The organism is Helicobacter canis, from assembly GCF_008693005.1.
Lineage (GTDB): Bacteria > Campylobacterota > Campylobacteria > Campylobacterales > Helicobacteraceae > Helicobacter_B > Helicobacter_B canis.
The window spans coordinates 1-57,671 of sequence record NZ_VXKE01000006.1; the positions used below are offsets into that span (position 1 = coordinate 1).

Here is a 57,671-nt window from a genome sequence, read left to right on the forward strand (position 1 = left end):
TATCAACTTTGGCTCATCTTTTAGACTAGGCTCATCTGTGTATATGTATGGAAGCAAATCTATCCTCTTCCCTTCAGTTGGTGTAGGTGTAGAGGGTGGCTATCTAGGAGAGTTTGAGATGAGGACAAACCGCTCTGGTGAGCTACGCTATGGAGGACTAAGCCAAGGCTATGCTGTTACTTATGCCCAAGCAAATCTCAACTACTACCAAGAGTATGGCAAAAGGCTCTCTACTACACTAGGTGGTGGATTTAGGTATCTAATGAATACAGATATAAACATTATGCCAACACTTAATGGCAAGGCTTATACCATTGATGAAAAGACAGGTAGAGCAGCAGCAGTGCATGTAGCTCCATTTTTCTACCAAGGCACCTTTGTGATAAATTACCACACAGACAAAGCAGGAAACTTCTCTGCAGGCTATGTGGCAGTAGGTGGGGAGCTTGGGATTACGCATAATGCTTCTGTAAGGTGGCATTATTTCTTTTAATGCTTGAAGTTTCTCGTTGGTGGATTCGGCTTTTGGGCTAGAATCGCGGATTGCTGCGGCAAGCCTGCGGTCACTACCGCTAAGGTAGCTCCCTTGTCTCGCCTTGCAAAGCCACGATTCTAACTCCAAAATCCTAGAATCCTTTGCTTGCTTTTTTAGAGTTTAGATTTTTAGCATTTTTAGCATTTTTACTTTTTCACATTTCTAGCTCCCCCCTAAAATCCTTAAAAAGCCCCACTAGCAACACCGCAAATCTTAGAATCGTTTTACTCTCAAACTAACTTCACTCCTAGAATCCTTTGCTGACTTTTTTACATTTTAGACTTTTATTAGATTTTAGACTTTTACACTTTTAGCGTTTATCCGTCATTGCGAGCCGCGTTAGCGGCGCGGCAATTCATAAACAAAAACAAAACCCCCTAGAATCGCTTCTATGAAAAGCTGTTATACTTCCTTATGCCAAACAAGGATTGCAATCAATGAGACTTTTTTTAAGCGCGCTAGAGCCTAGCGCAAATATCCACGCCAGAGAAGTTGTGCGCGAGCTGCTTACTCTGCTAGAATCCAGCCTAGATTCTAAAGCTACGCTAGAGATTGTGGGCGTGTTTGACCCTAGCCTGCTTGCAGAGCTTCACCAAGGCGCAATCAAGCTAGCTCCACACTACCACCCAAGAGACTTTTCCATTATGGGCTTTAGCGATGTGGCTGTAAAAATCCCATTTCTATGGCGAGCGCAAAGAGAGCTAGCCACAATCGCTCTGGGGGCTAAAGTGATTATGCTTATGGATTCTTCATCATTCCACATTCGCTTAAGCAAGCGCATAAGAGCTATGCAGCCCCCAAATAAACGCGCAACAATTTACTACTATATCCTGCCCCAGCTCTTTGCGTGGAAAAGCTGGCGAGCAAAGATTTTAGAGCGATATTGCGATAAATTGCTTGGGATTTTGCCCTTTGAGGCGGAGTATTATAGTAAGCAGGCAAGAGAGAGCGGGCAGCTTGTCTATGTGGGACACCCGCTGCTAGATGAGCTAGAATCCAGTCTGCTAGATTCTAGGGCAAATGCCAAAGCCACCCCTGCAAGCTCCCAATCACACACGCCTTGCATTGTCTTTATGCCCGGCTCTAGGCGTGGAGAAATTAGGCGGATATTCCCCACCTTTTATGCCGTGGCAAAGCAGCTGCCTAATGCCAAAAAGCTCCTTGTGATCCCAAGCACTTTCGCACAGGATTCTAGCGATATGGCGCATTTGCAGGCTATCTATGAGAGCGATCCTAGCACAAAGGGAGCATTGCAGGACTTCACCCTATGCTTTGAGACAAGGTCTGCGCTTATGCAAGCAGACTTTGCCTTCATCTGCTCTGGCACAGCGACTTTAGAGGCTGCGCTACTTGGCACGCCCTTTGTGCTAGGCTATAAGGCAGCGTGGCTGGACTATGCGATTGCTCGCTGCTTTGTGCATTTGCGCTATATTGGGCTGGCAAATATTTTTTACAATGCCTTGTGTGGGGAGAAGCCCGGCTGCGGCAGCTCCACAATCCACCAAGAGCTAGTCCAAGGCTCTATGAGCGTGGAAAATCTCCTGCAAGCCTACCACCAAGCACAAGCACAAGACTTTATTGATAATGCCTACAAGCTACGCGCCTACTTGAAGCACGGCAGCGCGCGCAATGTAGCAGCACTGCTTGCAGAGCATTTAGCCTAGAATCTCCACTTGCATAACAATCCGTATCCCAAGCCTTGCGCACACTTGCGAGACTTTGGGGGATAGGTTTAGGGCTAGGGTGTCCTTTTTATTAAGATAGGAGTGGATCTTTAGCACGATAAAGGCATTATGCTGCTCTTTGAGAATCTCTAATGCCTTTTGCTTATGGCTTATGCGCTCGACAAAGCGATCGCACTCTTTGCGGAACATCGCTGGGGTAATAGTTTTGGAGTGGATTTTATAAAATGCCTTTGGCTCATCTTTAGACTCATCGCTATGCCCGCTAGAATCTAGCTTGCTAGATTCTAGTGCTGCTTGGTAGCGCGCTAGCTCACTGCGCCACTCTCTGTAAGAAAGCGTAATAGACTCTGCGTTTTTATGCTTATACACACTTGGGCGAAGCCCTAAGCTATCATACACAGCAAAGGGACAAAACTCCTCCATATACAACTCTAAGCCGATGACACAATATGAGCGTTTTTGCATAAATACATCTCCTTAAACCTTTGGGATAAGGATTTTACCAAAATCACTACACACTTTTTAAGAGAGATCCCCCAAAAGGAGAGAAAAGGGGGATTATCAAGGAAGAATAATGCAATAAACTAATCACAACAACTAAAGGAGACCCACCACACTCCACCCTATTACGCCTTTAGCTTGTGAGTAGCTAGCGTGCTGCGTGCGGAGAGTGCCCGTGCGCGCCCATTTTGTGCGGATTCCCAGAGCCACCTAGGTAGGAAATCTCGCCATTGCCTGCAATGCTATATGCCTGCCCAAAGCCTTTGACATAGCGTCCAGAGCCTGCAATAAGCTCGATTAAATGGAAATCTTGCATAGCTTTAATGCTCTTAATCCCCCCAGCCCCGCCACTTTGCTCCACAAAGCGCGCAAACACGCTCTCAAACTCTTCACCCCCCCTATCCACAAAGCGCGCGCTCACGCGGTAGCGCAGTCTTTTGCGCAAGATGACAGACTTTGCCTTGCTTTCATCTTCTAAGAACATTAGCTCGATATTGCTTGGATTAGCACGGATACTTGCGTAATGCTCCGCCACTTCGCTGATATAGATGTAGAATCTCCCTTCACTATGGATAACAGGCGCGTAAGTCGCTAGAGCTTCCCCGCTAGGACTAAGGCTCGCTAGCACGCCTGAGCCAAACTCCTTGGCAAACTCGGCGATCTCTTGCTTAATCGCCTCTAAATCGTGCGTTTGCTCCACGCTCATACATAGGGAAATGATGGCGTTTTTTATCGTGTCTGGTGTGGCTTTCTGGGGGAACTCCACGCGCACACTCCCGCCTGCATAGGCTATATCTAGCCCTTCAAAATCCACAGACTCTAGCACGACATTTCTAGGCTCACTTTGATTGCCAAACTTTTTGACCAAGCCGACAAGCTCCTTGGTATGATGATCATTCATATGTGTGATAATGCTTGTAAAGTCCATTTCGCGCTCCTTGATTGATTTGTGCGGGCATTATAAATTTCTGCAACTTAGACTTTTATTAAAAATAAGAATAACTATCACAAATGAAACCAATCCCCCGCAGCCAAGCCCTAGCTAGAATCTAAAGCTAGATTCTAGCCTAAAGCACGCAGTGGGCTTACCCTAGATCCTTGACTCATTTTTTTTTTTTTTTGTAATCTGCGCGTTTTTAGATTCTAGCTACTTGTAAGGATAAGCGATGAAGCAAATGATCAAGTCTCTTTACACGCGCGCGCCAGATCGCTTTAAAACAAAGCTGCATAATCTCCTAAACAGCGATGGATTCTACACAAACAAGTCCCAGAATCTAATTGATAGGATAGAAGCTCTAAGCACGCCAATCACTGACAAAGAGCTACAAAAGCGTGTTTTAAAAGACACTCTCTTGCTTGTGGAGATAGAGATCGCTAGCTTTTGTAATCGCACTTGCTGGTTTTGCCCAAACTCTAGCGTCGATAGAAAAAGCAAGAGCATAGAGCTACCTGAAGAAGTCTTCCTAAAGCTTATTGATAATCTCGCTCAAATTGACTATGACAAAGACCTAAACTTCCATAGATTTAATGAGCCTTTAGCTGATATGGAGCTGCTACTAAAGCGTGTAAGCCAAGCTAGAGCCAAGTTGCCTAAGGCGCGATTTACGATCTTTTCTAATGGCGATTATATCGATAGGGACAAGCTAGAGAAGCTCAAAAACGCTGGGGTTAATAGTATGCTTATGTCCTACTACTATGGGCAGGAAAAGTCCTATGACAAAGAGTCTGTGATACTCCCGGCAATGGAGAAAATGCGCCAAAAGTTAGGGCTAGATTATAAGGTGGCAGAAGATAGCGATCAGCAGTTTTGCGTGCGCTTTGATTATAGAGATATGGAGATCTATTATCGCGTGTGGAATCCAAGCACAAGTGGGCAGTCAAGGGGCGGGGCGATAGAGTCGATGAAAAGAGCGCGAAAAGTGGATTCTGGCTGCTTTCAAGGGGCTATGAATTTCTATGTCGATTATAATGGCTTGGTGATGCCCTGCTGCCACACGCGCAGTGATGTGAGCGAGCATAGAGACTTTATCGTGGGTGATTGTAATAAGCAGGATATGTTTGAGATATTTTTCAGCCCAGCTTTTGCGCGCTTGCGAGCCGAGCTTTTTATGAGTAGTCCTTGTAGCCCAGCTGTGCGGCGGATTTGCGCGGATTGTAGCGATAGGAGAAGGGAGCAGTTCCTAGCTCTAGGGTAGAATCTAGCTAGCAGAATCTAGCTCTTTAGATTCTAGTGTGAGCCTATGGGGATAAGCATTTGCGGGTGCGTGTTTAGCAGCAAGGAGAGTCGCTCTGCCTTAGTGGAGAAGAGGGCAAATGCCCTTGATCTAGCGATACACTGCTCAAATGGCAGGAAGTGCAGCACCGGCTCTTTTAACTCTTGGAGATAAAAGATAGGGTTTTTGCTCGTGGTTTTGGTAACTATGACCTTTTTCCCAAAGCTTCTGCCAAGTGCTTCATAGTCCTTGATGATAGTATCTTGATGCCTGCCATCTGGCTCAAAATCATAGGCGTGTATATCAATGTTCATTTGGATTGCTATATCAAAGATCACACTTGAGATATTTTCTCCTGCGTTCATTTCTTCATTGATGATCACTAGGCTTTGCTTGCATTGATCTAGTGGAAATGCAGCGGTTTTTAGCACAGGGGTGGCGGTGCGGTAGAGTGCCTTGCGGTGGGATCGTTTGGCAAAAAGCTCTATGCCCACGATGATTAGCCCGATCTTTTTCGTGCGATCTACATCAAGCCGCTCGATGAAGCTAGTGTTAGCATAGTCAAATTTCAGCATAATGCTAGAATCCTGCTTGCATAGCTCTTTGATCGCATAGATTGTGGCAAAGTCTGCGGGATTTAGCACGATGATAAAGAGCTTTGTCGAGCGGATAAGGCTGTGGAGATAGATCGCTTGCGTAATGTCGCGCATAATCGCGCTAGAATCTTGGGCTAGCATATCCACATAGACATAAATATCACGCCCAAAAGGTGAGGGAAACTGCCCTATGTCGGATTTGATTTGCTTATAAATATTGCGCAGTGTTTTTGGATCACCTGCGACAAGCACGACATCTTGGGGCTGTATCACTAGTGAAAATGTGCTTAAAAGAAATTCATTATTGCGATAGATTCCAACGATTTTATAGTTTTTCTGCTGGATAGAGCCGATGTGCCGATAGGCAAACACACTCCCAAAGGGCACGCCCACTTCCATAATCTCGCCCTGCCCTAGCCCAAAGCCACGCGGTATAATGGGGACATTAGGCAGCCTTGAGATAAACTGCCCCGCGATAATCTTTGCATTATCAAGAAATATGGCGTGATCATCGCGCTGCAAGCTCTCATCTCCTATGCTAGAGAGTGTAACAATGCGCGCTTCCTTGCAGATTTTGCGCACGATCTTAAACACCGCGCCCGCTTGCAAGGCATCTTCCATAATCACAAACACATCGCTAAGATCTAGGCTTCTGTGCTCATCAAACACTTGTGTAAGGTGGTATTGGGAAGTGGGGTCAAAGTTGTGGAAGCTAAAGGAGCTTGGGAACTTCTCTGGGATCATTGCAGAGTCTTTGACAATGACAATGTAGAGATTGTTGCTAAAGTATTTTTCTAGCACCGAGCTAAGAAACACCCTACCAACAACACCATCAAGCACAAGCACGACTTTTTTCACATAGAATCCTTATAAGCTGCCTTTGGGGCTGACTAAACACCTTTAGCTTTTAGAATGCTAGCATTATACCAAAAGCCTAAATCTATCCCACGCTAGCACTTTAAGCCTAAGCCCTAGCGCAAATCTCGCAGAGCTAGAATCTAGCTAGATTCTAGCCAAGCAAATCTCGCACGATTTGGCGCGCTCTTTTGGCATTACTCTCTAAGCTTAGCTCTTTTGCATAGCTATGGGCGCGGACTTTATACGCCATAATTTGTGCAGATGATAGAGAGCGCACGGCGTGAGCTAGGGAGCTAGCACTAAAATCGCTAGAAGTTATGCCCACTTCATAATGCGCAAAAAACTCTCTAATAGAATCTAGCGGTGTTGCTACCACACAAAGCCTACTTTGGATATATTCAAAAAGCTTATTTGGCATAGCGTTTTTGTTGTTAAAGCTTGTGTCTTGCAGGCTAATTATGCCTATGTCAAAGCCATTGCAGCTAGGGATAATCTCTTCTAAGCTCACTGGTGGGAGTATGTGGCAGTTTGGGATAGGGGCTGCTTGAGCGATAAATTGGGCTAAAAAATCGCTACGATTACTTAGCACTTGGCAGTAAATCTCATAGCCCTGCCCTAGCTCTTTGGCAAGCTCTAGGAGATTAGTAGAGCCTCTCTCTTGGCTAATTAGCCCGTGATAAATGAGCCGGATAGGCGCGCTAGTCTCACTTGGCGTGAGATTGTGGTAGGGCGGGAGCGAGTAGTAAAGAATGCTTGCAATGCCAAAGTCTTGCAAATAGCGAGCAGCTATTGGTGCGCTTACACATAAGCAGCCATCAGCCTTTGGCAAATACCGCTCACATAAATGGGCAAAAAGCTTTCCAAGCCCTTCTAGCCACTGCTTATCTTCATACTCTAGCGGATAAAACTCGCGCAAATCTACTAGAATCTTGCAAGTGTGCTTCTCCTTGTAATCACACGCAAAAGGCAGCAGCGCAATATCTTCTACAATAATTAGATCAAGCTTAGGGAGTGAGTCTAAAAGCGCAGGGATTTGCGCGCGCTCTTTGGTATAAATAAGCGGGGCAAACTCGCCCCTATCACATAGGGCTTTAATGCGCTCGTTTTGCTCTTTGGTGCGGGTTTGGGCGTTAGATTCTGGAGCAGGGAAGCTAAAGCACTGCGCGCCTACTTCAGGGCTAGCCTCTCTAGCGATGACAAAAAGCCTAGCGACATCTCTTAGCGCAGCGATCATTCTGTGTGGGCGGGGTCGCTTTGTCGTATCAAAGTCTGCTAGCATAGCAATATTCGGGCGCAAGCAACCCCCTAGCCTAGAAGCAGTGCGCCTACCACACCAGCAAGCAGTAAGGGGACATTGAAGGCTAAAAATGTCGGCACGCAAGTATCCCAAATATGATCGTGCTTGCCATCGGCATTAAGCCCAGAAGTAGGACCTATGGTGCTATCACTTGCGGGCGAGCCAGCATCGCCTATGGCAGCTGCAATGCCAATTAGCAAAATTGTCGCCTCTACGCTAAAGCCTAGCTGCGTGCATAAAGGGCAGTAAAAAATAGCGATAATTGGTATCGTGCCAAAGGAAGAGCCTATACCCATAGTGATAAAAAGCCCTAGCAAAATCATCAGCACAGCACCCCCAAGCTTACCACCCACAAGCATAGAGCCTACTCCTACAAGCTGCGTGATGGCTTGGCTAGATTCTAGCACACTAGCAAAGCCAGCAGCTAGCAGCATAACAAAGGCGATAAAGCCCATAAGCTTAAGCCCGCTATCAACAAGCGAGTCCATAGCCCCCCACTTAATCCCACCGCCTAAGATCATTATCACAATCCCGCTAAATGCACCAAGAGGCATAGAGTTTGTAGTCAGCTGCACAATAAATGCGACAACCGCCCCCACAAGCACGCTAATATCGGCAAGCCCTAAGCGCATATTTTCCACACACTCTCGCTGCTCTACAATCACTTGCTCGCGGTAGATTCTAGGGCGAGAGTAGAATCCAACCACTGCGATAAGCAGTCCAAGCAGCATAGCAAGCCCACCGATCCACAGCACACCGGCTGTATCGCTAAGGCTAATGGCAAAGCCATATTTGTTCATCTCTTCAATAATTGTTTGGTGGAAGAATAGCCCATAGCCCAAAGGAAGCGTGATATAAGGAGCTTTCAAGCCAAAAGTGAGCGCGCACGCAATGGCGCGGCGGTCGATTTGTAAGAGATTAAACACGCTAAGGAGTGGAGGGATTAGAATGGGGATAAAGGCGATATGCACAGGGATAAGATTTTGCGAGAGACAAGAGAGAGCGGCGATGGCTAGGCAGATAAGCGTGCTACTTTTTATCGCACCTTTTTGGAACATTTGGGTAAGTTTATAGATACTTATGGCGATGAGATTACTTTTGGTAATGGCAGCTGCAAGGAAGCCTAGCAGAATATAGCTTAGGGCAATCTCTAGCTTAGAGCTCATACCATTGATAAAGATTTGTATTGTCTGCTGCACCGCACTGCCACTTAGCACACCAGCAAGCAGGGCAGAAGCAAACAGCGCGATTAAGACATTACACCGAAGCAAACATAGCACACACATAGCAATCACGCTAAGCAAAGCGGGGTTAGCCACTAAGGCAAGAAAATCACTCAACTACACTCCTTCAACTCTCTCTAGCTCTTTTTAAAGCGCGCCTAGATTCTAGGCTAATCACAAAACCTCTGCAAAATCTCCGCGTAAGACTCAATCCTGCGATCGCGCAAAAAGGGCCAAATGCGCCGCACATCTTGCGTGCGATTTAAATCAATCTCACACACTAGGCTAGCTTGCTCACTTTGCGCTTGGGCTAGGATCTCTCCTTGCGCTCCGCTAATAAAGCTATGCCCAAAAAACTCTATCCCCTCTCCCACTCCGCTAGAATCCACCTCAAAGCCCACGCGATTGATAGCAATAAGCGGGAGCGCATTTGCCACGCTATGACTCCGCTGGATTATCTGCCACGCTTGGAGCTGGCGAGACTTCTCATCATCGCTATCACTTGGGGTAAATCCTATGGCAGTGGGGTAAATCAGCAAATCTGCCCCCTTTAGTGCCATAATCCTAGCCGCCTCTGGATACCACTGATCCCAGCACACAAGCACACCAAGCTTGCCCACGCTTGTTTGTATGGGGGTAAAGCCCAAGTCCCCGGGCGTGAAGTAAAACTTCTCATAAAAGCTTGGGTCATCAGGGATATGCATTTTGCGGTATTTCCCAGCAATAGAGCCATCACGCTCAAAGACTACGGCAGTGTTATGGTATAAGCCTTTGGCGCGCTTTTCAAAAAGTGAGGTTACAAGCACGACACCTGCTTGCTTTGCTAGATCGCTAAAAAGTGCAATATCTGCTTCAAAGCTCTCAGCCAAATCAAAGAGATCCACACTCTCATATTGGCAAAAATACGCACTTTGGTGCAGCTCTTGCAAGGCGATTAGCTCTACACTTCCTGCAAGCCCTAGCACTTCTTGGCGTATGTAAGCAATCGTCTCTTCTCTACTGCCATAGAATCTATGCTGCAAGGCAGCGACTTTTATGCTGCTTTTTGTATCTCTTATGCTCTGCGCCATAGCTCTACCCTACTCATCATACTCATAATCTGGGTCTTCATAGTCATCGCTGTCATACTGCGAGTGGCTATCCTCCCACTCCTGCTCATCTTCTTCCCACTCATCTTCATCGATAGTATCCGCGCTCTCATCATCGTCTAAATCATCATAGCTTGCGCGCACAAGCTCTCTAGTAAAATCTCGCATACTCACTCCTTTATAATATCTCGCACCACTTCGCTTGCAATCTGCAGCCCAAAGCTTGCCGTTACCGCGCTAAAGCTTCCCAAGCCTTTGCATTTAGGCGGCTCTGGGCTAAATATGGCTTTAAAATCACTTCTCACTCCAGCCTTTTTCAGCCCATCGCGCAGCTTCCTTGCAAATCTATCGCCATAGCTTTTCCAAATGCTATCAATCTTAATATGCGATGGGTCAAGCTTTTTAGCAGAGCCTGTGGAGCAGATAAACCTCCCGTAAGGCATAAGGGCGCAAGCTTTAGCTAGCAAAATCTTTGCCCCAATGTCATCAATGGCATCAACGACATAATCATAGCCGCAAAACTGCTCCTGTGTGCTAGGGGTGCTTGCAGCGATAAACTCTTCTAGCCAAAGTGCATCAACCTTAGCTTCTATGCCCACAATGCCCGGATACATTCTCTCTAGCACTTTGACTTTCACTTCGCTAGTAGATTCTGCGCCGATTTGGCGGTTTTGGTTGGTTATGTCAAAGCAGTCTTTATCCACGATAGTAACACTAGTAACCCCGCAGCGATAAAGCCCATCAAGCACAAACCCACCGACCCCGCCAGCTCCAAAGATCAGCACGCGCTTATGCTGCAAGCGTGCAAAGCCATCGCCAAAAAGTAAGCGCGATCTTGTGAAGCGATCTTGTATGACTTCTTGTGAGATCTGTTGTGGGGCTTTAGATTCTTGTGGCACTTCTTGTAGATTTGCTTGCGTGATGCTCTGCATATCGATCCTTGCAATATCCTTGATACTTGTGTAAAGGAGCGATTATAGCACGAAATGCTGGTATTTGTGCGTGTTTAATCAATGTATTTACTTTAGATTCTTACAATCTTTGCGCGCTTTGCTTCAACACATTGAAACGCATTTTAGGCGCGCTTTGATTATCATCTAAGGAGTTTTTATGAACACAAAAGGACCAAAAGTTGTAAGCATAAGTGCGCTGCTAGCAGCCTGCCTTGGCTCACTACACGCAGAAGGCGGGAGCAAGAGCGGGGCATTTATCGGCGCGGAAGTAGGCTATGGGATAAACTTCGAGCGCATAGATCCTATCCCTACCAATGCCCAGCAACAGCAAACCACTAGCACAACAGCAGCTGCGCAATACCCCTATGCAGCCTTAGGGCTTAAAGCTGGGTATGGGCACTACTTCTCCCAGACATTTGGTCTAAGAGGCTATGCGAGCTACCACTACGGAGTCAATGGAATGAGCTCCACAACCACGGAGATAGAGCAAGGCGGTGGAAGTGGGGGGGGCAGCACGACTACAATCACGAAAAATACTGAGCTTTACTCTAGCCATCAAGTTAGTGCTAATGTCGAAGTAGTCTGGGACTTTTTGCAGCTTAGTCAGGCAAGCTTTGGGGTCTATGCTGGGGTGGGTGTAGGCTATGGCGCGCTTACAGCAAACACCACAACCACAGAAGGTGGCGGGGCAGCAGCCACTATCACCGAGCAGAATCTAGGCTCTGGGATTATCCTGCCTGTCAATGTCGGGCTTGAAGTAGGCATAGGGCAGCACCACAGAGCTGGGCTAAACTTCCGTATCCCGACCATTGCCGCAAGCTTTAAGGACAATCTTGGGATAAATGCTTCAAGCAATGAGTATAAAAACCGCAACCTAATCATAAGCGTAGGCTATGCCTATATCTTCTAAACCACTTCAAACACCCTAGAATCTAAGCTTTGTAAAGCTAGATTCTAGCTTTACAGATTACTTTTCTTTGTCTTACAACAAGCTCGCAATGACTACAAGCTAGAATCTAAGCCCTCATCTGCTCGCGGCAAGCCCTAGCAAAACGATGTCAAAGCTCCAATATCCCCTAGCGAGCCCACCACAGCATTGGACTCATATCATAGATCGGCTGCACCTTAGGCATAGCGATATTATCCCAAATAGCTAGGCGAAAGCTTGGCAGGAAGTAGTGTGGCACGACTATATCCATATCAAGCAGCACACGATCAAGCGTGCGCGTGGCAAGGACTAGCTCATCTCTACTGCGCGCATTGATAAGCCTATCTATCAAGCAATCTACAAGCGCGGACTTCACGCCGCTGTAATTTCTACTCCCTTGTGTATCCGCACTCACACTGCCAAAGAAATACCGCTGCTCATTGCCCGGCGAGAGACTTTGGGGGATAATGCCCACAATCATATCGTAGTCAAAGCTTTTCACGCGGTTAGTGTATTGACTAGAATCTAGCTTTTGTATCTCCATAGTGATACCAAGTAGCTTAAGATTTCTGGCATAGCGAATGGCTAGCCGCTCAAAGGCTGGGTTATCAAGCAGCAGGGTAAAGCGCAGTGGAATGCCATTTTTATAAGCCTGATTGTTTTGCACCACATAGCCAGCCTGCTCCAATAAATCACGCGCAAGCTTTAGATTCTCCCGCTCTGCTTGCAAGCTTGGCGCACTTGGGACGATATAGGGCTTATACAAGCGATCCATAGAGCTAGAATCCACCTTACACGCACGCAAAAGCTCTTGCTGTGCCTTGCTTAGAGTCGGTGTGGAGGCAAAAATGGAGTGATTAAAAAAGCTTGTCGTGCGCTGGTATTGGGAGAAGAAGAGATTTTCATTGCTCCACTCAAAGTTAAAGGCAAGCAGCAGTGCCCTGCGCACAAGCGGATTGTCAAAGGGCTCTTTTCTTAGATTCATAAAAAAGCCCTGCATACCGCTGGGCAAGCTGTGGGGGATCTCAAGCTTGCTAAAAGTTGGGTCTTTACTCTGCTTATATGCCCTTGCCCACACTTTTGCCGCGCTCTCAAGGCGGAAGTCGTATCTATGCCCCAAAAACGCCTGCAACGCCGCCGTATCATCGCGGTAATACTCATATCGCACGATGTCGAAGTTAAACTGCCCCCTGCGGCTAGGGAGATCACGCGCCCAATAGTTTTCATCACGCTTATATTCTACAAGCTTGCCTACTTCATAGCGCACTAGTGTATAAGCCCCGGAGCCTAGCGGGATTTGCAAAGGGCTTTTGCCATAGGAGTTTTGCCCACCTTGCATATAATAATGCCTAGGCAGGACACTAAGCTGCCCTAGGATTAGTGGCAGCTCTCTATTATCTTTGGTCGCAAATTTAAAGCGGATCTTCCTAGAATCTAGTATTTCATAGCCTGCAATATCTGCGTAATACTGCTTATAGAGCGGATTTTGCAGCATCATATCAAAGCTAAAGCCCACATCTTGCGCACTAATAGCCACGCCATCGCTAAAGCGCGCCCTAGAATCTATGGTAAAGGTTACACTATCATAGCTTGGCGATACTACTACATCACTTGCTACAAGCGCGTATTGCACATAGGGCTCGTCCATACTCTGTGCCATTAGCGTATCATAGACAAGCTCTAGCCCTGCGGCACTCTGCCCTTGCAGGGCAAAAGGATTAAGCGAGTCAAAGCTCCCTAGCGCGTGCGCTTTAAGCACGCCGCCCTTTTTGGCATTTGCATTAGCATAGTCAAATGCTCTAAAGCTGCTCGTATCGCTGTATTTAGCCTGCCCATCAAGAGAGATAAAAGGCGCGCCATAAGCCAAGCCCACCAAGCCTAGCCCCCATAGCGCAAAAGCCCAGAATCTCACACAAGCCCTACAAGCTCTTTGGCTTTCTGGTAAGTGGCTTTAGCAATGGGACGCACACGCCCTAAGCTTGTATCTAAGATATTTTGCAAATACGCCCTATCGCCACTAAGCTGCTTATAACGCTTTTGGATTGGCTCTAGTGTGGCTACTAGCATATCAGCTAGCTCAAGCTTTAGCGCGCCATAGCCCTTGCTAGCAAAATGCTCTTCTATCTGCTCTTTGCTCTGCTGGCTTAGGGCTTGATAAATGCTTAGGAGATTATAAATCCCTGCGCGCTCTGTATCAAAGGCGATAATCCCGCTAGAGTCAGTTACCGCCTTTTTGCATTTACGCACGATAGTGTCTTTACTATCAAGCAAAAATATCGCGTGATTCTCGCCTTTGGCGGATTTGCTCATTTTAGATTCTGGGTCATCAAGCCCCATCACACGCGCGCCAATTTGCGGGATAATGGGGCTAGGGATTGTGAAGCACTCACCAAAGTCGCGATTAAAGCGCGTGGCTACATCACGGGTAAGCTCTAAATGCTGCTTTTGGTCCTCTCCTACTGGCACGCCATCGACTTGATAGAGCAAAATATCTGCTGCCATAAGGGCTGGGTAGTTAAACAGCCCCACATTGATATTTTTTGGATTCTTGCTGGATTTGTCTTTAAACTGCGTCATACGGCTCATATCGCCCATAGGGATATTGCAGTCTAAAATCCACGCCAAAGCCGCGTGCTCATCGATCTCACTTTGGATAAAAAGGCTAGATTTCTCGCTATCAATCCCGCACGCCAAAAGCATTGCCACAAGCTCATAGGTCTTTGCCCTTAGCTCCTTGGGGTCTTGCTTTGTGGTAATGGCGTGGGAATTCACCACGCAAAAGATATTGTCATACTGCTCTTGGGAATCCACCCATTGCTTAATCGCGCCTAAATAGTTGCCTAAATGGATTGAGCCTGTGGGCTGGATACCGGAGAAAACGCGCTTTTTGCCTGCTATTTTGCTTGCCATAAAAATCCTTTGTATCTCTATTTTGGAGATGATAAGGCGCAAATTATAGTCAAACTCCTGTAAAGCCGCCATTAATAAATATGTTTTATAATCCCTAGAATCTTACACAAAAGGACTTTTATGAGAGTTTCTGCTTCTTTGAAATTTGGCGCACTTGCTAGCCTTGTGCTTGTAGCGATACTTGGGATCAATGGCTGTAAAAAGGGCTTAGGTGATAATAAAGAAATCAACGCTTCACTAGAAGGCGCGCCTGCTTGGGTGATAGAATCTAATGACGACTTGCTTAGTGCCACAGGAAGCGCAAAGGTCAAAAACAACAACCTAAACTTCGCTACCACACAAGCAGGAGCTGCAGCGCGCGTGGAGCTTGCCACACAAATTTCTACAAGGATTGAAAGCAAGTATAAAGAGCTAGCCACAAGCGATGAAGATAGTGTCAATCAAGAAGCGGTGCAAGCTATCCGCAATAGTGTCGATCAAGTGCTAGCAGGCTCAAAGATCACCAATAAATGGGTAAGCAAAGATGGCACGCTATGGGTGCTTGTCAAAATCCAAAAGCTAAACACTGATCTACTAAAAAGCAATCTTTTAAACTCAAAAACCCTTGATAAAGCCGCAGCGCAAGCACTCTCTCAAGCTGTCGATGAGATTTTAGACACCCCTGCTCGATAGCTCACTTTTAGTGTGCTATGCTTCATATCATTCTCATAGAGCCTAGAATCCCCCAAAACACAGGGAATATCGGCAGGCTCTGTGTCGCTGCTAATGCCACACTCCACCTAATCCACCCCCTTGGATTCTGCCTTAGTGAGAAGTCTCTCAAACGCGCAGGGCTAGATTATTGGCAGTATTTGCAAAAATATGAGTGGGATAGTGTGGAGCATTTTTGGGCGCACTATCCACTAGACTCTAGGCATTTTTTCCTAACGACCAAAACAGATAAGCCCTACTACCAAGCACAATTTGACCAAGAGTGCTTCCTCTACTTTGGGCGTGAAGATGCGGGCATTAGCGAAAGTATCTTAAACGCAAACAACAAGCAGTGTTTAACAATCCCTATGGCAAAGCAAGCGCGCAGTCTTAATCTCTCCACAAGTGTTGGTATTGTCGCTTATGAAGTGCTACGCCAACTCTCTTGCAAACCATCTTGCAAAGCCTAGATTCTACTAGCTAGAATCTAGTGCAAGTATTATGCGCAGAGAGCAAAACCCACTAGAATCTACTTTGACTTCTTCTGCTCTCCTAGCTCTTTAGCTAAGAATTTTGCCGTGTAGCTGCGCGATTTTGGCGCGGCTTTTACAAAGCTTGCCACATCGCCTGCTAAGATGACTTCGCCCCCCTTATCACCCCCCTCTGGTCCCATATCAATAATATAATCCGCGTTTTTTATCAAATCCAAATTATGCTCAACAACAATCACACTATTGCCTAGCTCTACAAGATGGTGTAGCACTTTTGTCAGCCTATCCACATCACCAAAGTGTAGCCCAGTAGTGGGCTCATCTAGCACATAGAGCGTGCGCCCTGTATCTTTACGACTTAGCTCTTTAGCAAGCTTGATTCTCTGCGCTTCCCCACCGCTTAGTGTCGTGGCATTCTGCCCTAGAGTGATATAGCCTAGCCCCACATCTTGCAAGGTTTTTAGCTTTTGGTGGATTCTAGGAAGCTTGGCGAAAAACTCGCACGCGCTATCAACGCTCATTTCTAGCACATCAGCTATGGACTTGCCTTTGTATTTGACTTGCAAGGTTTGGGCGTTGTATTTGCTGCCTTGGCACAAATCGCACTTAACCATCACATCTGGCAAAAAGTGCATTTCTATGGTGATCTCGCCTTCCCCTTGGCATTTTTCACACCGCCCTCCTCGCACATTAAAGCTAAAGCGCGACACCCCAAAGCCTAGAATCTTTGCCTCCTTTGTGTTGGCAAACACCGCGCGGATCTCGTCCATCGTGCCTGTGTAGGTGGCTGGATTGCTCCTTGGGGTGCGACCTATGGGGCTTTGATCAAGGTAGATGACTTTATCTAAATGCTCTAGCCCTAGGATCTCCACACCATCGCATTTTTTAATCTTGCGCGCATTGTTTAAAATCTCTTGGGCTACGGGCAGCAAGGTTTGTAAAATCAAAGAGCTTTTGCCACTGCCGCTCACACCTGTTACGCACACGAAGTTTTGCAAGGGGATTTTGGTGCTAAGGTTTTTGATATTGTTAATGCTGACATTATTGATGGATAGCCACTGCTTTTTAGCGCGGCTCGCTTGGTAGGATATATCGCGCTTGCGGTTGATAAAGTCTGCTGTAAGCGTGCTAGCTTTAAGCATACCTGCAAGATTTCCACTATAAATCACCTCCCCGCCTAAAGCCCCAGCCCCCGGACCAATATCGACAATAAAGTCCGCGTGCAAAATCGTCTCTCTATCGTGCTCTACAACGATGACAGAATTACCCTTTTCTTGCAAGTTGCGCAAGGTTTTAATAAGCTTTAGCGTATCGCGCTCGTGCAGTCCTATACTTGGCTCATCTAGCACATAGAGCACGCCTGTAAGCCCGCTTCCTATTTGGCTAGCTATGCGTATGCGCTGGCTCTCCCCCCCGCTAATAGTGCGCGCATCTCTACGCAGAGTAAGATAGCCTAGCCCCACATCTACAAGGAAGAATAATCGCTCTATAATCTCGCGCAAAATCGGTGCGGCAATGAAGCTTTGCTGCTTACTAAAGTAGGCGAAGTTGCTTTCATTAGAAAAAAACTCATACGCCTCTTCAATGGGCATTGTGATCACATCGCCTATACCTTTACCTGCGACTTTTACGCTTAGAGACTCAGGCTTCAAGCGGTTTGCCCCGCAAGTATCACAGGGCTTCTCACTCATATAGTCGTGCAAATCGCGCTCATCTTTAAACATATCATACGCGATTTGCAAAATCCCTTTCCACGGACGCTTCATTGCACTATTACGCCAAGTGATCTCCACTTCTTCGCTTCCGCCATAAAGCAAGGTATTTTGCTTGGTTTTATCTAGCTCATCAAAGCTTTTTGCGCTATTTATGCCATATTGCTTGCAAAAAGCCCTAAATAGCTCGGCATAGTAGTTGCGATTAAAGCCAAAGATGACCTTTATCCCGCCATCATTGAGCGGCAAAGAAGTGTTTAAAATCTTTTTTAAATCAATGCTATATTTACTCCCTAGCCCAGAGCAGCTCTCACAAGCACCTTTAGGCGAGTTGAAAGAAAAGCTCAAAGGCTCAAGGGGCTCAAAGCTCACTTTACAATCAAAGCAAGCAAAATGCTCGGAGTAGTGGATTAGGTGGTGCTTATCATCAAGGGTATATTCTATCTCCACCTCGCCAAAGGATTCTTGCAGGGCTCTCTCCACCGCTTGAGCTATGCGCGTGGCGTTTTCTTGAGTGTTTTGCACTCTATCGATGATGATTTTTATACTATGCTTCTTCGTCTTAGCAAGCTCGATCTCTTCATCAAGCCGCACCATCACACCATCGATATATGCGCGCACAAAGCCCTTCTGCCGTAGCTCTTGGATTTTCTCAGCAAAGCTGCCTTTTTTCTCTCGCACAATAGGCGCGAGAATGAGCATTTTAGCGTCATTTGGCAGAGCTAGCACTTGCTCAATAATATCGCTAGAAGTCATAGAAGAAATCGGCTTATCGCACAAATGGCAGTGCTGCGTGCCCACTCGCGCATAGAGCAAGCGCAGATAGTCATAAATCTCTGTGATCGTGCCAACGGTTGAGCGAGGGTTTTTGCTCGTGGTTTTTTGATCGATTGCAATAGCTGGCGTTAGCCCGTTAATCTTATCCACACTAGGCTTGCCCACGCGGTCTAAAAACTGCCTAGCATAGCTGGATAGCGACTCGATATACCGCCGCTGCCCTTCAGCATAGAGCGTATCAAAGGCAAGAGTGCTTTTGCCGCTGCCACTAAGTCCAGTGAAGACTACGAGCTTGTTTTTGGGGATTTTTAGGTGGATATTTTTGAGATTATGCTCTCTTGCGCCGATGATTTCTATGTAATCTTGCATAGTATTCTCTACAAAAGTGGATTCTAGGCTACTAGATAATCTTTGGCACGATGAAAAACCCATCTTGTGCTTTCGGGGCATTTTCTAGCACATTTAAAGCGACATTAGAATCTTTAGGCACATCATCGCGCAAGGGGGTCTTGGCATTGGTGCTTAAAGCTATATCATCAGTATTGATACTTGAGAGATTATCGATAAAGCCTAAAATCTCATTAAGATTGCTCGCCACCTCTGCGGCTTCTTCTTGGCTTAAATCAATCATCGCAAGCTTCTGCAACTTCCCTAAAAGCAACTCATCAATCATCATCACACACTCCTTATAATAAACGCCTATTCAGCTAAAATAGGCTAGAATCCAAAATCGCGATTATAGCAAAGTCTATGACAATCTCTATCGCAAATTACAAGCTAACATAATGGATTCTAGGAGTGTTGATGCTAGATTTTAGCCTATATCTTGGAGCGCAGTGGGAGTGGGTGCTGCTTGGACTTTGCGTGGCATTTTTCATCTCTGGCTTTGTGGATTCTATCGCTGGGGGTGGGGGCTTCATCTCCACGCCTAGCTTGCTTCTAGCGGGGATCCCACCTCACCTAGCACTTGGGACAAATAAATTTATCGTAGTCTTTGGCACAGCGATTGCAAGCTGGAATTTCATCACGCACAAGAAAGTTTTATGGCGTATCGTGCTAGTGGGCATTGTCTTTTCCACTCTTGGCGCGTATATCGGCTCAAAAGTCGTGCTACTCACAAGCGACAGCACGCTTAAAAACATCATTTTACTTCTGCTCCCCCTAGCCGCACTGCTCGCGCTTATGCCTAAAAGGTTTCATCAAGGTAGAATCCACTTTTGCTCAAAAGACATTTTTCTCATCACGCCGCTTTTATCACTTGGCATAGGCTTTTATGATGGCTACTTTGGTCCGGGGACGGGGAGCTTTCTCATACTGGGATTTTACGCGATATTGCGTATGGATCTGCTTTATGCAAGCGGCTGCGCGAAGCTTATCAACCTAGGCTCTGGGCTTGGCAGCTTAATCGCCTTTATCCTAGGAGGCAGTGTGATCTACCTGCTCGCTCTCCCACTTATCGCGTGTAATATGCTTGGTGGCTATCTAGGCTCAAAGCTCGCATTACAAAAAGGTGCAAAACTCGTGCGGCTTATGGTAGTGGTGGTCTTTGTGCTGATGTTTATCTCACTACTTGTGCAGTATAGATTCTAGTGTGCTACAATACACACTCACTTTTAGCACTAGAATCCACTTTTAGAATCTAAGGTTATGAAATGGCGCAGCAAACACAGTCTCACACAAAACCTTGGGACAGACGCTCTTGGCGCGCTTTCCCCATTAAGCAAGCTCCTATCTACCGCGACACCACTACACTAGAATCCACTGAAGCCGAGCTTGCTTCCTACCCCCCACTAGTATTTGCCGGAGAGGCAAGAATGCTCAAAGCCCGCTTTGCCCAAGCCCAGCAAGGCAAGGCATTTTTACTTCAAGGGGGCGATTGCGCGGAGAGCTTCTCGCAGTTTAGCGGCTCTGGGATACGAGATTTGTTTAAGCTTATTATCCAAATGGGCGCGATTCTAACCTTTGCCGGGAGCTGCCCTATCATCAAAGTCGGTCGTATGGCAGGGCAGTTTGCCAAGCCTAGAAGCGCGGATTTTGAAGAAGTGGGCGGAGCGAGCCTACCAAGCTATCGCGGCGATATTATCAACGCTCTAGCCTTTGATGATAAAGCTAGAGAGCCTAGCCCAAAAAGAATGCTTCAAGCCTACCACCAAAGCTCCGCTACACTCAATCTCCTGCGCGCATTTGCTAGTGGTGGGCTAGCGGATCTAAATGAAGTGCATCGCTGGAATCTAGACTTTGTCAAGTCTAATCCCCTAGGACAGAAATATGAGGAGCTAGCAGAGTCTATAACCCAAGCCCTAGGCTTTATGAGTGCTTGCGGGATAGATTCTAACAACACCCCCACACTTAAAACCACAGAGTTCTACACAAGCCACGAAGCCCTGCTGCTAAACTATGAAGAGCAGCTTGTGCGCCAAGATAGCCTAAGTGGCAAGTGGTATGACTGCAGCGCACATATGTTATGGATAGGCGAGCGCACGCGCGATCTTGATGGAGCGCATTTGGAGTTTTTGCGCGGCGTGGAGAACCCTGTGGGCGTGAAGATTGGACCCAATGCGACAAAAGATGAGATTCTAGGGATTTGCGATATTCTAAACCCACACAACGAGCCGGGCAGGCTCAATCTCATCGTGCGTATGGGGGCGGATTTGATAGAGAAAAACTTCCCCAAGCTTTTGGAGAGTGTGCATAAAGAAGGGCGCGCGATTTTATGGAGCTGCGACCCGATGCACGGCAACACGATCAAAGCCAGCAACGGCTACAAAACACGCGCGTTTGATAGAATCCTAAGTGAAGTGAAGAGCTTTTTTGCAATCCATAAGGCTTGTGGCAGTATCGCAGGTGGAATCCACTTAGAAATGACAGGTGCAGATGTTACAGAATGTGTAGGCGGATCACAAGCTATCACAGAGGCAAATCTAGCTAGCTGCTACTCCACGCAGTGCGATCCAAGGCTTAATGCCACGCAGGCAATCGAGCTTGCATTCTTGGTCGCTGAAATTTTAAAAGAGCGCAATGTCGATAGTGGCTCATTTATTGCTTAAAGCTTTGCGCTAAATGAACGATTTGACAAAACCACCCCTAGAATCTAAGGAGATAGAATGAAGCTCTCTAATATATCACTTATCACATCACTTCTGCTAGGCTCTAGCACTCTTAGTGCGCTAGAGTTTGGACAAATGGGCAATATCTCCGCTGGGATTGGTGGAGCTGGAGTCGCGCTCAAAAACTCTCAATGGGCTCTATACTACAACCCAGCTCTCCTTGCGATGAACAAAAAATCCGGCTTTGCCTATAGCTTTGGGCTAGGCTATAAAGAGACCAATCTCTCGCGTGCCGCTTCTATTGATGTAGAAAATCTCCAAAATATGCCAAACAAGCTAGCAGATCTCTTTAGCGGCGCAGTAACGATACAAGCAGGGACAGGATTCCGTGCAGCAGGAGCGAAGAAGTTTGACCCGGGCAATCTAGGGATTTTTGGCGAAGTGCTAGAGGGTATGGGTATGAAAGATGAAAACACGATGAATAAATACCTCGAAGATGTCGCCAATAAAAATGGCATAACTATTACACCCGGAGGCGGACAAACCACCGAGCAGATTCTACAAGAGCTACAAAAGCACCCAGAAGCCCTTGAGGACATTAAGCACGACTTGCAAGAATCCATTAAAGACACTGCGCAAAAGCACCCTGATCAATCCGGCTCTTTGGGGCTGCTAGAAGGGCTTGTCGATGGGCTTACGCCAGAGAATATCGGCGGGCTTTTGGACTCTGCGCAAAAGGGGGATATGAGTTTAGATTCTCTCTTGCAAAATATGGGTGGCTTCACACTTATGACAAGCAATGACCCTTCACTTAATCGCTTTGTCAAAGATATGACCACGCTTAATGAAATGATCAATAAAAATGACTTTTCTCTAAGCACACAAAATGGCGTAGTGATCAACATCGGCTCCAAAAAATCGCGTGGGACGATAAGTTTTGGGCTTATGCCTAGTGCGTATATGAGTGCTACCGCTAGAATCGACCCTACGCATAATCAAATCATTATCCAAAATGGTAATAGCGAGCTTAAGGTCGAGTTTGGTGATGGCAACATCATCTTAGGCACAGCGGACAAAGGAGACTTTGATAAGCACTCTGTCCTAAGCAATCAGGCAAAGCACCAGCTAAGTGCAGGAAGTGTGGGGATCGTGGAAGTGCCTTTGGGCTATGGGCATTTGTTTGAAACACCGCTTGGCGATATTGCTGTGGGCTTAGCGGCGAAATATATCTTTGGGACAGGGTATTTGTATCACAAAGAGGGGGACTTTAATAGCATTAGCCAAAACATTACGCCCACATTTGATGGAATCGCGCAAACCCACACCTTTGGGATTGATGCAGGACTAGCATATAGCCCCCGATTTGCCAAGAATCTTACCCTAGGCTTTGTAGCAAAAAATCTCAATATGCCAAAGATCAAAACCGATGTGAAAAGCGGCGCGATGACAAAGCTCAACACCCAGCTACGCGCAGGGGTGAGCTATGGCTGGCTTAATGACAAAATCGTGCTGGCAGGGGACATTGACCTAATGCCTAATGACACCATTTCACTCGCGCGCCCTAAATCACAAGTGGCAGGCGGCGGGGTGCTAATTGATCTTAAATATTTTGATTTGCGCCTTGGGGCGATGTATGACTTCCGCAACAATAGCGATGAAGGTATGATCCTAACAGGCGGGATCAATCTGCTAGGATTCTTAGATATAGCCGTGCAGAGCAATCTCCACCTAAGCCAAGAGATCGCTGGCTCTGGGATCGCTGTGCCTAGCTACTTGCTTGTGAAAGTCGGTGGGGGCTTTAGCTGGTAGAATCCACTTTGACAAAGTGTTAAGTTTCTTCCACGCTGTGGAAGATTCTACACATTTTTATACATTAAAGCGTTGTAACGCCTTATGAAATATGCTAAAGTTTGGGACATTTTTAAATCATCAAGGAGATAAGTATGTGGAATCAAGTCTATGACCCACTAGGAAATCCGTGGTTAAGCGCACTTGTCGCGCTTATACCTATTGCCGTCTTTTTCATCTCCCTGCTTGTGCTAAAGCTTAAAGGGCACTGGGCTGGGCTTTTAACCGTGGTAAGCGCAATCATCATTGCCGTCTTTATCTATGAAATGCCTATGGATAAAGCTCTATGGAGCTTCGCTTATGGCGCGTTTTATGGGCTATGGCCTATTGCTTGGATTATCATTGCAGCAATTTTTCTCTACAAGCTCACGGTCAAATCTGGGTATTTTGACATTTTGCGAGAATCTATCATCGCTATCACACCAGATCAAAGAATCCAAGTGATTTTGATAGGGTTCTGCTTTGGCGCGTTTTTGGAGGGGGCGATCGGCTTTGGCGGACCTGTGGCGATTACTGCTGCCCTGCTTGTGGGGCTTGGGCTTCGCCCACTCTATGCAGCTGGGCTTTGCCTTATAGCCAATACTGCGCCTGTGGCATTTGGTGCAGTAGGTGTGCCAATCACTGCGATGGCTGGGGCGGTCAATGTGCCTGCTATTGAGATTTCTGCGATGGCTGGGCATATGCTCCCACCACTCTCGCTTTTTGTGCCATTTTTCCTTGTTTTTCTTATGAATGGATTTAAAGGCGTGAAAGAAACTTGGCCCGTGGCTCTAGTAGCTGGCGGAAGCTTTGCAATCGTGCAATATTTAACAGCCGTATATAGCGGACCAGAGTTGCCAGATATTGCTTCAGCGGTTGTCTCTATCGTCTGTGTGGCGGTGTTTTTGCGATTCTGGCAGCCAAAAAATATTTTTACATTTGATGCAGCTGATGGGAAGAATACTGAAAATACCAAAGGAGCAAGTGCTGCACTAGAGATCAAAAAGCACAGCACAAAGGAAATCGTGCTAGCGTGGCTGCCATTTGTCCTACTCATTGGTGTGATTTTGATCTGGACAGCAGGGTGGTTTAAGGACTTGTTTGTCGGTGCAGGTGGCAAGCTCTCCACCGGTGAAATCGCGCAAGAAGCCGGAATCCTAGCTGCTAGTGTGCTGAAGTTTGACTTCGCAAGTCTAAAGGAAGTGATCCAAATCCCACCGGCTGTGGCTAGTGAAAAGGCAGTAAAATCACTCTTTGAAATCCCCATCATCAACGCCACTGGGACTTCGATTCTCATCGTAGCTCTTATCACTATCCCTTTGCTTCGTGTAAAACTTGGCACAGCAGTAGCAACCTTTGGTGAGACGCTTAATGAGATGAAATGGGCGATTTTCACTATCGCTTTGGTTGTGGGCTTTGCGTTTGTGTCAAATTACAGCGGTATCTCTGCCACACTTGCCCTAGCTCTCGCACAAACAGGCAATGCCTTTGCGTTCTTCTCTCCAATCGTTGGCTGGATAGGGGTCTTCCTAACAGGTAGTGATACAAGCTCTAACCTACTCTTTGGCACATTGCAGCAGCTAACTGCTAGACAGCTTGGCATTGATGAAGTGCTATTCCTAGCAGCAAACTCTGTGGGTGGTGTCGTAGGCAAGATGATAAGCCCGCAAAGTATTGCGATTGCTTGTGCAGCGGTGGGGCTAGCTGGAAAAGAGTCTGAACTCTTCCGCTTCACGGTGAAATACTCGATTTTGTTTGTCATTGGCATTGGGCTTTTCACCTACGCTATTGCCTTTTATATGCAGTGGTTAATCCCTTAAAGGCAAGCTATGGCATTTGTCGGCAAGCTTTGTGATATGAGAGCGATGTTCCACACACAAGCTTTGCTTGGCATTTACGCATATCTTAGTAACGCCTGCACAAAGGGGAGCTGCGAGTTTGAGCGCATTCTCTCTGGCGAGCAGACAATCCAGCTAGATTTTGGGGCATTTGCCATTGAGCAGTCTTATCATCTTAAAGACTTATCCAAAGCTTTCTATGAAACGCATAGAAATTATGTTGATTTACAGCTAGTCGTCCAAGGCGAAGAGATATTTTCTATCGCTGCGGCAAGCGATTGTGCGATAAAAGACCCCTACAATGCAGAAAAAGATCTAATCACCTACCACCCACCAAAGCACAGCTCAACCCTTCACCTTAGTGCTGGAATGCTTGCGGTGTTTTTCCCTTATGATGTGCATTCTGGTGGGCTTGGAGCAGAATCTCTAGGGATAAAGCCTGTCTATAAAAGTGTGGTAAAAGTCCCTGTTAATCTACTAGCACCTAGATTCTAGCCTTATGCTACGCGCGCTGCTTTGCTACTTAGCTTTGTGTATGGGCGCGGTGGCTGGCATAGAATCTACTTTCAACCAATGCCTTAAACAAGAAGTTTTACCTGTTTGCCTAGATGGATTCTACAAAGTGCCTGATTTTCTTAACTTTAAAGGCGGGTATGTCTATGTGTTTGTCCATAATGGCAAGCTATTTGCCTATGGCGTGAAAAATCTCGATGGCAGCACAACGGCAAATTACGACATCTACAACCCAGACAAAAGCCTGCGATCGCGCCTTGATAAAGAAGTCATTTTTCTACAAAACCTCGCCATAAATGATACAAGTCTCTATGGTGGGACTTCATACAACTTTCAAAATGGTTCGACCTACTATACAAAAGGCAAGATTCTAGCAAATGGTGATTTGCACTTAGATTTTGCCCTAGATAGCTACCATATCCTTGGGAAAAGCTTCTTATGGCAGCGACTTAGCGAGACACAAGTGCGCCACCACGACCTTCGCCCGATCAATAAACAGCGAGCCCTAGAAACACTTAGAGACAAGTAGGTGGAATCTGCGTAAGCAGCACATCATACACCAAAGGCAGCTCCCTAAATCCATCACTATCCATAAAATGCCCGCCCTTATCTCTAGCGATGAAGTCCGCACCAATTAGTTCTGCTAGATTCTGGCTCAAGCTAAAAGGCACGATCACATCATCACGCGCACTAATCACAGCCCTACGACACACTATCTGCTTAATTTTCCCGCTTTGAAGTGGAAATTTTACAAAGAGTGAAAGCTCTGGCAAAGTCGGCAGCTCTTCACAAAAACCAGCCACAAGCACTGCGCCTCCAACTCTCACACAAGAATCTAGTGTTTCAATAAAACGCAAGGTAGCAATGCAGCCAAGGCTATGAGCGACAAAATACACACTCTCATCAATCTCGCCATCAGCGCACACTTGCTCATAAATAGCCTGTGTCCATTCATTAGGGTTTGGATTCTCTGGAGTAGGTAGGCGCAGCACGCTTGCATAAATATCGCGCTCGCCAAGCTCTCTAGCCAGCCATTGAAACCAGTTTTTCTCTGGGCTAGAGTCAAAGCCGTGGATAATGTAGATTCTCACCCCCACATTATGCCCGTTCGTAGAAGTAGTTGAGATATAAGCTATGGTCGGCGTGGGTTGGCTTCATTGACACGAAGTTTCCTTCCCATAAACTCCGTGTTATCAAGCGCGCTAATCGCCTTGAGTGCTTCTTCATCTTCCATTTCAACAAAGCCAAAGCCCTTTGCCCTGCCGGTTTCTCTGTCGTTGATAAGCTTCACAGAGCTTACAGCACCAAATTGCCCAAAAAGTTCGATCATCTGCTCATTTGTCGTAGAATAAGGGAGATTACCGACATAGATACTTTTCATTTTATCTCCAGAAAGTAGATTCTCTAACTGCAATGATGGCTTACAAACTCTCAACAAGAATCCAGCAAAAACCACTCAAATGTAAATTAGAAGTGCGTGTATGGTATGCTTTTTGTGCTTAAAGTTTAGTAAAAGTCTATGCGGAGCAGCGCGCATTATTCATTGCGCAAGACACTAAGTGCGTTGATTTGGGCAGCTTTTTTGGCTGGATAGTAAGAGGAGAAGCACACGATACACACTGCCCCCACCAAAGTCGCACAAAAATCAAATACACTTACATCTAAAGGCAGTTTGCTGACCCCATACACATCTGCTGGCAGCGTGATAATGGGAAAAGTATCTAGCACAAAAAGCACCACACCACTTAGCACCACGCCAAAGACAATCCCACCAAGCCCAATACTTATCCCAAGTAGAAAAAAGCTTTTTCGCACCTCAGCGGCACTAGCACCCAAGCTCAATAGCAAGGCGATTTCTTTTCTCCTATTCATCACCACCATCAAAAGTGAGCTAATAATATTTAAGCTTGCCATAAGGATTATAAGCATAAGCACGATAAAAAGGACATTTTTTTCTAAATCCATCGCGGCAAACAAATTGCTATTGCGCTCCCACCACCCCTCTATACCGATATGATGAATCCCTTTTTTCTCTAAATACTCGCGTAGATTCTGCTTATCTTGCATAGGTGTTTTAGAGTGGATATGCACACCATCATATAAACCTTGTGGAAGCTTCTTAATTGCTGCTAGTGCAGAGAGATTGGCATACATATAAGCAGAATCATACGCGCTAATCCCAGAGCTAAACACGCCTGCTACGCTAAATCGCTTCATTGTGGGGCTAAGGGTAAGCCCCGTTGGCTCAAGACTTGTGAAAAATAATGCAATCTTTTCTCCGTGCGCTAAAAAGTGCGCATCACTCAAAGACTTGCCAACCATTAGTGAGAATTTCTCATCGATGAAGCTCTGCCTAGATTCTAGCGGCAAAGCCTCGGCAAACACCGGATTGATCGCAGCTTCTTTGCTAGGATCTATGCCAAAGAGCACTGCAGCTTCCATCGTGCCATTGACTCTAGCGACTGCTTGCATATAGAGATAGGGGCTAAAGCTTAGAGCTGGAAAATGCTCTTCTAAATCCTGCACCAAATCTTGTGTAATACCCTTTTGCTGAAGCGAGATAATTGTAAGCGGGTAGCTCATCACAAACAATCGCTTTTCAAACTCCTTGCTCATACCATTCATAATCGCCATCGCTACAATGAGCACCATAACTCCCACCCCAATGCCCAAAAACGCCAAAATCGCCGTGATAGAAATAAATGGCTGGCTTTTATCAAAGCGCAAAAACTTCCTGTGTAAAAACCTGACAAGAGAGTGCGCGGGCACGCCTTTATTGGAGTTTATAGCTGGTGGATTTGTGGCAGTTTGCTTGCTCATTATTGTGCTAGCATTCCCTTTTTGGGTCCGCTTTTGCCGTGGCAGAGCTTGTATTTTTTCCCACTGCCACAAGGGCAAGGATCATTGCGTGCGATCTTTTTTTGCCCAAAATCCTCTTGTGTGAGATTCTGCTCTATGGCTTGGCTATTGTAGTGCAGCTCATCACTTGTTTGGGCTAGATCGCTTAGGACTTCTTGAGTTTGGGCTTTGGTGGATTCTGGCTCTTTGATTTGGATAATGTGCAGAGTTTTTATCGCCTGAGTTTTCACCTGCTCAATAAACTCCATAAAAAGGCTATAACTCTCCTTTTTATACTCCACAAGCGGGTCTTTTTGGTTATAGCCTCGTAGTGAGATCCCTGTCTTTAGCGTATCCATAGAGTAGAGATGCTCGCGCCAAAGCGTATCGAGCGTCTGCAAGTAGATAATGCGCTCAATCTCATTGCGGCTCTCTCCTGCCGCTGCCATTTTCTTTTCATAGCTTTTTGCTAAAAGCGCGTTAGTTTGCTCAAGCAAGCTGCTTTCATCAATGTCATTTGCAATATCATCGCCTAGCTCTTGGTGCAGATGTTCGCCTAGATTCTGGTAGCCAAACTCTTCTTGCAGGATTTTTTCTAACGCCTGCACACTTGCTTGCATATCGCCTTGGCTATGGCTTTGCGCTTGATCGAAACACTCCTGCAAGGCTGCTAGGCGATTTTGCTCCACTCGCTCACTCATATCAAAGCTAGAATCCAAAAGCTCATCGCGGAATTTATACACACTTTTGCGCTGCTCATTTGCTACATCATCATACTCTAATAAGTGCTTGCGCGATTCAAAATGGAGATTCTCGACCTTTTTTTGCGCATTTTGGACTGATCGCGTTACAAGAGTAGATTCTATATGCTCGCCCTCTTTTAGCCCAAGTCGCTCCATAATGCCCTTTAGCTTATCACTGCCAAAAATCCTTAGCAAGCCATCTTCTAAGCTTAGATAAAACTGGCTCACCCCCGGATCACCCTGCCGCCCAGATCGCCCGCGCAGCTGATTGTCAATCCGCCTGCTCTCGTGCCGCTCTGTGCCAATGATATATAGCCCCCCTAGCGCGCGCACTTCTTCATCGATCTTAATATCCACACCACGCCCTGCCATATTTGTCGCAATGGTAACTGAGCCTTTCAACCCAGCGTCTTTGATGATTTCAGACTCCTTTGTATGCTGCTTGGCATTGAGCACGGTGTGGGGGATTTTGGCTTGTTTTAGGAGATTGTGCAAAAGCTCGCTTTTTTCAATGCTTGCTGTGCCCACAAGCACAGGCTGTCCTTTGGCATAAAGCTCTGTGATTTTAGCAAGCACGGCATTAAACTTCTCGCGCTCACTCTTGTAAATTAAGTCATTCAAATCTTTGCGCTGTACAGGGAGATTTGTGGGGATTGAGACAACTTCCAAATTATAAATTTGCAAAAATTCGCTCGCTTCTGTCTGCGCTGTGCCTGTCATACCAGAGAGCTTGCTATACAAGCGGAAGTAATTTTGGAATGTAATATCCGCTAGTGTTTGGCTCTCTTCTTTAATGGCGACCTTTTCCTTTGCTTCTAGGGCTTGGTGTAAGCCTTCGCTAAATCGCCGCCCCTCGCTCAATCGCCCGGTAAATTCATCGACAATTACCACTTCACCTTCTTGGATCACATAGTCTTGATCTTTGAAAAAGAGAAAATTCGCCTTTAAAGCTTGATCGAGATGGTGGGAGAGCGCGGCATTTTCTATGCTATAAAGATTTTCTATTTTGAAGAGCTTTTCTGCCTTTTTAATGCCCTCTTCTGTGATTAAAATCACGCGATTTTTCTCATCAATTGTGAAGTCTTCTTCAGCTTTCATCTGCTTTGCCACAGAATCTGCTGTGGTGTAATGCTCCATTTTGCGATTAACCGGACCAGAGATGATAAGTGGTGTGCGTGCCTCATCGATTAAGATAGAATCCACCTCATCGACAATGGCGTAAGAGTGGGATTTCTGCACCTTTTGGTTAAGGTCGTATTTCATATTATCGCGCAAATAGTCAAAGCCAAATTCATTATTTGTGCCATAGACTATATCGCACGCATACATAGTAAGTCGCTCCTCTTCGCTAACACCAGCGGTAATGACCCCCACACTATAGCCCAAAAACTCATACAAAGGACGCATTTCTTGTGCATCGCGATTGGCTAGATAGTCATTAACTGTTACGATATGCACGCTCTCTCCTGCTAAAGCATTAAGCGCGCTTGCAAGCGTGGCTACAAGAGTTTTGCCCTCGCCTGTTTTCATCTCGGCAATGCGCCCATCGTGCAACGCCATAGCACCGATGAGCTGCACATCAAAATGCCGCATATTAAGCGTGCGCTTGGCTGCTTCCCTAGTGATAGCAAAGCTCTCATTTAGCACAGAGTCCAAACTCTCCCCATTTTCACGCACGCGCTTTTTAAGCTCCATAAATCGCTCTTGTAGCTCTATATCACTTAGTGCTTCAAAGGTAGATTCTAGGGCATTGATAGCATCTACACGCTTTTGGTAGGAGCGGATAAGCTTGTCATTACGAGTGCCAAAAATCAAGCCAAAAATCATCTTTATCATTACAAAACCTTAAAAAATGGATAAAAAATTATAATGCAACTTTGTAAAAATGTCTTTAATCGCATAAGCGCGCAAGCTCTATGCTACGCCTTGAAAAGCGACTCAAGCGCATCAATCCCCACCTTTTGCTCTTCTTTGTTAGATTCTACATCTTCTTGTGATTTTTCTTTGATGATTTCCACAAGCTCGATTTCAAATCCTGTGAGCATACACGCTAGGCGGATATTGACACCATTTTTGCCAATTGCTTTGCTTTTTTGATCGCTCATTATGCTAACTTGCGCCTTTTTCTCTTCTTCGGTGTTGGAGAGAATCTTTACTGCGATGATTTGCGCTGGGGCTAGGGCTTTGCTAATAAAAATTTCTGGGATTTCTGCATACTCAATACAATCGATATTTTCGCCATTAAGCCTACGGCTTACGGCGTTGATCCTAACGCCCTTTGTCCCCACACTTGAGCCAATGGGATCAATCCTTGGGCTTGTGGAATACAAAGCGACTTTGGCGCGATCGCCCGGGATCCTAGCGCATTTTTGGATAATCACTTCGCCATCTTTAATCTCTGGGACTTCTTGCTCTAGCAGGGCTTCAAGCATTTTAGGCGTGGTGCGAGATAGCTCGACATACAGCCCATCTTTTTGGAATCGCACAAATTTTACAATGCAGCTAATCGTGTCATTCACCTTAAACTTCTCGCCTTTAATGCGGTTTTTGAGCGGCAAAACTGCGCGAATATCTTGGATCTCCACATAGGTATTCTCCTGCTCATCAACAGCGATAACCTGCCCACTCACAAGCTTGCCTAGCATTTCTTTAAAGCTTACAAACAGCTGGTTTTCTATGGTGCGCTGGATATGGAACTCCAAATCGGCAAAGAGCATATTAACGGCATTTCTACTCATATTTTCTAGGCTTATTTCGTGGTGGATTTCATCATTGATACTCACATCATCTCCTGATGCTTCTTTCGCCTGTGAGAGCGCGATAAAATTATGCGGATCAGCTGCCACTCTCTCATCATCATCAGCACATACAAGCACAGAGTGGATAAGCCTAAAAGTGCGGTGCTTTTCATCTTCTTCAATGATATAGTTTAGCTCTTCACCAAACTGCTTTTTAGCGACTTTTATAATGGTGTCCTTTACCACTTGCGCCACAAGCTTAGGCTCTAACCCTTTCTCACAAGCAATAAGCTCAATAATATCTACGATCTTCTCCATAGCACTCCTTTGTCTTTAAGCTCTTTCAATAATTTAGATTTAGTCTTTAGGGATTAGTCTTAGGGGGGTCTTGAAAGTGGGTGGCATTATAGCAAATTTTTAAGCCAATTCTAGCTACAATGGCGCAAATCTTTTTTAGGAGTATATAGATATGGAACTAAAACTCGCCCCTATGGACACAGCAAACATCTCCCAAGCAAGCACGCAAACAATCGCAGTAGAAAGCCTACTAGAATCTACTTCTTCCTTGCAGGTAGTCTATCTTGATAAGCAAAATAGCCAAAAAGACTTGCAAAAAGCAAAGACCCTACTAGAATCCAAAGGCAAAGTTGTCTATATGGGCGAAGTGCGCTATGGGCTTGATGCCAAAGACTTTATCTATGAATTTAGGATTCTATAAGCTGCTATGAAGCTTTTTGTCCAAACACTTGGCTGCGCGATGAATGAGCGCGATAGCGAGCATATGATCGCAGAGCTAGAGAAAAAAGAGGGCTACACACTCACCGATGATGCCACGCAAGCAGATTTGATACTTATCAACACCTGCTCCGTGCGTGAAAAGCCAGAACGCAGGCTTTTTTCAGAAATCGGTCAATACGCCCAGCAGAAGAAAAAAGGCGCGAAAATCGGCGTATGTGGCTGCACGGCAAGTCATATGGGCGCAGAGATTTTGCGCAAATCTTCGGCAGTAGATTTTGTCCTAGGTGCGCGCAATATCTCTAAAATCACACAAATTATCCACAAGCCAAAGGCGGTAGAAGTGGATTTGAGCTATGATGATAGTCTCTATGCCTTTGAGGGCGTGCGCTCTAGCGGGGTAAAGGCTCTGCTTAATATCTCCATAGGCTGTGATAAATCCTGCGCTTACTGCATAGTCCCCCACACAAGGGGCAAGGAAATCTCTATCCCCCTTGATCTGCTCCTTGCTGAAGCGCGCAAGCTTGCGCAAAATGGCATTAAAGAGCTTTTGCTACTTGGGCAGAATGTCAATAACTATGGCGTGCGCTTCTCTAGTGCGCATAAACAAATCAACTTCTCTGGACTCTTAGCAGAGCTAGCAGAGATTGATGGTATAGAGAGGATCCGCTTCACCTCTCCCCACCCACTACATATGGACGATGAGTTTCTCCACGAATTTGCGCGCAATCCTAAAGTATGCAAATCTATCCATATGCCTTTGCAAAGTGGCTCAAGCAAGATTCTAAAAGCTATGCGCAGAGGGTATAGCAAGGAGTGGTTTTTAGACCGCGTGCAAAAGCTCAAATCACTTGTGCCAGAAGTAACAATTAGCACAGATATTATTGTAGGCTTTGTGGGTGAGAGTGAAGAAGACTTCGCCCACACGCTTGATGTGCTAGAGCAAGTGCGCTTTGATACGCTTTATAGCTTTATCTACTCGCCGCGCCCACACACACTTGCCTACTCACTTGACCCATCTAGCCATATCCCTAAAGACATCGCCCAAGCGCGCTTAAGCACCTTGCAAGAGCGACATAGGGAGATTTTACGCGAGAAAGCCCAAGCAGAAATAGGCAGAGAATATATCGTGCTTGTAGAAAACACCCTGCAAGATAAAGACATAGTCTTTAGCGAAGGGCGCAGTGATAACAACAAGCTTATCCATATAGAAAATGCCGCGCTAGATCTTGGGGAGTTTGTGCGTGTAAGAATCACGCGCAATGAAGGTGGCTCACTCTTTGGAGAGCTAGCATAGGCTTGGCTTTGGCTAGTTGCTGCTATGGATAATTACTAATGGCGATTTCACACAAAGGCGCGCAAGAAGTGCAGACACCATACTTTCGCATAGATTCTACCACTGCCCAAGCTACAATAATCATCGGTGGAGTATGGGACTTCCGCGCTCCTAGGCGCACACTCTTTGCCTTAAGGCGCACACTAGAATCTAGGCATTTTTCGCGCATAGTCTTTGAGCAAGATGCGCAAATTGATCTAGCCTTTGGGATTTTTTTAAAGACACATTTGCATAAATCCCCAGAGATCCAAGCAAGCGAGCACATACGCGCCGTGCTTGATCAATGCCTAGTTAGCACGATCCCGCCTACGCCTAAGCGACACTTATTCCGCGCGCTGCTTACTTCACTTGGCAAGTGGGTTTATAGCTTTTATCAAAGCTTCTTAGACTTTTTAAACTTTGTGGGAATGAGCTTTTACTATCTAGCACTCTCTTTATGGAGACGCGATATCCGCTTAACCCCCCTGCTCTATCATATCAATGAGTCTGGCTTTAAAGCCCTGCCTGTGAGCTTGCTTACCGCTTTTATTGTGGGCTTTGCCATAGCATTGCAAGGAGCAGTGCAGCTAGAGCTTATGGGTGCGCCAATGCTAAGTATTGAGATGACAGCTAAGCTTTCTTTGCGCGAGATGGGTCCTTTTATCCTAGCACTTGTCATCGCTGGGCGCAGTGCCTCAAGCTTTACTGCACAAATTGGCGTAATGCGCCTAACTGATGAGATTGATGCAATGAAAACGATGAATTTCCACCCCATTACATTTCTTGTGATTCCAAGGCTTTTCGCGCTCATTATCGTTATGCCGCTTCTAGTGTTTTTAGCCGATGCATTTAGCCTATTAGGCGGTATGCTGGCTGTGTATGTGCAGCTAGGGATTGATATGGGGACTTATATTGATCGCGTGTATGAGAGCGTGAGCTGGTCGCACTTTTTCATAGGGCTCATCAAAGCTCCATTTTTTGGCGCGGCGATTGCGCTTGTGGGGTGCTTCCGTGGATTTTGCATTAAGGAGAATACGCAAGAGCTAGGGCGCATTACTACCATTAGTGTTGTCAATGCGCTCTTTTGGATCATCGCTATCAATGCGGTGTTTTCTTTCATCACTTCAAGGCTTGGGATATGAAATCGCTTATCCAAGTCCAAGATCTCTGCACCGCTTATGGCGATAGGCTAATCCACGATCGCATTAGCTTTGATGTTTATGAAGGTGAGATTTTTGGGATTCTAGGGGGTAGTGGCAGTGGGAAATCCACCCTACTTCGCTCAATGATCTTGCTCAATCGCCCCAAAAGTGGCAGAATCCTAATCTTTGATGAAGATATTTGGCAGCTTAAAGACCCTAGCACACTGCTTACGCGCTGTGGCGTGCTCTTTCAGTTTGGCGCGCTGTTTAGCTCATTAAATGTGCTAGAGAATGTCGGCATACTCCTTGAAGAGTATAGTGCCTACCCGCAATCAAGCATTACAGAAGTGGCAAAATACCTGCTTGATCGCGTAGGGCTTAGCCCCAAAGCCTACCATCTCTACCCGCACGAGCTAAGTGGCGGTATGAAAAAGCGTGTAGGATTAGCACGAGCCCTAGCCCTAAACCCTAGAATCTTATTTTTAGATGAGCCTAGTAGCGGGCTTGACCCAGCTAGTGCGCAGCAGCTTGATGAGCTTATTTGCGCGCTTCGGCTAGAATTTACGATGACAATTGTAATGATCACGCACGATTTAGATTCTATCAAAGATACAACCGATAGGTTTTTAATGCTAAAAGATGGGAAGATAGAGTTTTTGGGCAATCTTAGCGAGCTCGCACACAATGTGCATACACTAGATTCTAGTAATTTATTTTTCAGCAAACGAGGAGAGCGACTATGGAGAGAAATGTAAATTATGTGCTTATAGGGGGGATATTTTTTGCCATACTTATTGGGCTTATTGTCTTTATCTTGTGGTTTGGTAGAATCGGCTTTGATGAAGATAAATTTCGCACTTATACCATCACTACAAGCTACGACATCTCTGGCATTGCTGTGAAAACGCCCATTAAATATAAGGGCATTACCATTGGGCATATTAAACATATAGGCTTTGATACTACCCGGCTAGGTATGGTCAAAATCACCCTACTTATCCAAAGATCAATCCCCATAGCCAAAGGCTCTAGCGTACTCATTGACTCTCAAGGACTAGCCGGACTTAGCTATCTCGCCTTACGCCAGAATCCAAAGGGTGAGATCATCACTGATGATAGCGATGCGATTTTAACCCTTGATCAAAGCTTTTTAGGCAAGCTTAGTGATAAAGCAGACTCCGCGCTAGAAGAAATGCTAGGCGTGCTTGGCAGTGTAGAAAAGCTCCTTAGCGAAAAAAATGTAGCGCATATTAGCAGCGCACTCTCTTCCCTTGATAGATTCTCGCAAAATCTCCCAGCAATCAGCGATAATCTTAACCGCACCCTAGAATCTATCAGCCCACAGCAAGGCGCAGAGGGCTTAAGCGCAGGCGCAATGCTCGCTCCTACACTCTACCAAGCGCAAAAAAGCCTCCAAAATCTTGACATCGTGCTGCAAAAGACCTCAAATCTACTAGATAAGTTTGACAAAAACCCTTACCCCACAATTTTTGGAGAGAGAAAATGACGAGATATTTCCATATATGCACGCAATCTATCACCTTTGTAGTAGCTATGGCTCTTGGGCTACTTGGCTTTACAGGCTGTGTGAATATCAAAGCCACCCTGCCAGCACAAAGCTACTACACACTCTCATCACAAGAGCCCAAAGAGTATGAGTGCAAGAGCTTTAGCACCATAGGGCTAGAAGTTGAAGTCCCCACCTATCTTAACTCCCAGCAAATCATCATCACACAAAAGCACGCGCAAGTAGAGACTTTGGCAAGCACTAGGTGGCTCACACTTCCTTCACTCCTTTTGCAAGACACACTAGAATCTAACGCCAGAGCGCATTGTGTCGTGCTAAACACATTAGGCGCATACCCATTGAAGCTACATATTAAAGTGCGTGAAATAGGCATATACCAAAAGAAGCAAGCGCGCGTGGTGCTTGAATACACTTTGCTAAAAGGACAGGCATCCCACAAGATCCGCACATTTCTTAACACTAAAGAGATAGATTCTAGCGATGAGCGAGCTATGCTGCACGCCTTGCAAGACTCACTAGAATCTGCCCTAGCTAGAGTCCAAACTGCCCTGTGCGATGACACGAAGCTATGCACAAAGCCGCGCTAAATCACATTAGCTTAAGGAGATACTATGCAAAGCCCCCAATCATTAAATACCCCACGCCTTAGCCCAAGTCTCCTGCGCAGAATCTTTGTCGCCGCTTCTATCCGCCGGTGGAACGACCAAGCCTGTCCAGTGGAGTTTGTCGAGCTTGATAAGCAGGCACATAAGATGGTCATCGCCTATTTGTTTGCTAAGTATGAGGAGATTGATGGGCGCGAGATTGATTGGGAGCGGCTTATAGGGTATTTTTGCTTTGATTTTTTTGAGCGTGTGGTGCTTACAGATATTAAGCCGCCCGTTTTCCACGAGCTGCAAAAGCTCCATAGAAAAGAGCTTGCAAGCTTTGTTACAAGCGAGCTTAAGGGCGATCTTTGCGAGTATGAGTTTTTCTCATCACTAGAGCACTACTTCAAGCACCCGCCCCACAATATCGAAAAGCAGATTCTACAAGCTGCCCACTACTATGCGTCAAAATGGGAGTTTGACATTATCCACCACTTCAACCCTACGATGTTTGATGTAGGCAATATCAAAACCATCATTGATAAAGAAGTGGAGAAGCACTACAACTTGCAAGGTATGAAGCAGGTTGTGCTTTTTAAGCAAATTAGCGAAATTATCACAATGTTTGGGCAGCTTCGATTCCAAAAGCGGTGGAGTCAAACCCCGCGCGTGCCGGCGACCTCTGTGCTAGGGCACACACTTGTAGTAGCCCTTTGTGGCTATCTTTTAAGCCTTGATATGCCCTCTTGCAAGCAAATGCGTATCAACCACTTCCTAGGCGGGCTTTTTCACGATTTGCCAGAGATTTTGACACGCGATATTATCTCCCCTATCAAAAGCTCCATAGCAGGGCTAGATGAGCAAATCAAGCAAATAGAAGCCCGCGCCGTAGAAGAGAAAATCCTAGCCCATCTCCCAGAATCTATACGCGCAGATATTGTGTATTTCACGCAAAATGAATTTGCCAATCGATATAGAATCGAAGATTTCACACATTATACGAAAGATTCTAGCGAGCTTTTTGCGCACTACAATAGCGATGAGCACAATCCCGTGTGTGGAGAGTTTTTGAAAGTCTGCGATCATCTAAGCGCGTTTTTAGAAGCGAGAATCTCCATCGCACACGGCATTTCTAGCCAAGACCTAATCCAAGGTGCGCAAGGGATTTTAGAGAAGCGCAAGGACACGCAAATATGCGGGCTTGATCTAGGGGCGTTGTTTAGAAATTTTGCTTAAATGGTGCATATTGTGGTAAGTTTTGCATAATATGGACTAGTTTTTGCTTGGCTTTAGAGTAAATTTAGGACTTAGAGTTAGGATAATGGACAAAACACACTTTCACAGCAATTCTCGTATATTACGGATACTTCAGGCGTTTTTCACGCTTTTTCTCCTAGCTAGTGTGCTAGTGCTAGGGAGCGGCTGCTCGCTGTTTGAGTATATCCAGCGCAAAGCCACGCAAGGTAACATCAACGGCGATAATTGGTATGTGCAAAAAATCGTTATTGACAACAAAGAAACTTTCTATGCCCCCCAAGTCCTAGCCGCTAATGCCAAGCAGAATCTAGCAGAGCAGGAGCAAAAGAGCCTGCCACAAAAAATGCTAGAAGCAAAGGAGAGCATAGAAGAGCTAAGGAATCTCTCCCAAGCACAGCTTGAAGCTATGTCGCTAATCTATGAAAAAGCACGCCTAAAAGAAATCGCTCAAATTGATGAGATCGCTACGCTAAATTTTGACACGACACAAGGCAGAATCTCTGGGCAAAGTGGCTGCGGGTCGTATTTCTCAAGCTATGTGTGGAGCGATAAAGAGCATATCGAGCTATCAAATGGCGGCTCTACGCGCAAGCTTTGCTCACCTAGTGAGATCGTGCGCTTTGAGTTTCGCTTTATCCGTGAGCTAGAAGGTAGCTTTAAAGTGATCCAAAAATCCAAAGACTACCTAATCCTAGAGGGCAAAGAAATGACAATTTATCTCTATCGCAACACTAGCGCATAGGCTGGCACGATGCTACACCGCTTAGTGTGGGGCTTGGGGCTTGCTTGCTCCCTAGCTTTAGCAGATTCTGCTCCTAAAATCTTTGCAAAATGTATCGCTTGCCACGGACAAGATGGGCAGAAAATCGCCCCCGGGGCAAAGGGCGGCACAAGCATAGCAGGACTAAGCAAGCAAAAGCTTATCGCCGATCTCAAAGGCTACCGCGCGCAATTTACCGACAATGGCGGAGCGAAAAGCATTATGTATATCCAAGCCCAGAATCTAAGCGATACAGATATAAAAGAGCTAGCAGAGTATATCTCTAAGCTCCCCAAAGCCCAGCCAAATAGCACAGAGAAAGCCAAGTAGCTATAAAAGCTGCGTTTGTGTATAATGCCCCATTTCCTACCTAAAGGCTCTGTATGGCATATATCCGCCTTGATTCTAAAGCATTTTTCCACAATCTTACAGCAATCACTAATGAACTCTCCAAAGCCTGCCCCACCACCCCTAATCTCGCACTAGTGCTAAAAGACAATGCCTATGGACACGGACTAGAGCAAATCGCACACCTAGCCAAGCAAGCAGGCATAGAATCTGTGTTTGTCAAAAACTATGAAGAAGCCATAAGCATAGCCCAGCTTTTTGACACTATCACCGCGCTCTATGGCGAGATCCCGCCAAATGCGCCTAGCAATATCTGGGCTTCTATCCCTTCACTTCAAGCCCTAGAATCCTGTATCACCGCGCATAAAAACGCCCACCAAACGCGCAATATCGAGCTAAAAATCGACATTGGAATGCATCGCAATGGCATTGCTATCAATGAGCTAGATTCTGCCCTAGCACAGCTTGAAGAAGCAGAGCATATCAAGCTTGCAGGGGTGTTTGGGCATAATGGCTATGGGGATAATGATGATGAAAGCTTCTTCACATCAGTGCAGGCTTTTAGGGAGATTACAGATAAGGTGCGCAAATGGTGTGAAGCGCACCACCACCCTATGCCTAGATTCCACTCTCTTAGCACCAGCGGGGCATTGCGCTTAGGCACAGATAGTGCGCGAGATTTGGGGGACTTGGTGCGCATAGGCATTGGCGCGTATGGCTACCACACAAGCGAGCTGCCGCTACATATCGCGCTAAAGCCCATCGCTAGCCTTTGGGCGCGCAAAATCTCTAGTCTAGCTCTTAAAAAGGGCGATAGGATCGGCTATGGAGGGGTTAGTGTCGTGGAGAAAGATGGAGTCTTTAGCACCTATGATGTGGGCTATGGTGATGGATTATTCCGCATAGATTCTAGGCAGAATCTCACTTGCGCAAGCGGAGAAAAAATCCTGCCTGTGATGAGTATGGATAACTTCTCCTGCCAAAGCCAGAGGGAAGAAATTTGCGTATTTGATGATGTGAGTGCGTGGGCTAGGGCGTTTCACACGATCCCCTATATGATCCTAACGCACCTATCCCCTGCGCTAAAGCGCGTGGTGGTGTGATGTATTTCGCCTACTCACACGCGCCTATTTCTTGCTATTTCGCCCATAGTAGCAGGGATTTTGTCGTGCAAGAGATCCCACTCTATGCCTTTAGCGGCAGTGGCGAGCATAGAATCCTAAGGGTAAGGAAAAAAAATCTAAGCACCTTTGAGCTACTTAGCATCATCGCCCAAGCCTTTAACCTCCCCACAAAATCCATAGGTTATGCTGGCTTAAAGGACAAGCACGCCACCACTACGCAATATCTCTCACTCCCAGCAAAAAGCACGCAACACTTCTGTGCTATCTTTGACTCCTTAGCAAAGCAGCACGACATAAAGCTGCTTGATAGCACGCTGCATAGCAACAAGCTCCGCCTAGGACATTTGAAAGGCAATCGCTTTTTCGTGCGGCTAAAAAAGCTTAATCCCACCAATGCCAAAAAGCTAGAATCCACTTTTTCACACATCGCCAAAAATGGCTTCCCTAATTTCTTTGGATTCCAGCGATTTGGCATAAATGGGGATAATTATCTACTAGGGCTATCCCTTAGCAAACGCAAAAACGCCCAAACAAGCCCCTATCTCTCCCTACTAGCGCAGCTGCACCCAAGCTTTGCTAGCACGCACGCACAAGCCCACCAGAATCCACTTTTTCACACAAAGCGATATAACCGCGCTATGCAGGAGTTTTTTATCTCAAGCTATCAAAGCTTTTTGTTTAATGCTTGGCTTAGGGCTAGGGTGTGCTTAAGTGCGTGGGCTAGGGAGTTTAGCCCACAAGAGCTACAAGAAATCACGCGCCACTATGCAGCCCAAGCCCTAGAATCCACTTTTTCAAGGGATTCAGCTTGTGGGCTAGAATCCACTTTTGAAACCTCCCTTCAAAACGCGCAAGATACTTGCGCTGCCACCCTTTGTGCGCAGTTTTTACAATCTCTCCCCACAGCCGCGCTAGAATCCTTATGCGCCCAGCCCCAATCTTTCGCGCTTTTAGAAGGCGATTTGTGCTGCCACTATCCCCACGGCAAGCTTTTTAGCCTAGAGTCCGCCTCGCCACAAGAGTGCGATCGCTTTAGCCAGCAGGGCTTCTCCCCCACAGGCGCGCTAAGTGGGCAGAATCTAAAAGCCCCAAGCACGCTTGCAGGGCAGCTAGAGCAGAGCTTCCTAGCTCCAATCCCAGCACCTAGCTCTAGGCGATATGCGTGGGTGTGGGCAAGCGAAGTAGAGTTTTGCTACAAGCCAGAAGTCGCCCAAGCAGAGCTACACTTCAGCCTGCCAAGTGGCGCGTATGCCACAAGCTTTTTAGAGCAGGTGCTAAAGCAATATTTAAGAAGCTAAGTATGATAGGCACAAATCTAGAATCTTTCATATCCACTGCCACTATGAGAAATTGGCACAAACTAGATGTCAAAAATCATCAAACAAAACTTACAAAAAGAGCAAACAAAAAGCGATCTATAAAGCGTATTTTTCCTATGGAATATATCTCTAATGAATGCAATATTGAATCCATACAATCTCTTATTAACTATATTATTGATAAGCGATATTCTACTGCTAATGCCATATATTCACTAGCCCTAAATCTCTTACAAAAACATTCTTTATTACACAAAACACATACTAAATGTATATTACAAGATTATCGCTATATATGTCATAAAGATTTATTGACTTTTATACTCCCAAATGATGAAAAAGATCTACTAGGGCTTATCTATCAATGTCTTTTACTTGAGGGGGAAAAAAACGCTATGGGTTCATACTATACCCCCCACAATATCGCCGCACAAATGACAAAGGGGCTAGATTTTAGCAAGGGGCAGATATTTTTTGATCCAAGTTGTGGAAGTGGGGCATTTATGCTAGCTTTAAGAGATGTTGCTCCCCATCAAATATATGGTATTGATAGCGATTATCTTGCAGTATTTATCGCAAAGGTCAATTTGCTATTGCGCTTTAGTGATTGTGCATTTAGCCCGCAGGTGTATTGCGTAAATTATTTGGATTGCCCGGCAGATATTACACACATACAAAATCCACAGCATAAACCAATGGGCTATTTTGATTATATTATCACTAATCCTCCGTGGGGGGCATATAGAGAAGATTGCACACATATTGCTAGGCAAAACTTTGGCATTACTTCTAAAGAAAGAGGCTCGCTATTTTTTGCCAAAGCTTATAACCAATTAGCTCCAAATGGGCTTATGCGATTTTTGCTTCCTAGATCTGTGCTTAATGTAAAAACTCATAGGGATTTGCGATCCTTTATCCTAGATAATGGAGCATTACAAAGTATCACGCATTATGCTAGTATTTTTAGCGGCGTTACCACAGAATTTATAAGCATCGAGCACAAAAAAGCTCCACCAAATACAGAATGTGAGATAATACAACAAGATCGCATTATTAAAACGCCAATAATAGCCTTTAGTCAAACAAATAATCTCACTTTTAATGCCTACACAAAACAGGATATAGCTATTTTGCAAAAGATAAAAAATATAGGTAAATACAGCCTTGATAAAAGTATATGGGCATTAGGGATTGTTACAGGAAATAATAGTACTCTGCTTTACACAGAGCCACATAGCAAAAGTGAACCAATTTACACGGGCAAAGATATTATGCCCTATAGATTACAGCAGGCAAAAAAGCATATTATCTATAACAGAAATGCCTTGCAGCAAGTGGCTAGAGATGAATACTACCGCGCTAGCGAAAAGCTTATGTATAAATTTATATCTAGCTCCTTAGTCTTTGCCTATGATGATAGCAAGGCATTATGCTTAAATAGCGCGAATATCCTTATACCAAATATCCCTGCAATGTCTATCAAAAGTGTGCTTGGGCTATTAAACTCCCGTGTATTTACATATCTCTATCGAATTATGTTTAGCGAGATAAAAATATTGCAAGGCAATTTACTAGAGCTGCCATTCCCCCACATCACAAAAGAATTAGATAAAAAACTCTCTGCATTAGTTACCCAAGCAATCAATGGAGATAATGAAGCGCATACACCACTGCAAGCAATAATATATGATATATTTCATCTTACTTTAGCAGATATAGCACGCATAGAGGAGGTAGTATATGGAAATGCTAATGACTGAATTGCAAGAAAAAATCACACAAATGCGCTCCAATGCACAAGAAGCGCAAGGCTCAATTAACTTAAGCGATGAAGCTTTGCATAAACTCTACTCCGTCTATCCATTTAACAAATTTGAGTTTATCATCACTCATCTTATCGCTAGTCAAACAATTTCCCTACAAGAATATTTAGCCATACGAAATAGCTATTTACAGAGAAATAAATATCTCTATGTTTTTGAAATTACTGCACCTAGGACATTTGGCGAGACTTGGGCACAGCAGCATTTAAATGAAGTCGTGCCAGAGCTACAAAGACCATCGATACAATTTGACCCAAACTATAGTGGGCAGTATGACTTCTGGTATCAAGGCATAAGGATAGAGGTAAAAGCAAGCCGAGCGGTTAGGCGGCAAAGCGGAGAGCCACTCATTATCAAAGCCCTAAGCAGCGACTCAAAGCTAGGCTTTGATATGAATTTCCAGCAGATTAAGCCTGCTTGTGCTGATGTGTTTGTATGGATTGCTGTATGGCGAGATATTATCCGCTACTATGTGCTCTCAAGCAGCGAAGTAGCAAGCAGTAAATACTACTCCACAGGGCAACATAGAGGTAATGTAGGAGAAGGGCAGCTGTGGCTAAAGGAGAGTAATATCGCAGAGTTTGCCTGCTATGAAGTGGGTGTGCGTGAGATATTAGACACCATTATCCAAAAAGGCAAGCCTACAATATTGTAATTGAGAGTAAAATTGATTAGATACAATACCAAGCAATGACAACACCATTTCTAAGGAGTGGCGATGAACTTTCAAGCGATCTTGCGAAAAAACGAGCTAAAAACTTATGCCGTGCTAGCGTCCTATGTGGCGATATTTTTGCTTATAGGGCTTTTGGTAGATATTGTGCGCATTAACGCCCCAAGCCTTGAGTATGGATTCTACTTGCTTCTAAGCCTGCGAGAATTCCCGCTTATCACCGCGCTTACAAGCCTTGTGGCTGTGGGGATTATTATGTATAGTATTTCGCGTTTTGATGCCATTATGCTTGCTGGCGATGAGTATGAGGAGCTGCCCCAAGGCGTGCGGCTAGAGCCACTCCAAGCGCGTGTGCGCAATGCGCTTGATGATGTGCTACGCCGCTCTTCTAGCGCAACTTCTCCTAGGCTCTATCTTATCCACGCCCCTTATATGAATGCCTTTGCTAGTGGCTGGAGTGAGAGCAACTCGCTTATCGCCATTACCAAAGCCCTAGCCCTTAGCCTAGATGACCAAGAGCTAAAAGCTGTGCTAGCCCACGAGCTAAGTCATATACGCCACGGCGATGTGCGGCTGACGATGTGCGTGGGGATTTTGAGCAATATTTTGCTGCTGCTGTGCAATAGCGCGGTGTATCTCTTCCTAGGGGGCAATAGGGCTGATGGAGCAAACAAAGCTCGCACAATCTTGCTTATCTTGCAATTTATCCTGCCAATCCTCACCCTTTGGCTACAAATGTTCCTAAGCCGCAGTAGAGAGTATATGGCAGATGCAGGCAGTGCCTATCTTATGAATAATCCCAATCCGCTCATTTCCGCGCTGCAAAAAATTGAAGCAAGCTACAAGCGCAACGACTTCTCCCAAATCGACACCAACCCCACCCGCCAAGCCGCCTATATCTTTAGCATTAGCGAAGCCTTTAGCACGCACCCAAGCATAGAGAATCGCATACAATCTTTGCAAGGACGATGATGAGCGATAAATCCTTAACCCAAGCGGAGCTGGAGTTCCACGCATTTTGTGAGCGCATAGGCGAGGACCCCAATCGCGCAGGCTTATCCAACACCCCCAAACGCCTCCAAGAGCTAGAATCCACTTTATACAGCGGCTATGCCACAAGCCCCAAGGACGCGCTAGGCACGCTTTTTGACAACGACAATATGGATCAAATGGTGCTGCTAAAGGATATAGAGTTTTACTCGATGTGCGAGCATCATCTCCTGCCATTTTTTGGGGCTATCCATATCGGCTATGTGCCACAAGATAGGCTTGCTGGATTTAGCGGAGTCGTGCGCTTAGTCCAAACCTTTGCCAAGCGACTACAAATCCAAGAGAATCTCACCAATCAAATCGCTGATGAGCTAGCCGCTCTCCTTAAGCCAAAGGGCGTTATGGTCGTGTGTCAAGCGCGGCATTTATGTATGAGTATGCGCGGCAGCAACCAGAATCCACTTATCAAAACAAGTGCTTTGCGCGGGCTTTTTAGAAGCGACCCTAAGACACGCGCGGAATTTTTAGAGCTTTTATCTTAAGGAGTGTTATGAAGCTAGAATCCACTTTTGAAAAGGCTAGGATTTTAATGCGCTGGGGAGCGTTGGGAATGCCTATTTGCGCACTACTTGCATTTATCGCAGTAGCTGATTTTGAGCTGCTGCTACTTGTCTCTCTTGCAGGCTATGTATGTGCGCTGCTTTGCTATATGAGTGGGGCTTATCTATTCTCCAAGGCTACAGGCTCTCCACTTTTTTTACTTAATTGCGCGCGCTTTTTTCTCCTGCTTGTGTTTATCGCTGTGCTTGGAGCATTGGCAGAGGGCTTTAATGATGATATATTTGGACTAATTGTTATCTGCCTTAGTTGCGCGATTTTTAGCGTGGTATTTATGCTTTTAGAGCGCAGGGTAGCATTAGAGCTCTTTGCAAAAACGGGTGTGAGATATTTCGTGCTAGGCTTTAGGATTAGGCTGGTTTTTGTGCTTATACTAGTTGGAGTTTGCCTAGCTTTGGCATTTAGCGTAGGGGCTGGGATTGAGCTGCAATCATCAATTGCTATGCTAAATAGCGCGCATTTTTGGCAGCAAAGTCCGCTTGTGCTAGCCTATTGCGCCATAGCTCTTGGTATGCTTGTCTCTTTATGTGTCTCATCGCTGCTTTATATTATGGCGTATTGGAAGATCCGCACATATAGCGGAGCAGAAAGTAGCGACTGCAAGGGGCTTTGTGGGTGCAAATAAGCCACAATATCGCGCTAGAGTCTTTCCATAGCGCACTACTATGCTGGTATCACACTTATGGGCGTAAGGACCTTCCTTGGCGGAATTTCGCGCGCGATGGCAGCTGCGCGTATGAAATCTACATTAGCGAGATAATGCTCCAGCAAACGCAACTATCACGCGTGCTAGAGTCCTACTACTTCCCATTTCTTACGCGCTTCCCCACTCTATCCACCCTAGCAGAATCCAGCGAGCAAGAAGTGCTACATTTATGGCAGGGGCTTGGCTACTACTCGCGCGCTAGGAATCTGCACGCCTGCGCCAAACTTTGTGTGAAGCAGCATAATGCCAAGCTGCCTGATAGTTTGCAATCTTTGCAGGCGTTGCCCGGGATTGGGGCTTATACTGCGGGGGCGATTATGTGCTTTGGCTTTGGGAGGGTGGCGCACTTTGCTGATAGCAATATCGCGCGCGTCTTGCAGCGACTCACTGCCAAGCCCCTTAGTCAAAAGCAGATTCTAGCTCTAGCCAAATCTTTGCTCCCGCAAGATCATCAAGTCTTTGACTACCACCAAGCCCTAATTGATCTAGGCGCACTAGTTTGCACCACTGCTCCTAAATGCGCTATCTGCCCTGTTGCTAGATTCTGCGCTAGCGCGTTTAAGCCAATAGCCCCCAAGCCCAAAGCCAGCAAGCTCCCACTAACCCTCCACCTAGCCATTTGTAAAAATCTAGATTCTATCGCGCTATGTCAATCACAAGAATCCCTCTACAAAGGGCTCTATAATCTCCCCATAATCGCCAAAGACACCCAACCACAAGCCCCCTTGCCTAAGCACCGCCTGCTAGGATCTTTTACACACGCTTATACTAAATACGCCATTACTGCCTATGTGTATGAAGTCTCTAATGCACACTTGCCCGCCACACTCCTGCCTGATATGCAGTGGTATCCTATCCACAATCTCCCGCCTATATCCAACCTTGCAAAAAAGGCATTACGCTATTTTTAAGGTGGCTAGTATAAAAATCTTAGGTAAAATGCCTAGAATCTTGAGCTAGAATCTAGTGTAAGGAGTCGCTATGTCCAAGCAGCACACCAGCCTACAACGAGATCCGCACTTTGGTCTTATCATAGAGCCAGATACGCTTATCACTTCAAAAACAGACCTAAAAGGCGTGATCACCTACTGCAATCGCGACTTTCTAGCATATAGCGGATATGGTGAAGAAGAGCTCATCGGCAAGCCGCATAATATTATCCGCCACAAGGATATGCCAGCCTGTGTGTTTAAGCTACTTTGGGACTATATACAAAGTGGGCGCGAGATCTTTGCATTTGTCAAAAACTTGACCAAGCATAAAGAGCATTATTGGGTTTTCACCAATGTTACGCCCTCATTTGATAATCTAGGCAATATCATCGGCTACTACTCCGTGCGCCGCGCGCCAAATCTCGCTGTGATACCTACGATTGAAGCACTTTATAAAGACTTGTGCGCACTAGAATCTAAAGGAGGCTATGAGCACAGCCTAAAAGCCTTGCAAGAGTTTGTCCAAGCACAAAACAAATCCTACAATCACATCATCTGCGATTTACAAAAGATCGATAGCTAGAATCTAATGCAAGCGGCAAAAAAGCGTTTTGGCATTATCGGCGTGGGTGGCTATATCGCGCCAAGACATTTGCGCGCGATCTATGACAATGGCGGCGAGCTTATGTGCGCGCTTGATAAGCACGACTGCGTGGGCGTGCTTGATCGCTACTTCCCTAATGCAGAGTTTTTCACAAATGAAGCGGAGTTTATCGAGTATATGCGCGCAAATCGCTTAGATTTTCTTAGCATTTGCACGCCTAATTTCTTGCATTTCTCCCATATTGCCCTAGCGTTACAAAATGGCGCAAGTGCGATTTGCGAAAAGCCCTTAGTGCTAGAGTCTAAAGAGCTTAGCGCACTAGAGAAGCTAGAATCTAGCGCGCTAGATTCTAGCTCTTTTTTATGCCAGCCGCGCGTTTATGGGATCTTGCAGCTACGCTTGCACCCACAAATACAAGCCCTAAAAGCACAGGTTGAAAATGAGCTTATGCACAATCCCAAGCATATTTACAAGCTCGCATTGCGCTACATTAGTGCTAGGGGGAAGTGGTATCACAAATCGTGGAAAGGCGATGTGCAAAAAAGCGGCGGAATCATCTGCAATATCGGCGTGCATTTGTTTGATATGCTGGCATTTGTATTTGGCGATTTTGTGGGCAATGAGCTAGCCCACTATGAAGCAAGCCGTGCTAGTGGAGTGGCGCACTTTGCGCACGCGCAAGTGGAGTGGCTGCTCTCTATTTGCGCAAGCGATCTAGCGCACTCTAGCTACAATCAAGCCTTAAGGATTTTAGAAGAAGACTCGCGCACGCTCCCTAGTGTGCGCCCTGCTTTGCGCATAGATTTCTCGCAAGGCTTTGAAGATCTCCACACCGCAAGCTATAATGAGATTCTACAAGGCAGGGGCTTTACTCTTAGCGCGCAAAAACAGGCAATTACTATAATAGAATCTATCACCAAGCAAGCCTTGTCATAACACTTTAAAGTCATAAGATATTTTACTTTTTTTGGTGGTTTTGTGGGGATTCTAAGCTTTAGGCGTGTTTTCAACTTTGCATAAGCTACATTCCCATACAATCCACACTTTCAAGCCTAGACCACCCTTGATTTAAGGACATCAATGCTTAAAAATATTGTGCGTTTTTATGTGCATGGCTTTGCAAATATGACGCTTGGCAAGACATTGTGGAAGATTATCTTTATCAAGCTTTTGGTGATTTTTATCGTGCTCAAATTTTTCATCTATGGCGGTTCTATCCGCGATATTGGTGGAGCAAAAGAACGCAGCGAGTATGTCTTAGGCAATCTTACCCAAGATTCTAGCACGCTAGAAGCAGGAGCAGTGCCTATACTAGAATCTCACACCCTAAAGTAGCAAGGAGTAATAAGTGGAGCATGTTGATTGGAGTAGAGCGCAGTTTGGTTTGACCGCGATTTATCATTTTTTGTTTGTGCCTTTGACCTTGGGGCTTAGCTTTATTGTAGCGATTATGGAGAGTATTTATCTAAAGACCAAAGATGAGCGATGGAAGGCTATCACAAAGTTTTGGCTCACACTTTTTGGGATAAATTTTGCCATTGGGGTAGCTACGGGCATTATTATGGAGTTTGAGTTTGGCACAAACTGGGCGAATTATAGCTGGTTTGTGGGCGATATTTTTGGCGCGCCTTTGGCGGTTGAGGGCATTGTGGCATTTTTCTTAGAGGCGACATTTTTTGCGGTGATGTTCTTTGGCTGGGATAGAGTCTCACCGCGCTTCCACCTGCTCTCCACTTGGCTTGTGGCTATTGGCAGTAATCTTTCAGCCTTTTGGATTCTGGTAGCAAATGGCTGGATGCAGTATCCCATAGGCACGATGTTTAATCCCGCTACGGCTAGAAATGAGATGACAAGCTTCCTAGAAGTCGCGCTCTCGCCTGTGGCAGTATCAAAATTCCTCCATACAATTGCCTCTGGCTATGTGATCTCTGCGCTTGTGGTTATGGGGATTAGTGCGTGGTATTTGCTAAAAGGCAGGCATATCATTATGGCAAAGCGCAGCCTTGTCGTGGGGGCAAGCTTTGGGCTGCTTACTTCGGTGTTTTTGTTTTTCAGCGGTGATGAGAGTGCGTATCAAGTTACGCAAAAGCAGCCTATGAAATTAGCGGCAATGGAGGGGATTTATGATGGTGAGCATAGGGCGGGGCTTGTGGCATTTGGGATTTTGAACCCCGCTAAAAAGCCCGGCGATAGCGAGCCGACATTTTTGTTTGACTTCACTATCCCCTACGCGCTCTCAATTCTGGGGCAGAGAGACACGCAGGGCTTTATCCCCGGGATCAATGACCTGCTCTTTGGCAATGAAGACAAGGGCATTGCAAGTATGGATTCTAGGATAGAGAGTGGGAAAAAGGCTGTGCAGGCTCTAAGCGACTTTAATGCTGCTAAAAAGCTTGGCGATAGCGCGGCGATGGATGGTGCGCAGCAAATCTTGCAAGAGAATATGCACAACTTTGGCTATGGCTACCTAGAATCTAAAGAGCAAGCTGTGCCCCCTGTGGCTACGACCTTTTATAGCTTCCATCTTATGGTAGCTCTTGGTAGCTTGTTTTTCTTGCTATTTATCATTGTGCTCTATTTATGTATGGCAAATGACATTGCACGCTTTAGGAAGATTCTATGGCTCTGTGTGATTGCTGTGCCATTTGGCTACATTGCCGCAGAAGCTGGCTGGATTGTGGCAGAAGTGGGGAGGCAGCCTTGGGCGATCCAAGATCTAATGCCTGTGCATATTGCTGCGACAAATCTCGCGCACACAAATGTGCAAATCTCTTTCTTTATCTTCTTAGCCCTTTTCACGCTGCTTTTATGTGCGGAACTTGGGATTATGGCAAAGCAGATTAGAAAAGGATTCCACACGCACGCGACAGGCGAGAAGGAGTAAGCGATGTTTTTTGGACTTGATTTAGCGCAGTTGCAGGTGTATTGGTGGGTGGTTGTAAGTCTGCTTGGCGGGCTTTTGGTGTTTATGTTTTTTGTGCAAGGTGGGCAGGGGCTTATAGATAAGCTTGCTAAAACAGAAGAAGAAAAGTCCTTGCTCATCAATGTGCTTGGGCGCAAATGGGAGCTTGGATTTACGACTTTGGTGCTATTTGGCGGGGCGTGCTTCGCGGCATTTCCGCTCTTTTATAGCACAAGCTTTGGTGGGGCATACTGGGTATGGCTCGCTATTTTGCTCTGCTTTATAATCCAAGCTGTAAGCTATGAATATCGCAAAAAAGACGGGAATCTACTAGGAGCTAAGACTTATGAGCTGTTTTTGAAGATCAATGGGCTTTTAGGGGTGTTTCTTATCGGCGTGGCAGTTAGCACATTTTTTGCTGGGAGTGCGTTTGTGCTTGATGAGATGAGATTTGTGCGCTGGGAGCATAGTCTAAGGGGATTAGAGCAGCTGGGGAATCCTTTTAACTATCTTCTAGGCTTCGCGCTGGTATTTCTAAGCAGAATGCTAGCAGATAGCTACTTCATCAACGCGCTAGATTCTAGCACTATTGTGCAAAGAGCGAAAAAGGATCTCCTGCTAAATACCGCGCTATTTTTGCCATTTTTCTTAGGCTTTTTAGCGTGGATTTGTGTAAAAGATGGATTCTATGTCGATGAACAAGGGGCAGTGAGTATGCAGGCGTATTTATATCTTGCTACATTTTTGCAAAAGCCCTACTTGCTTGTCTTACTGCTTCTTGGCGTGGTGCTTGTGCTAGCTGGAATCTACCTTAGCCTTGTTGGCAAAAAGGGCATATTTGCTTTGGGAGCTGGAGCGGTGTGCGCTGTTATGGCAGTGCTGCTAAATGTGGGGCTTGGGGAGAGTGCTTTCTACCCATCAAGTGCGGATTTGCAAAGCTCGCTTACCATAGTCAATGCAAGCTCAAGCTACTATACGCTAAGCGTGATGAGCTATGTGAGCTTGCTTGTGCCATTTGTGCTAGGCTATATCGCGTATGTATGGCGATGTATGGATAGCAAGAAGTTTAGCCCAAATGATTTAGATGAGCATTCTTATTAAGGAGTTTGTATGCTATATACGCTATTTTTGATTCTACTTTGGCCCCTAGTGATATTTCTATGCCACAAGTTTATCTGCTTAAATACCGCAGAGCTACGCAGGCGAGAGCTAGAATCTAACCCTGAAGCCAAGTAGATTCTAAGGCTAGATTCTAGCCTACACGCTTAGATAGATCGCACAAAGTGTCGCGACTACACCAAGACCTAGCACGCTAAAGCTTGTCAGCCTATCGCGCTTGCAAAAGGAAGTAACAATGAGCCCAGAGAGGTAAAAAAGCAAAAGCGATGCGCCAAAGCCTATAGCTAGAAAGTCAAAGACAGAGAGCTTGAATGACCCTAGCTCAAACTTGCTCCCGCTAGATTTATGCATAAGCAGCAAAACCCCATACCAGCTTCTCTCCACCACCCTAAATGTAGGCTTCCCGTCTTTGCCCTTACTAATTGTCGCGCTATATGCGACATTGCCAATGCTTGGATTACCCTTGATAAACTTCACTTCCGTATTTGGCGGGACTCTTAGATTATGTGTCTTTAAGAGCTCAAGTAGCACTGCTTGCTCCTTGCCTTGCGCAGGAGTAGAATCTAAAGGCAGCTCAAAGACCCTCGCCCCCGCATCTTGCCGCAGATCAAAAATATACCCAACCCCTGTAATTGCATAAATAAATGCGAGCGGGAGAAAAAACAAGCTCAAATATGTATGGACTCTCATCCAAGTCTTTTTGCTAAAGGCAGTATTTGTCATAAGCTTTTGCCTCCTTGACTAGTTGCGCGATTATAAATCACAGAGATAAAGCCATTGTGAAGCTAGCTGCGCAAATACGCCAGCAGTGCTTCAAGCACGCACTCATCATCAGCACTAGCTGCTTTGATTGTGTGCTTTTCTAAGGATTCTAGGGTGATTTGGATATTTTGCCCAAAATGCAAGATTGATTTAATGCGCTTGTGGTTAGCTAGAATCTTAATAATAATAAGCTGGATAAAAGTCTGGCTCAATGTATCTAGCGCACCGAAGCGATCGCGGATCTCTGCTTCTATATCGATGACTTCTCGCACTTCTTTAGCAAGCGACAATCGGCGGTAAAGCTCTAAGCGCAAAGAATCGCTCGTGATTAAATCAGGGCTCAAATACGCGCTAATATTTAACCGCAGCTCAACGCTATGCTCCATTAGGCTTGGCTGATTGCTCAAAGTAGCAAGCGCATCTTCTAAAAGCTTAAGATACAAGCTAAAGCCGATATTTTTAATATGCCCGCTTTGCGACTCGCCAATAAGATTCCCGCCCCCTCTAATCTCTAAATCGTGATAAGCAATGCTAGCCCCTGATCCTAGGTAAGAGTTTCGCTCTAGTGCCAGCAGTCTTTTGCTCGCATCTTCTGTGATACTCTCCATTGACTCAATCAAAAAGTAGCAAAGCCCCTCCTTATCCCCTCGCCCTACACGCCCTCTTAGCTGGTGCAAATCCGCTAGCCCAAAGCGATCCGCCCCATCGACAATGATAGTGTTGGCATTGGGGAGATGGATACCTGATTCAATAATAGCGGTGCAAAGTAGAATCTGGTGCTTCCCGCACGCAAACTCATACATAATCTGCTCGCTCTCACTAGCACTTATGCGCGAGTGCAGCATAGCGATAGATAGGGTGGGGAAAAGCTTATGCAAATGCGAGTAAATCGCAGGCATAGAAGCGATATTATTGTAGAGATAAAACACCTGCCCGCCACGGCGCAGCTCACGCTGGATAATCTCCTGCAACAAGGCATCGCTTTTATGCTTGATGAAAGTGCGCGGATCTTTGCGCGAGGTAGGTGGGGTCTCTAGGCGACTCATACCCTTAATGTGTGAGAGTGCCATATTGAGTGTGCGTGGGATTGGCGTAGCAGACATACTTAGGATATGGACATTTGTGCTTAATTGCTTTAGACTCTCCTTTTGCTTCACGCCAAACTTATGCTCCTCATCAACTACGATAAGCCCTAGCCTAGCAAACTCCACACCAAAGAGACTATGTGTGCCAACCACCACATCAAGCGCACCACTTTTCAAACGCTCCAAAGTCTCGCGCTTTTCTTTAGCACTGCTGAAGCGATCATATTTGCCAACTTGTATGCCAAAGGGAGCAAAGCGTTTAGATAGTGTGGCAAAATGCTGCGCACTAAGGAGCGTTGTAGGCACGATTAAGGCACACTGATAGCCGCTTCTACACACGGCATAGATTGCATTCATCGCCACTTCTGTTTTGCCAAAGCCCACATCACCACTTAGTAGCCTATCCATCACACGCCCACTTGCAAGATCGCTAAAAATGGATTCTATAGAAGCTGCTTGATCTGGCGTTAAAGCAAAGCCTGCGGTATGCTTGAAGACTTCTAAATCTGGGCTTTGTGTATCAATCACCACACCTTGCAAAAGATTGCGCGTAGCTGCAAGCTTGATGATAGAATCCGCTATGGCAAAGAGCTTTTCCCTAGCCTTTTGCTTAAGTCTTGCAAAGCTTCCCTTCCCAAGTCGATCAATCACGGGGATAGAGCCATTTGCCGCGATGTAGCGATCAATTGTGTGGAGATTCTCCACGGGGAGCAGGAGCTTATCTTCGCCAAAATATTGGATATGGATAAAATCCCGCGTAACACCTAAAATAGTGTTTTGCACGATACCTTTGAAAATCCCTATGCCATACTCACTATGCACGACATACTCGCCGATATTTAGCTCATTAAGCGCAAATTTTGGGCGTTTGGGGCGCTTTTGCACTTGGGGGATACTAGATTCTAGGCTAATGATTAGCTCATCAGGCGTGCTAATATGCACAACTGCGCTAGATTCTACAATACTGCTAGAATCCACAATGCTCGCATTTAGAGCCGCTAGCTCGCTTCTGCTGCGCACCACAAGTGTAACTCGCTTGCCTGCGTGATGGGCTAGTAGCTTATCAAGCTTATCTAAGTAAAAGTCCATATCGACATAGGATTCTAGCTCTTCTAGCACCACGGGCATTTGCGGTGAGTCTTGCTTAGATTCTGCGATATGCACAAGCACCTGCGCCCAAAACTCCCTAGCACTAGAATCTACATCGCTTGTATCACGCCCATCGCCAATACCTAGAGAGCCAATCTCACCAAGCTCAAGTGCTGCGGCTTTAGTAAGCATTGTTGGGTAGTGTGCTGGAAGAAGCCATCTGTGTGGCAAATACCATAGCCCAATAGAGAGTATGTCCTTGCTCATCACATCATAATCACTCATCTCCACAGCTTCACGCAAGCTCTCATACTCATCTTGCTCTAGGCTAAAGAGTGCTGGTGCTATATCAAGCGCACTTTGGCTTGTGGGCTCTTTAAGCTGCGTCTCTATACTAAAGACACTAATCCCCTCGCACTCATCACCAAAAAAGCTAATGCGATAGGGCTTACTAAGAGGTGGGTAAATATCAACAATATCACCGCGGAAGCTTACTTCGCCTTCCATCTCTATCATCTCCACACTCTCATACCCATAGCGTATCAATGTGTCTTTAAGCATTTGAAGCTGATAGTCTTTCCCCACTTCAAGCGTAAGGCTCTGGCAGTATTTATGCGATGGTAGTGGATAGAGAAGCGAGCAAAGTGGTGCTATTAAAATGGTGTTTTCATCAGTGTAAAAAGTGCGAAGCTGGGCTAGATTCTCCACAAGCTCGACAAAAAAGCTGCGCACATCATCGCCTGTGTGCAGGCGCGTCTCCTTGCATAAAAGTGGCTTTTTTAGGGAGATCTGTGCATTATAAGCATAGAGTGCGACTTGATAGGCTTTTAGTGCCTCTTCATAATCTCTGCATACAATAATCCGTGCAGATAAGCCTTCTAAAAAGGCTTTATAGAGGTTTGCTTGGAGCATTCTTTGAAGCTAATGGAGTTTGCCCTTTGATTTTGCTTTCCCCTATAAATACACCTTTTTTCTCAATCACAAGCTCTGTAGAAGTAATCACTCCCTCAAATCGTCCAAGCGAAGCGATCTCCACGCTCTCGCTCTCAGTAGAGCCTTTAAGCTTGCCGCTTACAATGAGCTTATTTGCATACACTTCACCATTGACAAAGCCACTTTTGCCGATCATCACCGTGCTTTTTGAGCGGATACTTCCCTCAAGCTCGCCATCAATGTGTAGGTGGCAGTCAGTGTTAATCTCGCCTTTAATCTTTGTGCCTTGTGCGATAATGGTCGCAGCTCCGGGCTTCTGCCCTAGTCCATTAGGTTGTTTATCGTCGCTAGTAAAGATTGCCATGCAATGCTCCTTTCTTTTGTAAAAATTGAATCAAAGTTTTTCATATCCCACCTAGCAAAGTTCATAGGATCGATAGGCTTTTCCAAAAAGCGCACCTCATAGTGCAAGTGCGGACCTGTGCTAACGCCAGAGTTTCCCGTCCTTGCTATGAGCTGCCCCTTTTTCACAAATGAGCCCACTTTGATCAGCACTTCATTAAGGTGAGCATAATAAGTTTTAAAACCAAATGAATGGGTAATCTTCACTAATTTTCCATACCCACCATTCCAACCAGAATCCGCCCAATCCACCACGCCATCAGCGGTGGCATACACAGGCGTGCCAATTTTAGCCCCAAAATCTGTGCCTGTATGCTGGCGCACGACACGCAGCACAGGGTGAAGTCTCGTGCCATAAGGATCTGTGATACTTGTAAAATGCTCCAAAGGATAGCCATTGGGGATAAACTTCATAAAAAACGCCTTTTGCACACCTGTAATGCTTGCTATATCCACGCGATCGACTAGATTCTCATTAGGCATATTATTGACACCAATGACATTTTCAAGGTTATCGATCTTATCGCTTGCTATGGAGATTTCTTGTAGGCGTTGATTGATCTCGTCATTTAAAATCGCATTACCAAGCAGCATTGTTTCATTGCGCTCTTCAATAAGGGAGGTTTTTGCATTAATATCTGCGATTTCTGATCGAAAAACCCCAATAGCCACCGCGATAAAAAACACCACACTAAGAAAAAAGAGTAGCACATATAAGGTGATTTGACGAAAAATCATATTCACATTGATAAACTTGCTCCCATTTTTATGGGTGATCATCAACACAAGGCGTTGGTCAAATATCATAAAGACTCTTTTTTGAGCTTCTCACTAGAGCTTACGCGTAATGTTTGGAGCTTGGCGATGTCTTCAATCGCCCATACAAGATTCTTCCAATCAATGCCATCTTCTTTTTG

Annotated in this window: 57 protein-coding genes (1 of these 57 running past the window's edge); 35 read left to right on the plus strand and 22 right to left on the minus strand. The window is 45.8% G+C overall.

The features are described 5' to 3' along the window. Both F4V45_RS09295 and lpxB read left to right on the plus strand, forming a co-directional pair. Positions 1-493: hypothetical protein (locus F4V45_RS09295; protein WP_170235121.1), on the plus strand; the 493-nt coding region annotated here is incomplete at its 5' end. 479 nt (positions 494-972) lie between these two features. Then, positions 973-2,199, plus strand: coding sequence for a lipid-A-disaccharide synthase (gene lpxB / locus F4V45_RS01935; RefSeq protein WP_150336815.1), 1,227 nt, complete (start codon positions 973-975; stop codon positions 2,197-2,199). Here lpxB and F4V45_RS01940 read toward each other — a convergent pair. Next, the gene (locus F4V45_RS01940; RefSeq protein WP_150336816.1) at positions 2,191-2,685 is read right to left on the minus strand and encodes a hypothetical protein; all 495 of its coding nucleotides are present in this window, start codon (positions 2,683-2,685) and stop codon (positions 2,191-2,193) included. The two genes, lpxB and F4V45_RS01940, sit on opposite strands and share 9 nt — an antisense overlap. A gap of 184 nt (positions 2,686-2,869) precedes the next feature. After that, on the minus strand, positions 2,870-3,649 hold the full coding sequence (locus F4V45_RS01945; RefSeq protein ID WP_150336817.1) for a HugZ family heme oxygenase: 780 nt from the start codon (positions 3,647-3,649) through the stop codon (positions 2,870-2,872). 238 nt (positions 3,650-3,887) lie between these two features. Between F4V45_RS01945 and F4V45_RS01950 the strand changes: the two genes are divergently transcribed. Continuing rightward, complete coding sequence (locus F4V45_RS01950) at positions 3,888-4,916, plus strand: radical SAM/SPASM domain-containing protein (protein WP_150336818.1); 1,029 nt, start codon at positions 3,888-3,890, stop codon at positions 4,914-4,916. A gap of 32 nt (positions 4,917-4,948) precedes the next feature. Here F4V45_RS01950 and F4V45_RS01955 read toward each other — a convergent pair whose 3' ends face one another. The 6 genes from F4V45_RS01955 to F4V45_RS01975 all read right to left on the minus strand — a co-directional run bounded on the left by F4V45_RS01955 (position 4,949) and on the right by F4V45_RS01975 (position 10,928). Next, positions 4,949-6,388 carry a COG3400 family protein gene (locus F4V45_RS01955; RefSeq protein ID WP_150336819.1) on the minus strand — a complete coding sequence of 480 codons (1,440 nt, stop codon included), beginning with the start codon at positions 6,386-6,388 and terminating at the stop codon, positions 4,949-4,951. A gap of 151 nt (positions 6,389-6,539) precedes the next feature. Beyond that, complete coding sequence (locus tag F4V45_RS01960; RefSeq protein WP_150336820.1) at positions 6,540-7,685, minus strand: glycosyltransferase family protein; 1,146 nt, start codon at positions 7,683-7,685, stop codon at positions 6,540-6,542. Between the two features lie 8 nt (positions 7,686-7,693). Further along, complete coding sequence (locus F4V45_RS01965; RefSeq protein WP_150336821.1) at positions 7,694-9,025, minus strand: Na+/H+ antiporter NhaC family protein; 1,332 nt, start codon at positions 9,023-9,025, stop codon at positions 7,694-7,696. A 53-nt stretch (positions 9,026-9,078) separates the two neighbouring features. Next, complete coding sequence (locus F4V45_RS01970) at positions 9,079-9,945, minus strand: carbon-nitrogen hydrolase (protein WP_150336936.1); 867 nt, start codon at positions 9,943-9,945, stop codon at positions 9,079-9,081. 42 nt (positions 9,946-9,987) lie between these two features. After that, positions 9,988-10,164, minus strand: coding sequence for a hypothetical protein (locus F4V45_RS09300; protein ID WP_170235122.1), 177 nt, complete (start codon positions 10,162-10,164; stop codon positions 9,988-9,990). A gap of 2 nt (positions 10,165-10,166) precedes the next feature. Then, on the minus strand, positions 10,167-10,928 hold the full coding sequence (locus tag F4V45_RS01975; RefSeq protein ID WP_150336822.1) for a tRNA threonylcarbamoyladenosine dehydratase: 762 nt from the start codon (positions 10,926-10,928) through the stop codon (positions 10,167-10,169). A gap of 178 nt (positions 10,929-11,106) precedes the next feature. Between F4V45_RS01975 and F4V45_RS01980 the strand changes: the two genes are divergently transcribed. After that, positions 11,107-11,859 (plus strand): outer membrane beta-barrel protein, encoded by a 753-nt coding sequence (locus F4V45_RS01980; protein WP_150336823.1) that lies wholly within the window; start codon positions 11,107-11,109, stop codon positions 11,857-11,859. Between the two features lie 166 nt (positions 11,860-12,025). Here the strand turns inward: F4V45_RS01980 and F4V45_RS01985 are convergent, their stop codons facing one another. Both F4V45_RS01985 and trpS read right to left on the minus strand, forming a co-directional pair. Next, on the minus strand, positions 12,026-13,789 hold the full coding sequence (locus tag F4V45_RS01985) for an extracellular solute-binding protein (RefSeq protein ID WP_246144978.1): 1,764 nt from the start codon (positions 13,787-13,789) through the stop codon (positions 12,026-12,028). After that, entirely contained in the window at positions 13,786-14,787 is a 1,002-nt protein-coding gene (gene trpS, locus F4V45_RS01990; protein ID WP_150336824.1) for a tryptophan--tRNA ligase, read from the minus strand. The genes F4V45_RS01985 and trpS overlap by 4 nt, the downstream gene beginning before the upstream one ends. A gap of 120 nt (positions 14,788-14,907) precedes the next feature. On the opposite strand from trpS, the gene F4V45_RS01995 reads away from it, so the two are divergent. Continuing rightward, a complete protein-coding gene (locus tag F4V45_RS01995; protein WP_150336825.1) occupies positions 14,908-15,459 on the plus strand; it encodes an LPP20 family lipoprotein in 552 nt (183 codons plus the stop codon). A gap of 17 nt (positions 15,460-15,476) precedes the next feature. Continuing rightward, on the plus strand, positions 15,477-15,947 hold the full coding sequence (locus tag F4V45_RS02000; RefSeq protein WP_150336826.1) for a tRNA (cytidine(34)-2'-O)-methyltransferase: 471 nt from the start codon (positions 15,477-15,479) through the stop codon (positions 15,945-15,947). A gap of 59 nt (positions 15,948-16,006) precedes the next feature. Here F4V45_RS02000 and uvrA read toward each other — a convergent pair whose 3' ends face one another. Beyond that, complete coding sequence (gene uvrA, locus F4V45_RS02005; protein WP_150336827.1) at positions 16,007-18,826, minus strand: excinuclease ABC subunit UvrA; 2,820 nt, start codon at positions 18,824-18,826, stop codon at positions 16,007-16,009. A 31-nt stretch (positions 18,827-18,857) separates the two neighbouring features. Further along, positions 18,858-19,133: an Asp-tRNA(Asn)/Glu-tRNA(Gln) amidotransferase subunit GatC gene (gene gatC, locus F4V45_RS02010; RefSeq protein ID WP_150336828.1), complete on the minus strand. Its 276-nt coding sequence runs from the start codon at positions 19,131-19,133 to the stop codon at positions 18,858-18,860. Between the two features lie 128 nt (positions 19,134-19,261). On the opposite strand from gatC, the gene F4V45_RS02015 reads away from it, so the two are divergent. The 6 genes from F4V45_RS02015 to F4V45_RS02040 all read left to right on the plus strand — a co-directional run bounded on the left by F4V45_RS02015 (position 19,262) and on the right by F4V45_RS02040 (position 26,211). After that, positions 19,262-20,047 carry a sulfite exporter TauE/SafE family protein gene (locus F4V45_RS02015; protein ID WP_115011171.1) on the plus strand — a complete coding sequence of 262 codons (786 nt, stop codon included), beginning with the start codon at positions 19,262-19,264 and terminating at the stop codon, positions 20,045-20,047. A 62-nt stretch (positions 20,048-20,109) separates the two neighbouring features. Beyond that, on the plus strand, positions 20,110-21,504 hold the full coding sequence (locus tag F4V45_RS02020) for a class II 3-deoxy-7-phosphoheptulonate synthase (protein ID WP_150336829.1): 1,395 nt from the start codon (positions 20,110-20,112) through the stop codon (positions 21,502-21,504). A 57-nt stretch (positions 21,505-21,561) separates the two neighbouring features. Beyond that, on the plus strand, positions 21,562-23,313 hold the full coding sequence (gene traF / locus F4V45_RS02025) for a conjugal transfer protein TraF (protein WP_150336830.1): 1,752 nt from the start codon (positions 21,562-21,564) through the stop codon (positions 23,311-23,313). A 134-nt stretch (positions 23,314-23,447) separates the two neighbouring features. Continuing rightward, positions 23,448-25,151 (plus strand): lactate permease LctP family transporter, encoded by a 1,704-nt coding sequence (locus F4V45_RS02030; RefSeq protein WP_210670634.1) that lies wholly within the window; start codon positions 23,448-23,450, stop codon positions 25,149-25,151. Between the two features lie 9 nt (positions 25,152-25,160). Further along, a complete protein-coding gene (locus tag F4V45_RS02035; protein ID WP_150336832.1) occupies positions 25,161-25,664 on the plus strand; it encodes a NanQ anomerase/TabA/YiaL family protein in 504 nt (167 codons plus the stop codon). A 40-nt stretch (positions 25,665-25,704) separates the two neighbouring features. Beyond that, positions 25,705-26,211 (plus strand): DUF2147 domain-containing protein, encoded by a 507-nt coding sequence (locus F4V45_RS02040; protein WP_170235123.1) that lies wholly within the window; start codon positions 25,705-25,707, stop codon positions 26,209-26,211. Here F4V45_RS02040 and F4V45_RS02045 read toward each other — a convergent pair. The 5 genes from F4V45_RS02045 to nusA form a co-directional block, all read right to left on the minus strand. Then, positions 26,198-26,779, minus strand: coding sequence for an RBBP9/YdeN family alpha/beta hydrolase (locus F4V45_RS02045; RefSeq protein ID WP_170235124.1), 582 nt, complete (start codon positions 26,777-26,779; stop codon positions 26,198-26,200). The two genes, F4V45_RS02040 and F4V45_RS02045, sit on opposite strands and share 14 nt — an antisense overlap. 35 nt (positions 26,780-26,814) lie before the next feature. Further along, positions 26,815-27,063: an RNA-binding regulator gene (locus tag F4V45_RS02050; RefSeq protein WP_023929323.1), complete on the minus strand. Its 249-nt coding sequence runs from the start codon at positions 27,061-27,063 to the stop codon at positions 26,815-26,817. A gap of 155 nt (positions 27,064-27,218) precedes the next feature. Continuing rightward, positions 27,219-28,451, minus strand: coding sequence for an ABC transporter permease (locus tag F4V45_RS02055; protein ID WP_034577950.1), 1,233 nt, complete (start codon positions 28,449-28,451; stop codon positions 27,219-27,221). A 50-nt stretch (positions 28,452-28,501) separates the two neighbouring features. Continuing rightward, entirely contained in the window at positions 28,502-31,099 is a 2,598-nt protein-coding gene (gene secA / locus F4V45_RS02060) for a preprotein translocase subunit SecA (protein WP_150336835.1), read from the minus strand. Between the two features lie 83 nt (positions 31,100-31,182). Further along, positions 31,183-32,319 carry a transcription termination factor NusA gene (gene nusA, locus F4V45_RS02065; protein ID WP_150336836.1) on the minus strand — a complete coding sequence of 379 codons (1,137 nt, stop codon included), beginning with the start codon at positions 32,317-32,319 and terminating at the stop codon, positions 31,183-31,185. A gap of 151 nt (positions 32,320-32,470) precedes the next feature. Here nusA and F4V45_RS02070 point away from each other — a divergent pair, with 151 nt between their 5' ends. The 23 genes from F4V45_RS02070 (at position 32,471) to F4V45_RS09890 (ending at position 52,600) form a co-directional block, all read left to right on the plus strand. Next, positions 32,471-32,719: an HP0268 family nuclease gene (locus tag F4V45_RS02070; protein ID WP_023929327.1), complete on the plus strand. Its 249-nt coding sequence runs from the start codon at positions 32,471-32,473 to the stop codon at positions 32,717-32,719. A 6-nt stretch (positions 32,720-32,725) separates the two neighbouring features. After that, entirely contained in the window at positions 32,726-34,033 is a 1,308-nt protein-coding gene (miaB, locus tag F4V45_RS02075) for a tRNA (N6-isopentenyl adenosine(37)-C2)-methylthiotransferase MiaB (RefSeq protein WP_150336837.1), read from the plus strand. 38 nt (positions 34,034-34,071) lie between these two features. After that, positions 34,072-35,193: an MlaE family lipid ABC transporter permease subunit gene (locus F4V45_RS02080; RefSeq protein WP_150336838.1), complete on the plus strand. Its 1,122-nt coding sequence runs from the start codon at positions 34,072-34,074 to the stop codon at positions 35,191-35,193. Further along, complete coding sequence (locus F4V45_RS02085; RefSeq protein ID WP_150336839.1) at positions 35,190-35,948, plus strand: ABC transporter ATP-binding protein; 759 nt, start codon at positions 35,190-35,192, stop codon at positions 35,946-35,948. The genes F4V45_RS02080 and F4V45_RS02085 overlap by 4 nt, the downstream gene beginning before the upstream one ends. Next, complete coding sequence (locus F4V45_RS02090) at positions 35,933-36,700, plus strand: MlaD family protein (protein WP_150336840.1); 768 nt, start codon at positions 35,933-35,935, stop codon at positions 36,698-36,700. Before F4V45_RS02085 ends, F4V45_RS02090 begins: the two co-directional genes overlap by 16 nt. Beyond that, positions 36,697-37,308, plus strand: a complete 612-nt coding sequence (locus F4V45_RS02095; protein WP_150336841.1) for an ABC-type transport auxiliary lipoprotein family protein — start codon at positions 36,697-36,699, stop codon at positions 37,306-37,308. The genes F4V45_RS02090 and F4V45_RS02095 overlap by 4 nt, the downstream gene beginning before the upstream one ends. A gap of 24 nt (positions 37,309-37,332) precedes the next feature. Then, positions 37,333-38,544 (plus strand): HD domain-containing protein, encoded by a 1,212-nt coding sequence (locus F4V45_RS02100; protein WP_150336842.1) that lies wholly within the window; start codon positions 37,333-37,335, stop codon positions 38,542-38,544. 85 nt (positions 38,545-38,629) lie between these two features. Next, positions 38,630-39,307, plus strand: a complete 678-nt coding sequence (locus F4V45_RS02105) for an META domain-containing protein (protein WP_150336843.1) — start codon at positions 38,630-38,632, stop codon at positions 39,305-39,307. Between the two features lie 9 nt (positions 39,308-39,316). Continuing rightward, on the plus strand, positions 39,317-39,655 hold the full coding sequence (locus F4V45_RS02110) for a c-type cytochrome (RefSeq protein ID WP_150336844.1): 339 nt from the start codon (positions 39,317-39,319) through the stop codon (positions 39,653-39,655). Between the two features lie 53 nt (positions 39,656-39,708). Next, on the plus strand, positions 39,709-40,776 hold the full coding sequence (locus F4V45_RS02115) for an alanine racemase (RefSeq protein ID WP_150336845.1): 1,068 nt from the start codon (positions 39,709-39,711) through the stop codon (positions 40,774-40,776). After that, a complete protein-coding gene (locus tag F4V45_RS02120) occupies positions 40,776-42,095 on the plus strand; it encodes a tRNA pseudouridine(13) synthase TruD (protein WP_246144979.1) in 1,320 nt (439 codons plus the stop codon). Before F4V45_RS02115 ends, F4V45_RS02120 begins: the two co-directional genes overlap by 1 nt. A gap of 2 nt (positions 42,096-42,097) precedes the next feature. Next, entirely contained in the window at positions 42,098-43,876 is a 1,779-nt protein-coding gene (locus F4V45_RS02125) for an N-6 DNA methylase family protein (protein WP_150336847.1), read from the plus strand. Continuing rightward, a complete protein-coding gene (locus F4V45_RS02130; protein ID WP_150336848.1) occupies positions 43,869-44,594 on the plus strand; it encodes a hypothetical protein in 726 nt (241 codons plus the stop codon). The genes F4V45_RS02125 and F4V45_RS02130 overlap by 8 nt, the downstream gene beginning before the upstream one ends. 63 nt (positions 44,595-44,657) lie before the next feature. Beyond that, positions 44,658-45,584, plus strand: coding sequence for a zinc metalloprotease HtpX (htpX, locus tag F4V45_RS02135; RefSeq protein ID WP_150336849.1), 927 nt, complete (start codon positions 44,658-44,660; stop codon positions 45,582-45,584). Beyond that, the gene (gene folE, locus F4V45_RS02140) at positions 45,584-46,144 is read left to right on the plus strand and encodes a GTP cyclohydrolase I FolE (RefSeq protein WP_150336938.1); all 561 of its coding nucleotides are present in this window, start codon (positions 45,584-45,586) and stop codon (positions 46,142-46,144) included. The genes htpX and folE overlap by 1 nt, the downstream gene beginning before the upstream one ends. Before the next feature lie 8 nt (positions 46,145-46,152). Continuing rightward, on the plus strand, positions 46,153-46,845 hold the full coding sequence (locus F4V45_RS02145) for a hypothetical protein (protein WP_150336850.1): 693 nt from the start codon (positions 46,153-46,155) through the stop codon (positions 46,843-46,845). After that, positions 46,836-47,837: an A/G-specific adenine glycosylase gene (locus F4V45_RS02150; RefSeq protein ID WP_170235125.1), complete on the plus strand. Its 1,002-nt coding sequence runs from the start codon at positions 46,836-46,838 to the stop codon at positions 47,835-47,837. The genes F4V45_RS02145 and F4V45_RS02150 overlap by 10 nt, the downstream gene beginning before the upstream one ends. Positions 47,838-47,907: 70 nt before the next feature. Further along, positions 47,908-48,441, plus strand: coding sequence for a PAS domain-containing protein (locus F4V45_RS02155; protein ID WP_150336852.1), 534 nt, complete (start codon positions 47,908-47,910; stop codon positions 48,439-48,441). A gap of 6 nt (positions 48,442-48,447) precedes the next feature. Then, the gene (locus tag F4V45_RS02160) at positions 48,448-49,398 is read left to right on the plus strand and encodes a Gfo/Idh/MocA family oxidoreductase (protein WP_150336853.1); all 951 of its coding nucleotides are present in this window, start codon (positions 48,448-48,450) and stop codon (positions 49,396-49,398) included. Positions 49,399-49,542: 144 nt separating this feature from the next. Further along, on the plus strand, positions 49,543-49,797 hold the full coding sequence (locus F4V45_RS02165; RefSeq protein ID WP_150336854.1) for a DUF4492 domain-containing protein: 255 nt from the start codon (positions 49,543-49,545) through the stop codon (positions 49,795-49,797). Positions 49,798-49,810: 13 nt separating this feature from the next. Further along, a complete protein-coding gene (locus F4V45_RS02170; RefSeq protein WP_150336855.1) occupies positions 49,811-51,346 on the plus strand; it encodes a cytochrome ubiquinol oxidase subunit I in 1,536 nt (511 codons plus the stop codon). A gap of 3 nt (positions 51,347-51,349) precedes the next feature. Beyond that, a complete protein-coding gene (gene cydB, locus F4V45_RS02175; RefSeq protein ID WP_150336856.1) occupies positions 51,350-52,465 on the plus strand; it encodes a cytochrome d ubiquinol oxidase subunit II in 1,116 nt (371 codons plus the stop codon). 9 nt (positions 52,466-52,474) lie between these two features. Further along, on the plus strand, positions 52,475-52,600 hold the full coding sequence (locus tag F4V45_RS09890) for a hypothetical protein (RefSeq protein WP_281292469.1): 126 nt from the start codon (positions 52,475-52,477) through the stop codon (positions 52,598-52,600). Between the two features lie 21 nt (positions 52,601-52,621). Here the strand turns inward: F4V45_RS09890 and F4V45_RS02180 are convergent, their stop codons facing one another. From F4V45_RS02180 to F4V45_RS02205, 5 genes are all read right to left on the minus strand, one after another. Then, positions 52,622-53,206 carry a hypothetical protein gene (locus tag F4V45_RS02180; protein WP_150336857.1) on the minus strand — a complete coding sequence of 195 codons (585 nt, stop codon included), beginning with the start codon at positions 53,204-53,206 and terminating at the stop codon, positions 52,622-52,624. A 62-nt stretch (positions 53,207-53,268) separates the two neighbouring features. Beyond that, the gene (mfd, locus tag F4V45_RS02190; protein ID WP_150336858.1) at positions 53,269-56,331 is read right to left on the minus strand and encodes a transcription-repair coupling factor; all 3,063 of its coding nucleotides are present in this window, start codon (positions 56,329-56,331) and stop codon (positions 53,269-53,271) included. Continuing rightward, positions 56,309-56,716: a bactofilin family protein gene (locus F4V45_RS02195; RefSeq protein WP_150336859.1), complete on the minus strand. Its 408-nt coding sequence runs from the start codon at positions 56,714-56,716 to the stop codon at positions 56,309-56,311. Before F4V45_RS02195 ends, mfd begins: the two co-directional genes overlap by 23 nt. Beyond that, positions 56,674-57,561 carry a M23 family metallopeptidase gene (locus F4V45_RS02200; protein WP_150336860.1) on the minus strand — a complete coding sequence of 296 codons (888 nt, stop codon included), beginning with the start codon at positions 57,559-57,561 and terminating at the stop codon, positions 56,674-56,676. Before F4V45_RS02200 ends, F4V45_RS02195 begins: the two co-directional genes overlap by 43 nt. Next, positions 57,558-57,671: the 3' portion of a M23 family metallopeptidase gene (locus F4V45_RS02205; protein ID WP_023929352.1), read on the minus strand. Its footprint extends 822 nt past the window's final position; the window shows 114 of its 936 coding nt (coding positions 823-936); its start codon lies off the right edge, out of view — the gene reads right to left on this strand; its stop codon occupies positions 57,558-57,560. The genes F4V45_RS02200 and F4V45_RS02205 overlap by 4 nt, the downstream gene beginning before the upstream one ends.

Coding starts and splice junctions, on each gene's coding strand:
- lpxB (WP_150336815.1), top strand. CDS start 973: ATGAGACTTTTTTTAAGCGCGCTAGAGCCTAGCGCAAATATCCACGCC.
- F4V45_RS01940 (WP_150336816.1), bottom strand. CDS start 2,685: ATGCAAAAACGCTCATATTGTGTCATCGGCTTAGAGTTGTATATGGAG.
- F4V45_RS01945 (WP_150336817.1), bottom strand. CDS start 3,649: ATGGACTTTACAAGCATTATCACACATATGAATGATCATCATACCAAG.
- F4V45_RS01950 (WP_150336818.1), top strand. CDS start 3,888: ATGAAGCAAATGATCAAGTCTCTTTACACGCGCGCGCCAGATCGCTTT.
- F4V45_RS09300 (WP_170235122.1), bottom strand. CDS start 10,164: ATGCGAGATTTTACTAGAGAGCTTGTGCGCGCAAGCTATGATGATTTA.
- F4V45_RS01975 (WP_150336822.1), bottom strand. CDS start 10,928: ATGCAGAGCATCACGCAAGCAAATCTACAAGAAGTGCCACAAGAATCT.
- F4V45_RS01980 (WP_150336823.1), top strand. CDS start 11,107: ATGAACACAAAAGGACCAAAAGTTGTAAGCATAAGTGCGCTGCTAGCA.
- trpS (WP_150336824.1), bottom strand. CDS start 14,787: ATGGCAAGCAAAATAGCAGGCAAAAAGCGCGTTTTCTCCGGTATCCAG.
- F4V45_RS01995 (WP_150336825.1), top strand. CDS start 14,908: ATGAGAGTTTCTGCTTCTTTGAAATTTGGCGCACTTGCTAGCCTTGTG.
- F4V45_RS02000 (WP_150336826.1), top strand. CDS start 15,477: ATGCTTCATATCATTCTCATAGAGCCTAGAATCCCCCAAAACACAGGG.
- uvrA (WP_150336827.1), bottom strand. CDS start 18,826: ATGCAAGATTACATAGAAATCATCGGCGCAAGAGAGCATAATCTCAAA.
- gatC (WP_150336828.1), bottom strand. CDS start 19,133: ATGATGATTGATGAGTTGCTTTTAGGGAAGTTGCAGAAGCTTGCGATG.
- F4V45_RS02015 (WP_115011171.1), top strand. CDS start 19,262: ATGCTAGATTTTAGCCTATATCTTGGAGCGCAGTGGGAGTGGGTGCTG.
- F4V45_RS02020 (WP_150336829.1), top strand. CDS start 20,110: ATGGCGCAGCAAACACAGTCTCACACAAAACCTTGGGACAGACGCTCT.
- traF (WP_150336830.1), top strand. CDS start 21,562: ATGAAGCTCTCTAATATATCACTTATCACATCACTTCTGCTAGGCTCT.
- F4V45_RS02030 (WP_210670634.1), top strand. CDS start 23,448: ATGTGGAATCAAGTCTATGACCCACTAGGAAATCCGTGGTTAAGCGCA.
- F4V45_RS02035 (WP_150336832.1), top strand. CDS start 25,161: ATGGCATTTGTCGGCAAGCTTTGTGATATGAGAGCGATGTTCCACACA.
- F4V45_RS02040 (WP_170235123.1), top strand. CDS start 25,705: ATGGGCGCGGTGGCTGGCATAGAATCTACTTTCAACCAATGCCTTAAA.
- F4V45_RS02050 (WP_023929323.1), bottom strand. CDS start 27,063: ATGAAAAGTATCTATGTCGGTAATCTCCCTTATTCTACGACAAATGAG.
- secA (WP_150336835.1), bottom strand. CDS start 31,099: ATGATAAAGATGATTTTTGGCTTGATTTTTGGCACTCGTAATGACAAG.
- nusA (WP_150336836.1), bottom strand. CDS start 32,319: ATGGAGAAGATCGTAGATATTATTGAGCTTATTGCTTGTGAGAAAGGG.
- F4V45_RS02070 (WP_023929327.1), top strand. CDS start 32,471: ATGGAACTAAAACTCGCCCCTATGGACACAGCAAACATCTCCCAAGCA.
- miaB (WP_150336837.1), top strand. CDS start 32,726: ATGAAGCTTTTTGTCCAAACACTTGGCTGCGCGATGAATGAGCGCGAT.
- F4V45_RS02080 (WP_150336838.1), top strand. CDS start 34,072: ATGGCGATTTCACACAAAGGCGCGCAAGAAGTGCAGACACCATACTTT.
- F4V45_RS02085 (WP_150336839.1), top strand. CDS start 35,190: ATGAAATCGCTTATCCAAGTCCAAGATCTCTGCACCGCTTATGGCGAT.
- F4V45_RS02090 (WP_150336840.1), top strand. CDS start 35,933: ATGGAGAGAAATGTAAATTATGTGCTTATAGGGGGGATATTTTTTGCC.
- F4V45_RS02095 (WP_150336841.1), top strand. CDS start 36,697: ATGACGAGATATTTCCATATATGCACGCAATCTATCACCTTTGTAGTA.
- F4V45_RS02100 (WP_150336842.1), top strand. CDS start 37,333: ATGCAAAGCCCCCAATCATTAAATACCCCACGCCTTAGCCCAAGTCTC.
- F4V45_RS02105 (WP_150336843.1), top strand. CDS start 38,630: ATGGACAAAACACACTTTCACAGCAATTCTCGTATATTACGGATACTT.
- F4V45_RS02110 (WP_150336844.1), top strand. CDS start 39,317: ATGCTACACCGCTTAGTGTGGGGCTTGGGGCTTGCTTGCTCCCTAGCT.
- F4V45_RS02115 (WP_150336845.1), top strand. CDS start 39,709: ATGGCATATATCCGCCTTGATTCTAAAGCATTTTTCCACAATCTTACA.
- F4V45_RS02120 (WP_246144979.1), top strand. CDS start 40,776: ATGTATTTCGCCTACTCACACGCGCCTATTTCTTGCTATTTCGCCCAT.
- F4V45_RS02125 (WP_150336847.1), top strand. CDS start 42,098: ATGATAGGCACAAATCTAGAATCTTTCATATCCACTGCCACTATGAGA.
- F4V45_RS02130 (WP_150336848.1), top strand. CDS start 43,869: ATGACTGAATTGCAAGAAAAAATCACACAAATGCGCTCCAATGCACAA.
- htpX (WP_150336849.1), top strand. CDS start 44,658: ATGAACTTTCAAGCGATCTTGCGAAAAAACGAGCTAAAAACTTATGCC.
- folE (WP_150336938.1), top strand. CDS start 45,584: ATGAGCGATAAATCCTTAACCCAAGCGGAGCTGGAGTTCCACGCATTT.
- F4V45_RS02145 (WP_150336850.1), top strand. CDS start 46,153: ATGAAGCTAGAATCCACTTTTGAAAAGGCTAGGATTTTAATGCGCTGG.
- F4V45_RS02155 (WP_150336852.1), top strand. CDS start 47,908: ATGTCCAAGCAGCACACCAGCCTACAACGAGATCCGCACTTTGGTCTT.
- F4V45_RS02160 (WP_150336853.1), top strand. CDS start 48,448: ATGCAAGCGGCAAAAAAGCGTTTTGGCATTATCGGCGTGGGTGGCTAT.
- F4V45_RS02165 (WP_150336854.1), top strand. CDS start 49,543: ATGCTTAAAAATATTGTGCGTTTTTATGTGCATGGCTTTGCAAATATG.
- cydB (WP_150336856.1), top strand. CDS start 51,350: ATGTTTTTTGGACTTGATTTAGCGCAGTTGCAGGTGTATTGGTGGGTG.
- F4V45_RS09890 (WP_281292469.1), top strand. CDS start 52,475: ATGCTATATACGCTATTTTTGATTCTACTTTGGCCCCTAGTGATATTT.
- F4V45_RS02180 (WP_150336857.1), bottom strand. CDS start 53,206: ATGACAAATACTGCCTTTAGCAAAAAGACTTGGATGAGAGTCCATACA.
- mfd (WP_150336858.1), bottom strand. CDS start 56,331: ATGCTCCAAGCAAACCTCTATAAAGCCTTTTTAGAAGGCTTATCTGCA.
- F4V45_RS02195 (WP_150336859.1), bottom strand. CDS start 56,716: ATGGCAATCTTTACTAGCGACGATAAACAACCTAATGGACTAGGGCAG.
- F4V45_RS02200 (WP_150336860.1), bottom strand. CDS start 57,561: ATGATATTTGACCAACGCCTTGTGTTGATGATCACCCATAAAAATGGG.